The organism is Pseudomonas sp. W15Feb9B, from assembly GCF_000828175.1.
GTDB lineage: Bacteria > Pseudomonadota > Gammaproteobacteria > Pseudomonadales > Pseudomonadaceae > Aquipseudomonas > Aquipseudomonas parakoreensis.
The window spans coordinates 57,672-115,342 of sequence record NZ_JTKF01000012.1 but is presented as its reverse complement, the minus strand read 5'-3'; the positions used below and the strand labels follow the sequence as shown (position 1 = coordinate 115,342).

Here is a 57,671-nt window from a genome sequence, read left to right as displayed (position 1 = left end):
GCGCGGCGCTGGCCAAGGAATCCGAGGCGCTGAAAGAAACCCGCTCGATGCTGCAGACCGAGCAAACCCGCAACGCCGGACTCAATCAGGCACTGGCCGACTTCGAATTGCGCCTGCAGGACAAGGACGAGCAGATCCGCTCGCTGGAAGAAAAACATCTGCACGCCCGCGATGCTCTCGAACATTATCGCAATGCCACAAAAGAACAGCGCGAGCAGGAACAGGCACGTCACGAAGGCCAGCTTCAGCAATTGCAGATGGAGTTACGCCAGGCGCAACAAAGTGCGCTGGTGCGTCAGGACGAGATCACCCAGCTGCATCGCGACAACGAACGTCTGCTCACGGAAAACCGTGGTACCCAGCGCGAACTGAGCCTGATGCAGGACCAGCTCAAGCACAGCAACCAGCGTCAGGATCAGTTGCTGGAGCAAGCCACTCGCGTCGACAACGAACGCACCCTCCTCCAGGAACGCTTGCGCGTGGCCCTGCTGGAGAGTCAGACGCTGAAACAGGATGCCGACGAACAGCGGCAGCTCAATCAGTCACTGGAGAAGGAATTGACCAAGACTCAAGCGAGTCTGGAAGACAGCTTGCGTCTGGCGGCTACCGTTGCGGCAGCGCCAGACACAGCCAAGGCGAAAGACGCTTAAGCGCCGACCGGCGTACGCATAGTGACGAACTCTTCGGCGGCCGTCGGGTGCACCCCGATTGTGTCGTCGAAGTCACGCTTGGTCGCGCCAGCCTTCAGAGCAATCGCCAGACCTTGCACGATCTCACCCGCGTCCGGGCCGACCATGTGGCAGCCGAGTACTTTGTCGGTCTTGCCGTCGACCACCAGTTTCATCAGGGTTTTCTCCTGACATTCAGTCAGCGTCAGCTTCATCGGACGGAAGCGGCTCTCGTAAATCACCACCTCGTGGCCCGCTTCCCGCGCTTCCTCTTCGGTCAGGCCGACAGTGCCGATGTTCGGCAGACTGAACACCGCCGTCGGGATCATCTTGTAATCCACTGGACGATATTGCTCCGGCTTGAACAAGCGCCGCGCCACCGCCATGCCTTCGGCCAGTGCAACCGGCGTCAGTTGCACGCGACCGATGACATCACCCAACGCCAGAATCGATGGCTCACTGGTCTGATACTGCTCGTCGACCTTGATAAAACCCTTGTCGGTGAGCTGCACATCAGTGTTTTCCAGGCCCAGGTTGTCCAGCATCGGACGGCGGCCCGTGGCGTAGAACACGCAGTCGGCCTCCAGTACGCGGCCATCCTTGAGGGTCGCCTTGAGGCTGCCGTCAGGCTGTTTGTCGATGCGCGCGATGTCGGAATTGAATTGCAGATCCATACCGCGCTTGGTCAGCTCTTCCTGCAAATGCTTGCGCACCGAGCCATCGAAACCGCGCAGGAACAGATCGCCGCGATACACCAGCGTGGTGTTGGCGCCCAGGCCATGGAAAATCCCGGCAAACTCGACCGCGATGTAACCACCACCGACCACCAATACACGTTTCGGCAGTTCTTTGAGGAAGAACGCCTGATTGGAACTGATCGCGTGTTCGTGCCCCGGAATCTCCGGAATCTGCGGCCAGCCACCCGTAGCGATCAGGATGTTCTTCGCGGTAAAGCGCTCACCGTTGACCTCGACCTCATGCGGGCCGACGATCTTCGCGTGGGCTTCGTGCAGGGTGACGCCGCTGTTGACCAGCAAGTTGCGATAAATGCCGTTGAGGCGATTGATCTCGCGGTCTTTGTTGGCGATCAGGGTCGTCCAGTCGAAATTGGCTTCACCCAGGCTCCAGCCGAAACCGGACGACTGCTCGAAGTCTTCGGCGAAATGCGCGCCGTACACCAGCAGTTTCTTCGGCACGCAGCCGACGTTGACGCAGGTACCGCCCAGATAACGGCTCTCAGCCACCGCCACTTTCGCGCCGAAACCGGCCGCGAAGCGCGCCGCACGTACACCGCCGGAACCGGCACCAATCACATAAAGGTCAAAATCGTAGGCCATTGCTATCTCCTCGGCAGGCCAACAGCATACCCGCCGCCGTCCATTGGGCAAGCGCCGTGCGCAGCTTTTCGCCCGTCTCGGCGAAGTCGGGAAATATGTCCAAATAATAATATTTCTTGTTTGATACTAAATCGTCGGGCTGCACCTCGTCTTTGAACCAACGGATTTTTTCCCTCGAAGACAAGGAGTCGGCTGCGATGTTCGCGCCCATTACCCGTTCCATGACCCTGACTGTCGGCTTGTTCAGCATGGCGTTGAGTCCCGATCTGCTGGCTGAAACCGACCCTGAAACAGCGCCACAATCCGCCGCCCAGGCGCTGGAACTGGACGCCACCAGCGTCAGCGCTGAAGGCCTCGGCCTCAATACCGAAAACACCCATTCCTACACCACCGGCGCGATGAGCACCGCAACGCGGCTGAACCTGTCGATCAAAGAAACCCCGCAATCGGTGTCCGTGGTCACGCGCCAGCAGATGGATGATTTCAAGCTCGGTACATTGTCCGAAGCCATGCGTCAGACCACCGGTATCGTCGTGCAACACAACGACTCGGACCGAGTCAGCTATTCGGCGCGGGGTTACCCGATCAACAATTTCCAGATCGACGGAATGCTCAACACCTTCGGGCGCATGAAGTCGGATTCGGACACCATCATCTACGACCGCATCGAAGTGGTCCGCGGCGCGACCGGTCTCACCACCGGCGCCGGTGATCCCTCCGCCACCATCAACATGGTGCGCAAACGCCCGACTGCCCAGTGGCAGGCATTGGCCGGGGTCAGCGGTGGCAGCTATGACAACTATTACAGCTATGTCGATGTTGGTGGGCCGCTGGCTTTCGATGGCCGGCTGCGCGGGCGCACGGTGCTGGCTTATCGTGACAGCCAGTCGTTCCGTGACAAATACGCGCTGCAACGCGAAGTCGGCTACGGCATTCTCGAGGCTGATCTGACCGACTCCACGGTGCTTGCCGTCGGTTACGACTATCAGGACAAGCAGGTACAAGGCACCTCCTGGGGTACCGTGCCGTACTGGAACGCCGACGGCAGCAAGGCGGGTCTTGGCCGGTCGACCAACATGGCGACCTCCTGGAGTTCCTGGCCGCTGAAGGACAAGACCGCATTCGTCACCCTGGACCAGCAGTTGGGTGATGGCTGGAAGCTGAAGGCCGCCTACACCCACCGCGAAAGTGATACCGACGGCAAGGTCTATTACGGCGGCAGCGGATTCCCCGAGGCCGACCGCAGCGGCATGACGGCCTACATGGGGCACATGCTCGGCACGCAGAAAATGAGCGTGTACGACTTCAACCTGGCGGGGCCGTACCAGTTGTTCGGCCGCGAACACGAGATGATGTTCGGCTACGGCGAGGCGGAAAACCGCTCGACTTCGCCTTACGCCTTCAACAGCCCCCAAGCCGCCGACTACGGCAAGATCCGCGACTGGAAATACATGGGTGACATCGGCAAATTCGCCGACACCGTTACCGGCCTGCCGGGCGCGCGAGGCATCACTCGGCAAAAGGCCGGTTACCTCGCGACCCGCCTGAGCCTGACCGATGAGCTGCATGCCGTCATCGGCAGCCGCTATGGCAGCTGGGACGAATCCAGCACCGATTACTACTATGACGCGCAGCAAAAACTGAGCAGCACCGATGCCACCCATCAGCGTCAGAACGATATCTGGACGCCCTACGCCGGCCTGCTTTATGACCTGACGCCGGAGTACACGGCTTACGTGAGCTACACCGACATTTTCAAACCGCAGAGTAAACGCGACAGCAACCGCAATTACCTCGACCCCGTGGTTGGCAGCAACTACGAAGTCGGGCTCAAGGGCAGCCTGCTCGACGAACGCCTGAACCTGGCGACAGCAGTGTTCTGGAGCAAACAGGACAACGTCGCCGAGCGCGACAACTCGGTGCCACCAGACCCGGTGAGCGGCGAGGAGTTTTTCAAGTCCGGCGGCAAGGGCAACAAGGTCAATGGCTTCGAGGCCGAAGTGTCCGGCGAAATCCTCAATGGCTGGAACATGACCGCCGGGTACACCTACACCCATTCCGTCGACGGTGAAAAACAGCGCAGCAACACCGCTCAACCGCTGAACATGCTGCGGCTGTCCACGGCCTATCGCTTGCCGGGCAACTGGCACGCACTGACTGTCGGTGGCGCGGTGAACTGGCAGAGCGAGGTCTATGGCGCGGCCAACCGCCCGATCGGGCGCGGCGCCAACGGCCGAATCATCACCGAACCGGCGCGTATCACTCAACAGGCCTACAGCGTGGTCAAGCTGATGTCGCGTTATGAATTCGACAAGCACCTGTCGGCATCGCTGAACGTCGACAACCTGTTCGACAAGAAGTATTACGACAACGTCGGCTTCTACAACGGCGTGTACTGGGGCGACCCGCGCACGGTGACGCTGAGCCTGGACTGGAAGCTCTGACCCATCCAATCAAACCAAACCCTGTGGTGAGGGGATTCATCCCCGATGGGTCGCGAAGCGGCACCACGCTCGAGGTGACGCGCAATGCGTCACCCAATCCCCTCACCACCGCTGTTAACCCCGAGTTAATGCCGCGCCGGGACACTGTGCCCCGAGATCTGCTTCATGGACGAACGGCTCCCACGTTTTTCAGTAGGAGGCACCATGAAAACCACCACCGCCATTCTTGCCGGGCTACTCGCCCTCGGTTCCGCCAGCGCCTTTGCCGAGGGCGGCGCCGAACGCATGCGGCATTACTACGACAACTTCCCGGTCCACCACGCGCCAAGCGAACAGCCGACCGATAGCAAAGCAGCGGAACTGAAGGTTCCGAACGATCAGACCGCGCAAGTCACCGAGTCTTATCGCAACTGATTCACCGAGCAACCGATGGACCTCCGATGGCTCCGCTCTGGCCTCGGAGACGACAGTTGGGCGCCCTGTCCCGGGCGCCTTTTTTTATGCCTGCAGATCCTTGATCCAGAACAGCATGCGGCCATGTTCCGGGTCGAACATGCCGGGGGCGAAGCCGAACTTTTGATAGGCGTTCTGCGCCACCGCATTGCCTTCGAGCACTTCCAGGGTGATCTTGCAGCAGCCGCGCTGGCGGGAAATCTCCTCGACCTTGCGCAGCATTTTCTGGCTCAGCCCGAGGCCGCGAAATTTCGCCAGCACTGACACATCGTGAACATTGACCAGCGGTTTGCAGGCAAACGTCGAGAACCCTTCGAAGCAGTTCACCAGCCCTGCCGGCTCACCACCGACGAACGCCAGCACGCTGAACGCGTGGGGCCGGCGGGCCAGCTCTTCAGGTAGACGACGCAGCAGCTCGGGGGCAATCGGCTGACCGCCGCCCATCGGATCTTCTGCGTAGTGATTGAGCACAATGCCGATGGCTTCGGCGTGCAGTGGATTGGTGTAGCTGGCTTGCAGCACAAGTATTTCTGCGGAATCCATTTCCATCCCCGATCAAAGCCCCGGCGTGCAAGGTGCGCACCTGAAAGGCACCTCGACCTTAACGCGAGGCTGCCTGGGTCACAACCGGAGAAACGCTGATAGCAAACGCCTGCAGGAGCTGCCGCAGGCTGCGATCTTTTGATTTTCCAGCGTCAGCGCCCCCAGATCAGCTCCTCGGTCCAACCCAGTTCGGCAAAATCCTGAGCACGCAGGCCGCTCTCGCCAGCACAGAAAAACTCATCCAGCTGCGGCGGTTTCACCGTGGTCGCGCTGAGCATCGCGTGCACCTGCCCACGATGATGAATCTGGTGCTCGAACAGGTGCGACAGCATACGCAAGCGACTGTCATGCTGCGGCGTTTCCCGGGCGATGGTGACGATCCGCCCCAGATCGGCATCGCGCAGTTGCTCACAATAAGCGATCAACCGACGGTCCACGTGCGCCTGCTCTTCACGCAGCGCAGAGGCCTCGGTAAACGGCTCGTCACGGTTGAAAAACACATAGCAGTCGGGATGCGGCTCGTCACCGCGCAACTCGCGTTCCAGCGCGTCGAGGTAGAACCAGTCGCACGTCAGGATGTGATTGAGGGTGAGGCGGATACTCGGAAAGAAGCTCGTTCGCGGCGCCGCCAGCTCAGTGGCGTCGAGCTGATTACAGGCTTTGCCGAGGCGGTGATTGGCCCACGCGTTCTGGTAGGCCATGGTCAGTAAATGATGCGACAGCGGTTGGCTCATGTTCGCGCCCTCTTCGCTCAGGATTCGGCAAAACGCAGCAGCTGCATCTCCTGCAATCGGCTGAGGGTGCGCCGGAACGGGAATTCCAGATAACCCTCGGTGTACAGCGCCTCCATCGGCACCTGCGCCTCGATGTACAGCGGGACTTTACGGTCGTAACACTCGTCGACCAAGGCAATGAAGCGACGCACGCCGTCGTCGTGCACCGACAGTTGCGGCAACTCACGGTCACCGGCCACCACCTGCGCCGAGCCGTCCTCGGTGCCGCGAGCGATGCGCCCTTCGCGTTTCTGTGCGCTGAGGTTCGGCACGTCGCTCAACAGAATAGACCGATAGCGATCACACAGCGCGATGAAGTCCATCGCGGCGAACGGTTGCTCGCAGAGATCGGTATAGCGGCACCAGAGCACCGATTCGCTGGCCTGCACCACGTTCAACAGGCGATGGCCGACGGGCACCGGCTCGTTGCTGGCGGGCTGCCCGGCGTTAAGCGACTGGAAGACCTGCTGCAGCGCGCTGTCCTGCCCCGGGGCAACGACAAAATACCGCTGCAGACCTGCACCCGGATGCAGGCGATGATCCTCGGCACCGTTCACCGCCACCACTTGCATATGCGCCTTGATCGCGGCAATCGCCGGGACAAAACGATCACGGTTGAAGCCGTCGGCGTACAGCTCATCCGGCGGCAGGTTGGAGGTGCAGACCACCACCACGCCTTCGTCGAACATCACCTGAAACAGCCGCCCGAGAATGATCGCATCGCCGATGTCGTTGACGAACAGCTCATCGAAACACAGCACGCGCACTTGCGCCGCCAGCTCTTTTGCCAGCGCTCGCAGCGGATCGGCGATCCCGGTCAACTGGAACGAGCGCTGATGCACCCAGCCCATGAAATGATGAAAGTGCTGCCGTCGGGCCGGCACCCGCAGGCTCTGATAGAACTGATCCATCAACCAGGTCTTGCCGCGCCCGACCGGGCCCCACAAATACACGCCGGCGACCGAACGGGCACCGGCATGCAAGGCTTCATGGCATTTTTGCAGCGCCCAGACCGCATGCTCCTGGGCTTCATCCTGGATGAAACCCTTGTGCTCGATCGCGTGTTGCCAGGCGCTTAAAGGAGAGTCGAAAGTCATGCGCGGCAGTATATATCCCTGTAGGAGCTGTCGAGTGCAACGAGGCTGCGATCTTTTGATTTTGTTTTTCAAGATCAAGATCAAGATCAAGATCAAAAGATCGCAGCCTTCGGCAGCTCCTACAGGGAATTGTGTTTTTAAAGGTCGACTTTGTGTCGGGCGGCGTAGAGGCAGAGCATTTCCATGGCCAGGGTGGCCGCTGCCAGTGACGTCACGTCCGCATGATCATAGGCCGGTGCCACTTCCACCACGTCCATGCCCACCAGATTGATTCCGCGCAAACCACCGAGGATCTCCAGCGCCTGCAGCGTGCTCAACCCGCCACACACCGGAGTGCCGGTACCCGGGGCAAAGGCCGGATCGAGGCAGTCGATATCGAACGTCAGGTACACCGGGTGGTCGCCAACCCGTGCGCGAATTGCCTCGACAATCGCCTCGCAGCCCCGCCGATGCACCTGGCGGGCGTCGAGCACGGCAAAGCCCTGATGATCGTCATTGGTGGTGCGCAAACCGATCTGCACCGAGCGCGCCGGATCCACCAGCCCTTCCCTGGCCGCGTGCCAGAACATGGTGCCGTGATCGACACGTTTGCCGCCCTCGTCCGGCCAGGTGTCGCTGTGCGCATCGAAGTGGATCAGCGACAGCGCGCCGTGTTTGCGGGCATGGGCCTTGAGCAACGGATAGGTGATGAAATGGTCGCCGCCAAACGTCAGCATGGCGCTGCCCGCTTGAAGAACGCGTTCGGCGTGAGCCTCGATGCTTTCCGGAATGGTGTGCGGCGAGCCGTAATCGAAGTCGCAGTCGCCGTAGTCGATCACCGCCAGATGATCGAACGGATCGAACGCCCACGGCCAGTGGCGTTCCCAGGCGATCCCGGTGGAGGCGGCGCGAATCCCCCGAGGCCCGAAACGCGCGCCCGGGCGGTTGCTGGTGGCCGTGTCGAACGGAACCCCGCTGACGGCCACGTCGACGCCGCGCAAATTACGGCTGTAGCGGCGACGCATGAAACTGGTGATCCCGGCGTAAGTGCTTTCGGCGGCAGTCCCGTACAGGCTGTCACGGGTCATGGCTTGGTCGTTGAGCATCGGCACGTCCATCGGTGTGCTCCTTTGATTATTGATGGCTACGGAAAGTGGTCCACAGACGCGTGCGCTGACGCATGTCCTTGAGGCTCATGCTGCGGTCGGCGTACAAGCGCTCGCGCATTTCGGCGGGTGGATAGATGTCCGGATCATTGCGCACCGCCTCGTCCACCAGCGGCGTCGCGGCCTGGTTGGCGGTGGCGAAAAACAGCGTATTGGTCAGCTCGGCCACCGACTCGGGGCGCAGCATGAATTCGATGAACGCCCGCGCCGCTTGCGGGTTTGGCGCGTCCTTGGGAATGGCCAGATTGTCCTGCCAGATCAACGTGCCTTCGCGCGGAATCCGGTAGGCGACTTCGTAGGTTTTGTTGGCCTTGTGCGCCTGATCGGCGGCCATGCTCACGTCGCCGTTGTAGGTCAGCGCCAGACAGACACTGCCATTGGCCAGATCGTTGATCTGCCGGCCGGTGGCGACATACAGCACCGACGGCTGGAGCTTCTGCAACAAGGCTTCGGCGGCGGCCAGATCATTTTTGTCGGTGCTGTAGGGATCCTTCCCGAGGTAATGCAGCGCCAGACCAATGACCTCCTGCGGCGAATCGAGCACAGCAATTCCGCAGTCCTTGAGCTTGCTGGCGTACTCGGGTTTGAACAGCAGGTCGAGGCTGTTGAGTGGCACATCCGGCAAACGCTTTTTCACCGCCTCGACGTTCAGCCCCAACCCGAGCGTGCCCCAGGTATAAGGCACGGCGTAGCGATTACCGGGATCGACGGCGGCAAGTTTTTCCAGCAGATCGGGATCAAGGTTGGCGTAACCCTTGAGGCCCTCATGGGGAATTTCCTTTAACGCGCCCGCCGCCAATCCACGGGCCAGCACGCTGGACGACGGCACCACCACGTCATAACCGCTACCACCGGTGAGCAGTTTGGTTTCCAACACCTCGGACGTATCGAAGGTGTCGTAGCGCACATGAATGCCGGTCTCCTGCTCGAAACGCTGCAGCGTCTGCGCCGGCACGTAATCGGCCCAACTGTAGAGGTTGAGGGTCTTGTCCTCGGCCTGTGCCTGGATGACCAAGGACAACAACAGCGCGGGAAAACACAGCTTGAATACGGGAGCCATGACGAACACCTGACCGGAGGAAGTGGTGGCAGGATGCGCCGTCGGATACATTGCAGAAATAACAAGTTTGTTAACCTGACTTTATCCGGGAGTAATGTGATGCTCGGTCAGCTTCACGACGTCGACCTGCAGTTGCTGCGCCTGTTTGTGCGGGTCGTGGAATGTGGCGGCTTCAGCGCGGCGCAAGGTGAGCTGGGCCTGAGTCAGTCGAGCATCAGCCAGCAAATGGCCAAGCTGGAAACCCGCCTCGGTTATCGTCTGTGCAGCCGGGGCAAGGGTGGTTTCAGCGTGACGCCCAAGGGCGAGCAATTGCTGATCGCGATTCGCACGCTGTTTGCATCCATCGAGACCTTCCGCCATCAATCCAACGGCGTCGCTGGACGGTTGATCGGTGAGGTGCGGCTGGGCCTTTCCGAAGCCGTCGATCAGTCGGTACTGCTGCGGGTGGCGGATGCAATCCGGCGCTTTCGCGAACGCGACGAGTCGGTGCGCATCGAGTTGATCAGCGCGATGCCTGGGGAGATGGAGCGCCTGCTGCTGCAACAGCGGCTGGACCTGGCCATCGGTTATTTCTCACAGGTGCAGAGCGCTTTCGATTACCGCGAACTGTTCCAGGAAACCCAGCATTTGTATTGCGCGCAGGGGCATCCGCTGTTCCGCGTGGATGAGCCGGATGATGCAGCGTTGCAGGCCTGCGACCGGGTCGATCATCCGTATCGGTTCATGCGCCGTGGCGAGCCGTTTGCGGACCAGCGCTGTTCCGCGCGTTCGGAGCAGGTCGAAGGTACCCTCGCGTTCATTCTTTCCGGCAAGCACATCGATTATTTGCCCGATCACTATGCGCGGGTCTGGGAGGACAAGGGACTGCTGCGCGCGCTGCGGCCTGGGGAACTGAGTTTCGAAGTGGCGTTTCATCTGGCACGACACCGCGCACAGGTCCCGGGGGATGCGCAAAAGGCGTTTGAGGAGGATTTGCTCGCAGCCTTTGTTTAAAGATCAAAAGATCGCAGCCTGCGGCAGCTCCTACAGGAATGCAAAATGTAGGAGCTGCCGCAGGCTGCGATCTTTTGATTTAAGGGGAAATCCTTTTCAAACCCAATAAAACCTGACCTTTCAGGCAATTTTTGCTCGTTGCCCTCGCCGCCCTCTTCCGGCATCCTGCGCCTCCATTTTCTGACCCGGCCCCGCCTCACGGCGCGCAAAACACCATGACCGCCTCTGAAAAAGTCCCGCGCAACAACGATCTGATCTACGGCCTCAACGACCGACCGCACTTGACCGCCACGGTGTTCGCCGCACTGCAACACGTGCTCGCGAGCTTCGTCGGCATCATTACCCCGACCCTGATCATGGGCGGCGCCCTGGGCCTGCAAAGTGAAATTCCTTACCTGATCAGCATGGCGCTGTTCGTCTCGGGCCTCGGCACGTTCGTTCAAGCCAAGCGTTTCGGCCCAGTGGGTTCCGGTCTGCTGTGCCTGCAAGGCACCAGTTTTTCCTTTATCAGCGTGATTCTCAGCGCCGGTTTCATGGTCAAGGCACGTGGCGGGGGTACCGATGAAATTCTCTCGACCATTTTCGGTGTGTGCTTCTTCGCGGCATTCATCGAAGTGGTGCTCAGTCAGTTCATCGGCAAGCTCAGGATGCTGATCACTCCGGTGGTCACCGGCACCATCATCACGTTGATGGGCCTGTCGCTGATCAAAGTAGCGATGACCGACATCGCCGGCGGTTTCGGCGCGCCTGATCTGGGCGCAGCCAGCCATGTGTTCCTGGCCGCATTGGTGATCGGCACCATCGTTGTGCTGAACCGCGTCGACGTGCCGTTTCTGCGCCTGGGCGCGATCGTCATCGGCCTGACCCTCGGCTACGTGGTCGCATGGCTGATGGGCACCGTGGATTTCGCCTCGATGCCCGAAGTGCCGCTGGTCAGCGTGCCGGTGCCGTTCAAGTACGGCTTCAATTTCGACTGGGTGGCGTTCGTGCCGGTGGCGGTGATCTTCCTGGTTTCGCCACTGGAAGCCGCTGGCGACCTGACCGCCAACTCGATGATCTCGCGGCAACCGGTCAAGGGCCCGCTGTACATTCGCCGGATCAAGTCCGGTCTGCTCGCCGATGGCCTCAATTCGGCCATGGCCGCTGTGTTCAACAGCATGCCGATGGTGACCTTCGCGCAGAACAACGGCGTGATCCAGTTGACCGGCGTCGCCAGCCGCTACGTTGCATTCTTCATCGCCGGCCTGTTGGTGCTGCTGGGGTTGTTCCCGATGATCGGCGCGGTGCTGCAACTCATGCCCAAACCGGTGCTCGGCGGCGCCGAACTGGTGATGTTCGGCACCGTGGCCGTGGCCGGGATCAAGATCCTCGCCGAGGCCGGCCTGCATCGGCGCAACATGCTGATCGTGGCGATCTCCGTGGGCATGGGCCTGGGCATCGCCGCCGTGCCGGAAGTGCTGCGCGAGTTGCCGCAAGCGCTGCGTAACATCTTCGAATCGCCGATCACCGTCGGTGCGTTGTGCGCTATCGTGCTGAATATCTTCCTGCCGGAAGAATTCATTGAGCTGGAAGAAGACGATTTCGATCCGGAAGCGTCGATTCTGCAGGTCATGGAAAACCCCGATCTGTCGGCCAAAGCTGAACCTGCAAGCGCAGCGGCGGTCGCACAGTTGAACCGCTGACGCGACGCCATGAAAAAAGGGCTGAACCGGCAACGGTTCAGCCCTTTTCGTTGAGAGACTGTTTATGCACCGCGTCCACGCCGTCATCCTGTCCCTGCTGCTGTTGTCCCTGAGCGCCTGCGCGCTGTTTCCCAACCGCGATCCGGTAAACATCAACGTGGTCGGCCTCGAACCGTTGCCGAGCCAGGATCTGGAAGTGCGTTTCGCGATCAAGCTGCGGGTGCAGAACCCTAATGAAACGGCCATCGATTACAACGGTATCGCCCTGGATCTGGAGGTCAACGGCCGCCCCTTGGCCTCGGGCGTCAGTGATCAGACCGGCTCGATCCCGCGCTTCTCGGAAACCGTGGTCAGCGTGCCGGTCAGCGTTTCCGCGTTCTCGGTACTGCGCCAGACTCTGGGTTTGAGTCAGACACAAACCCTCGATAACCTGCCTTACGTCTTGCGCGGCAAACTCGCGGGCGGGGTGTTCGGCACCATGCGTTTTGTCGACAGCGGCAAGCTGAGTTTGCCAAAGGCCACTGCTGCGACGTGGTAAATACACAATTTTGCGACCGCTCATAAATACCTGTGGGAGCTGGCTTGCCAGCGATAGGGTCGCGTCAGCCAATATCGTCGTTGCTGACAGTCCGCCATCGCTGGCAAGCCAGCTCCCACAGTTTTTTCAATCAGCTCGACGTTATGCGGTGAACCGCACGCCGGGTTTGGCGCGTTCATCAACCGACAGCTCAAACACATCCGGCCGCGCATAGTGGCCAACCACGTCGTAGTCATAGCGCGCCCGAACCAGCTCATCAGTATCGATCTCAGCCGTGAGCAGCCCCGCCTCGCCACGTAACGGCCCGGCCAGCACATCGCCCATCGGCCCGACAATCACACTGCCGCCGGCAATCAACGGCCGATCCGCCGGCCAGTTGGCAATCTCCACGCCCAGCGCGTTCGGTGAAGCCTGCACCTGACAGGCACTGACCACAAAGCAACGGCCCTCATGGGCGATGTGGCGCATGCTGACCTGCCACATCTCGCGCTCGTCCACGGTCGGCGCGCACCAGACCTCAATGCCTTTGGCGTACATCGCCGTGCGCAGCAGCGGCATCATGTTTTCCCAGCACACTACCGCACCGAGTTTGCCGACCTGCGTGTCGAGTACCGGCAGCGTCGAGCCGTCGCCCTTGCCCCAGATCAGTCGCTCGGTGCCAGTCGGCATCAGTTTGCGATGCTTGGCCACCAGCCCTGCCTGCGGATCGAAATACAACGCCGTGCAATACAACGTGCTGCCGGCGCGCTCGATCACGCCGATCACCAGATTGGCCCCGGTGCGTGCCGACAAACCGGCCAGTGCTTCAGTTTCTGCCCCCGGCACGTCAATGGCGTTGGCGAAATAGCGTGCGAAGGCCTCGCGCCCCTCGGGCAGGCGATAGCCCAACTGAGTGCCAAAGCCCTCGCCTTTCGGATAGCCACCGAGCAACGCTTCCGGCATCACCACCAACGCCGCGCCGGACTCGCTGATCGCGTCTTCCCAACTGAGGATCTGTTCCAGGGTTTCACCCTTGCCACCGGGCAAGGCGCCAATCTGCAGGGCGGCGACGATTGATTTGGGCATTGCAGTCACTCCATCAGGTTCAAGTGTTGCCGATTCTGCGGCGGCGCGGGATCATGAATAAAGACCGATTCACTGCTGAATGATATGAGCCAAATGAATATCGCATCCGTCGACCTCAACCTGCTGAAAGTCTTCGAAGCCTTGCATGAGGAGTCCAGCGCCAGCCGTGCGGCGCTGCGTCTGGGCGTGACCCAATCGGCGGTCAGCGCGGCATTGCGCCGGTTGCGCGACGTGTATGGTGATCAATTGTTCGTGCGCACCGGACGCGGTCTGGCACCGACGCTCAAGGCCAATCAACTGAAGCCGGTGGTCAGCGAGGCGCTGAACAAATGCCGGCAAAGCCTGGCGATGGTCGACCCGGCGGCCCATCACTATGACGGCCGTTCGGTGACGGTAGGCCTGTCGGATGACTTCGAAATTGCCTATGGCCGGCGCCTGATCGAAGAAATCGCCCGCTGTGCACCCAAGCTGCGGCTGATCTTCCGCCAGACCCACAGCCAGATCGTCGCTCGCGCCCTGATGGAGCGCAGCATCGACCTGGCGATCACCGCCGGCGGGTTTGCCGAGCGCTTGCTCAGTCGTCTGGTATTGGGTGAAGGGGATTATGCCTGCCTGGTCGATCCGGACAGTCTGGCGCCCGGTCAACAGGGCATCGATTTGCCGGAGTTCGTCGCTCGCGAGCACATTCTGGTGTCCTCGGGCGGTTTTATCGGCATCACCGATGAGGGGCTGGCGGCGCTGGGGCTGAGCCGGCGGGTCTGCGCCTCGACCACCCACTTTGCCGCGCTGCCGCATCTGCTCAAGGGCAGCGACGCCGTGGCAACCATCCCGACCCATGCCGCCCAGGCCATTGCCGGGCTCAGCGGACTGATGCTGCTGCCCTGCCCGCTGGCGCTGCCGCGTTACCCGATCGAACTGGGCTGGCGCACCAGCACGCAGATCGACCCGGTGGTGATCAAGGTGCGTGAGGCGATTGTCGGGTGTTTCAACGCGGACTGAGGCGCATGTTACTTGTTGGCTGCCATCAGGCGATTGACTTCACTGCGCACCATGTTGGCGAATTCCGGCGGGGACATGCCATCCAGCTCGGCGCGCACCCACTCGGCCCATTTGCCCTTGCGCTTGGAGCGTTCGCCGAACAACCGCGCGGCTTCGCCTTTGGCTTTGCCCAGATTGTTCTGCCAGAGTTCGAACAGACGGGATTTCTCGTCTTCCAGCGCAGCGCGCTCGGCGAGGGATTTGTCGGCCAGATTGAAACTCATGGGGAAATACCTGCTGCGTAAAATGGCGACATCTTACACGCTCGGCGGAAATCTCCCGCGCAGGTTTTTCTTTCACACCTAAAATCAGTGCAACTTTTCCGTCAGCGCCACACTCCATTGATCACTGTTCATCCATCTGCAAGGAGTCACCCAATGGCCCGCAAATCCCGCGTGCAAGCCGTCGAAGACCAGATCAAGGATCAGGCGTTCAGCGAACTTCAGGCTTTGATCGAAGAGTCCGACAAACTGCTCAAGAGCAGCGCCTCACTCGTGGGCGAAGAAGCCGAGACCCTGCGCGGACAAATCGCCCTGAAACTGCAACAGGCGCTGGACTCGGTTTCCAGCGTGCGTGAGCGCACCAAACCGGCGGTCGAGGCCACCGAGAGCTACATTGGCGGCCATCCGTGGCAGACCGTGGCGATTTCCGCCGGTTTTGGCCTGGTGGTGGGCTTGTTGCTCGGTCGTCGTTAAGCGACGTTTGTCAGCGCGCATTGTTCAAGGCCTGACAATAAATCTGTGGCGAGGGAGCTTGCTCCCTCGCCACATCGGTTATCTGACCATTATTCCCCCGCCAGCGCTCGCAACTGCGCCAGCGTCTGCTCATCCAGAACGATGCCTTCGGCCATTGATCGCGCGCGCTGTAAATGCCGACGATCGCCCGGCAAACGTTTCAACCCCACGCCGTGCATCTGCCGCACCAGCTCTTCGCTGCGCTCGGCAAACGGTTGCCCGGCAGCTTTGCTTGGATCGATGACGATCAGCAACTGCCCGGTCCACGGTGTTTTGGCCCCGGGATGGTTCGACCAGTCGAATTCGAAAGAAAAGTTCCCGCCTGTCAACGCCGCGGCCAGCAGCTCGACCATCATCGACAGCGCCGAACCTTTGTGGCCGCCAAACGGCAACAGTGCGCCGCCCTCAAGAATGGCCTTCGGATCCTGCGTCGCCTGACCCAAACCGTCCACACCCATTCCGGCGGGCAGCCGTTCGCCCTTGCGTGCGGCAATCTGCACGTCGCCGTGAGCAATGGCGCTGGTCGCCAGATCAAACACGATCGGTGCTCCGCCGGCGCGGGGCGCGGCAAAGGCAATCGGGTTGGTGCCGAACAGCGGTCTGTCGGCGCCATGGGGCACCACGCAGGTCATGCTGTTGACCACGCTGAGCGCCACCAGGCCTTCCTCGGCGAACGGCTCGACGTCCGGCCAAAGCGCCGCAAAGTGATGGGAATTGCGAATCGCCAACACGGCAATCCCGGCGTTGCGCGCCTTTTCCACCAGCAGCGACCGGGCAGCGGCCAGCGCCGGCTGGGCAAAACCATTGCCGGCATCGACTCGCACAAAACCGGAGGCCACGTCCTCGACCACCGGCACCGCCTGACCATTGACCCAGCCAATGTTGAGGGTCGAGACATAACCGGGGATACGGAACACGCCATGACTGTGTGCCCCGTCACGCTCGGCACCGGCGCAGTTGGCAGCCAGGGTGCGGGCGACGGACGCCGACGTACCATGGCGCAGAAAAACCTTTTCAAGCAATTGCGTCAACGCTTCGAGCGAAAGTGTGGACGCAGCGAGGGAAGACAGGGGTTCGTGTGGCGCAGACATCTGAAGCTCCAGACTAATTATTGGAGGGAACAACAGCGTACGAATATCCAGCCCACCGATTAACCACGTCAGACACGGGTGCTGTCAACCGTTGCGGTGAAGGCGTGTCGCAGCAAGCACACGGCGCTGCCGCTTGTGCGGTAACTATGTACCACCCGCGTCATCTGGCCGGTCATTAGTCTCGAGTCTCAATTTACCGGTGCACCGGACGGTGCCCTGAACGAGACCCGATGATGCCTGCTCCCCTGCCTCCCCTGCTGTTCCTGTCCTTTCTCGATTCCCCCGGATTGTGGCGTGAACTCGGCAATGTCCATCACTTGTCCATCGCTGACTTCCAGTGGCTGAACCACGCACAACTGGCCACCCACGCACTGCGCAGTCAGCAAACCCCGCCCATGCTTGCCCATCGAATCCTGCTCAACACCGACGATACGCCTGCAATGCCTCTGGCCGGCAGCTTCATACTCAGTGCCACACCCGATGATCGCGGCGTCATGTTGTACACCCCCTTCGACGGGCTGAAAAAACATGCCAGCCTCGCCAGCCTGACCGCACACCTGGAAGAGCGCCTGAACCGTGTCACCGAAGATGACCGGCTGCTGGCGTTGCTCGCCCTGTCACAGCGCAAACGGCTGGTTGAGCGACGCGCTGTCAGCGTGTCCTACCAGCTTGTCGAGGGCGATATCTTCGAAGATCAACGCGCCGCCATCGAACACTGCTTGCGACTCAACGCTCAGGCAATGCTCGATGAATTGATGCAACTGCCCGAACTAGACAGCCTGCTCCAGAGCATACTGGACGTACTCCTGACGCCGACCATGCGTGGCGTCGACCAGACCCGCACACGCGCGAACCATTACACAGCCGCCGCAGCAAGCGGTCCGGCATCGGCCGACCGTCCTTCACGGAGTGGGTTTGAAGCGCTGTCACTTGGCGATGCGCTGCTGTTGCACTATCGCCACACCGGCTGGCCGATTGGCCAGACCCATGAGTTTTCGCACCCGGACCGGACAGTCCAGGCCAGTGATCAGCAACACTGGGAAACAGCCATCACCACGGCTTCGGGCAAACTGCTGGTATTGCTGTATCAGCAAATGGAGCGCTATTGGAATGCGCCCAGCGCTGGCGGGGGCCCGCGGCGCAGCGTATTTGCGCAAAGCATTCGACAGCAGGCGCTGGCTGACTTTTTGCTCAAACGCGAAGCTGGCATTATCGAGCAGCACACCTTCGACAGCCTGCTGACCTCGTTGGGTTTCAGCGACGGTCCGGCACGCCGCGCGACGCTGGAAACCGTGCGCTTGTGGGAGCATCAGGCAAACTTCGTGGAGCTGGCCGGCGCGCTGATGATCAGCCATTCCGACAGTTGCCTGTATACCCCGACCCACGGCTTGCAGGTGCTCAGGGATTACGAAGATCTCAAAGCCATGCTGCTCAGCAAATTTGCAAGCCCCGGGCACGAAGACGAACTCTACGGCCTGTTGAATCTCGATGAGCGGCAACGCTTCCTAGGTTTCGACAAGCCGCAGGTTTCCGGCCAATCGATTGCCGGAGATGTTTTCAGCGTGCTGCTTGAGTTGATCATCACCAAGCAGCGACAGAACATCAACTATGCCCTGCAGTGGTATCGGCACAGCGACGGCACCGTGGATATTCGCGCGCTGTTCGACAAGGCCCTGGACATCCGTTCGATGCTCCACGAGCGGCTTGAGACCCTGGATGCCCACGGGCGCTGGAGCACCCGGCCAATGCTCACCGGCAACCAATTACCTTCAAGGGTGCTGGCGGACACCGCCGCGGGCGAAGTGCGCAAGTTCGGCAGCATCATGCCCACCCTCGCCGCCGACTTCGCCGCCCAACCGCTGACCGTCACGGCGCTGCAGCGCACCTACCTGCAAGGAATCGCCGCGAAGCTGGCGCACGCCCTGTCTGTCGGCATCACAGGTGAAGCACGGTTGAGAGTCCTGAACGGGACGCTGAGTCGCCATGAGCAAGCGCTGGTCGACACCGTGTTCAATCCGGATCAACCGGATCGCAGCCGCCGCAGGGCACTCAACGGGTTTCAGCCGGATGCCTGGTCATTGACGTTGCAGGTCGCCGGGCAAAGCGAAATGCTGCCGCTGGCCAACTGCGTCCTGCTCACGGAACGCGGTGGCCGCGATACGCAGCACTCAGGACGCGCGATGGTGTGGACACCAGCCCTGGGCCTGGAAGTCTTCCGCTCGATCGAGCATGCCAGACAGGTTTTGGACCAGCGACTGGCGGATCCGCAAAAACGCCTGACGCTGTTGGAAAACCTTTCCCCCCGGCACCAAGGGTTCCATCAACGCTACACGCTGGGACAGTGGCAGCTGATCAGCCGCAGTGTCCTGCTGGATCGGACCGAGTCAGCGATCGAACATTTTCTCCAGCGCTGTGAACAGGTACGGAGCCGTCAATGGCCAAAGCCGCGGGAAACTCAAATCCTCAGGACGCTGAGTGAGCAAGTCGTAGAGACCAATCTGCAGCGCGCCACCGCTCTGGCGCGGGCGATCGGCAAACAGCATTCGTTGCCTGCCTGGCTGGGCATGGCCACACTTGAAGCGCAGCAGTTGCATCTGGAGCTGCTGGAACAGTGGCGCCACAGCGTCATTGACGATCAGGATTATCTCCACGCCCTGCCAACCGTGCGTGACTACATCAGGCAGACCCTTCAAACGCTGTTGAGAACCCGCTTGCAGAGGCAGGATCTCGACCCCGACCAGATCACCATCACCCCGGCACAGACGCTGATCGGGCCTGCGATGTGCCTGACCGATTTCGCCTTGAACCATGCACATCTCGCACAGAGCACGGCATTCACCCTCAGCTCGGGTACCGACCGGGCGCTGCCGACAGGGCTTGACCAGCAAGCCGTCAGGAGCCTGCTGCTGTCCCTGAACGTAGCAACGACGTTTGCCGATAAAATCATCTCGGCGTTGTCCGCCAGTGACGTCGCCGCGGCACAACGCAAACAGCGTTTCCTCCACCAGCTGCCGTGGCAGTTGCTGCAGCATGCCCATCAGTTACAACTGCAACAGCGCTTGTCGCCGAAGGCCTTCGGCTTGATTGCTCAGGTGTTCGACATGCCCGACGCCGTGGCCCGCGCGACCGTGCAAGGGGCCGATGCCATTGCCCGGCCGCTGGCGCTGATCAAGACCGCCGGGGCTGCAGCGGTCAAGGCGTTGGGCCTGTACTTGATCGGACCCGCAGGAAAACCCGGTCCCCAAGTGTTGTATGCGCCCTACCATGGTGAATACGCATTCAGTGAATTCGAGGATGAGGCGTCAGTCATCGCCGCGCTGAATACGCCGGGCTCACTGCAGGACTTGTTGCTGCGCCGCTTGCCGGAAACTCAACGTTCGATCTTCAGCGCGTTGTTCAACGCAAGCAGCGGCCAGGCGAGCGAGATGACCCTGGCCACCACCCCGGTCAAGGGTAACTGGTTGCTGCAGTTGTTCGACGACAACCTGGCCTTGTTGCCACGTTTGCTGAGCGGCCATTCAATGCCGTCGGCGCAAACGGACTGGGACGCCGCGAAGCACCTGTTCAGTTCAGGCATCCAGTTGGTCCGGGGCGTGCTGCCGGGCAAACTCGCCTGTGCGCAGTTTCTCTGGCAAAGCTACAAGGATTTCAAGGGCTCGGCCGAAGCGTTGCAGGATCACCACTGGAAACGTGCACTGGAAACCTTTACCGCCGGCGCAGCGGAAATGATCAGCCTCGGGCGGCTGGCTCTGGAGCCACGTCTGGAACCTCAAGAGGCGGTGCCGCCGCAGCCAACCGCGCCGAGCGCCCCTGTCCTTGCGCAGACCAAGCCGACCGATCCGCAGCGCACCGCGTTGCAGGCATTCGAAACCTCGAAGATCGCCCTCAAGGATCTGACCCATAATGCTGCCGAGGGCACGTATCAGGACCTGAAAACCAAAGCGACCTACGCCCCCATTGCCGGCAAAGTCTATCCCGTGGAGCGGCCGGGAGTCGTCTGGCAAATCAAGGGCGCCGGCCAGCCCGGTTCAGTGTTGCAGCACACCGCTACGCGGCAGCTGGTGCTGGATCCGGATCGCCATACCGTGCATTTCGGCAAGGCCTTGTCGAAGATGGTCAACCATTACACCACCCATCGCCAGGCCCGGTACATGCTGAATATCGAAGCGCAAGGCATGGAAGAAATCCGCGCCCGCCATCCGGAAAAAGCACTCATGTTGATCGAGGCAATTGATCTGGCCCGGCATTACGCGTTCAACAGCCTGCACAATCTTGTTCAGTTAAGAAACGATGTGCCGGGCACCCGCCTCGATACTTTTCTCAAGTCGTTTTTTGACGTGCAACGGATTGATGCCGACATGCTCCACAAGTTGAAGCTGTCCATCGTGCCGATCTGTAATGCATTGGTCGATCCAACAGAAGACCTGTTGAATACTCGTCGCTTTGTGGTCGGCTCGAACAGACAGCCCGACTCGGGTGTAATCGCCTTTGTACTGGATGGCGATTTACTCAAGAAAGTCCATTTCACCGAAAAATTCTTCAATCAAGAACTGGAGTGGTACAACACCGGGCTGACCGAGCCCTTCAATGTCGAAGGGCATGCACGGGCCGCGACGCTCATCCACGAGTTTTCCCATCAGTTCAGCAAGACCGTAGATATTGCCTCGCTGGAAGCGCGGCGCCCGTTTGCTGATCTGATTGCTACGGTGACCGGTTACGGAGCTTCCCGCAAACAGTTGCAGACACGTTTTCAACGCGAAGCTCTGTCACTGTCTACCCCCCGTGAAGAGCTGTTCTCGCGCTGGAGCCATGAACTTCAGGAGTGGCTGGATATCGACATGATTGAAGGCATGAATCATGTACGCAAGGAAATTCTCAAGACCACGCGTACCACGAATCTGGATGACGCGCGGACGGCTTTTCTCAACCCTTCCAACCCGACTCCACGCATCGACACGATATTGCGCAATGCCGATTCGATCGCCTTTCTGATCTGTGAAATGGGCCGCCAGCTGGATCCAGTAACCCAACCTCACGGAGGGCTCAACTGAGGTAAAAAAAATGCGCAGGCGGTTGGCCTGCGCATTGTTTATCGCGGGGTAAGGTCAGTCTTTCTGGTCGCGCAATACATTGCCCGAGGCACCATCGATACGGAATTCATACACCGAACCATCGGCCTTGCGTCCCTCACCTTTCCAGTAGCCGTCATTGTCGGCCTCGATTTCATAGACTTCGACGTAACCGGCCTTGGTTTTCACGATCTCGATAGCCTTTTCGATGGTGACCCAGCCCGCACCGGGACGGTCAGCCATGGCAGCACCGGCACTGAACAAGGCGGCGGTGGCGATTGCAGCGGCCAAGGTTTTTTTGATCATTTTTTCACTCCATTTGTGGATGATGTTCGTCTAACGTCCTGTTTTTGGGCGCCACACGGAAAAATAAGTTCCACTTTGATGGGCAATTGCCATGACGGATGTTCTCGGCACCCGACCCGCAAGGTTAGAATGCAGCAAATCAGGACGAGTCAATGACCCAAGAATCCCTCTCGGAAGCCGAATATGATGCAATCACCGATGCCGCCGCGCACTGGTGCATGCGTCTGCACGCCGCAGACTGCTCCACCGAGGAGCGTCTGGCTTTCGAGCAATGGCGCGATGCGCATCCGCTGCATGCGTTCGAATATGACGCCATGCTGGAAATCTGGGACGTTGCCGAGCACTTGCCCCGTCCGCAGGCGCTGCCGAATGTACCGCTGAATAAAGCGGTTCCCGCCTGGCGTCGCTATGCAATTGCGGCGAGCGTGTGCGCACTGGCCTTGCCACTGGCCGCGTACAGTGGCTGGAATCTGGGCTGGTTGCCCAACAGCTATCAGCACTTCGAAGCCACCGACAATGTCCGTCAAGTTACCTTGAACGATGGCAGTCAAGTCGAACTCAACCTCAACACCGAGCTGACTTTCAGCAATTACAAGGACGAACGCCGAGTCACCCTGAAAAAAGGCGAGGCGTTTTTCGAAGTCAGTCATGACTTCTCCCACCCGTTCGTGGTCAGGGCCGGCGAAGGCAAGATCCGCGTGACTGGCACCCGCTTCAATGTCTGGCTCTACGAAGATCAGGTGCGGGTCAATCTGATCGAAGGCTCGGTGCTAGTAACCAGCAACGCCGCACTGCCCGGCGACGGTCTGCGCCTTGGGCCCGCCATGCAGGCGCAGTACCGGCATGGCGATTACATGCCACAGATCAGTCAGACCTACGCCAACGACAACGCTCTGGCCTGGCGCAGTGGCAAACTGGTGCTCGACAACCTGGCACTGAATGAGGCCTTGCCGCTGATCAATCGCTATCTGAGCAAACCGTTGAAACTGGCTGACGCCAGTACCGGTGCCATCCGTGTCGGCGGTGTCTACAACGTCAAAGAACTCGGCGGCCTCGTCAACACCCTGCCCAAAGTGTTGCCGGTCTACCTGACCCGTAATACCGAGGGTGATCCGGTAATCAATTCGATGCCGCGGCAGCCGCCGAAGACCTGAAACCCGACACCACCTGCCAGGGTGAACCCAGCGCAATAAAAAGCCGCTGTACCCATTCAGGGGGCAGCGGCTTTTTCGTTCAGGCTGACTTACTGCGCAACCACCTCAGCGCTCTTGCCCGCGACTTCGCGAACAGTCTGCAGTTGATACTGCGGATCGGCAGCAATCTGCTGCTCAGTGAACGGCAACACGCTCCACTGCTTTTTCGAAAACGCCTGGGTCTGATCCCGGGAATATTTCGACTCGGGGTCGCTCGACAGCGAGAACGCCAGCAGCCCCTGAGCATGCGGACCGTTGTCGTCAAAGCTCACCACTTGCAGATAACTGGTACCGCTGATCACTTCGAGTTTGCCGTCTTCACGCGGCACGCTCTGGATCGCGTTGTAGATTCCCAGCGTCCCGGGCCCGCCGTGGATCGCAGTTTGTCGAGCGCCGCTGCTCACCACCTGAATATCGCCCCAACGGGTTTCAGGCTTGAGACCCATTTTCTGCGCAGTGGCAGCCGACGCCAGCAGCGCTTCACGCAGTTCCTTGCTCACGGCCGGTTGCTCGATCGCCAACCCGCGTGGCGTATGTTGCGGGTCTTTTGGATCGAACGGCACCCGCCAGACATCCGGCGACGCTTGCAACGCCTGCATGATGTTCTGGAAGTGCACCAGACCAATGCCCGAATCCAGATTCGCCCGGCCATCCCAGCCCTTGAGGCTGACGCAAACCGGCTTCAACGCGGCCGCGTCCGCCCCCAGATCCGCAGCGCAGAACTTCAACAGATCGGGCAGCACCTGGGTTGCCAGATAGACGTTGTCGTCCATCACCATCTGCTGCAGATCCTTGACCGCCAGCGGCCCCTTTTTGCCCAGCGCACTCAGACGCTCCAGCGCAAATCGTGATCGCAGCCCCAGTGGTTGGCCTTCCTGACTGATCAGTGGCGAGAACCCGGTCAGCGGTTGTGCCGGGTTGGCCAGCCACGCGGAATCGTTGGAGTGCTGAACGAAGTCCTTGCGCAACAGTTGCGGCAGCTGGTTGGCGGCATAGATGCCCTTCTGCGCCGCTTGCGGATCGGTATCCCAGGCGCAAGCGCTGTTGGAACCGTCGAGCACAATCATCTGCAAGCCGATGCGTGGGTCGCTGCACTTGGCCAGTTTGTCGGCGCTGACGTTCGGCACCACCGACAGGTTCATGTACAGCGTTTGCCCCTTGTCATCCACGGCCAGCGTGTTGACCCACGGGATGCCCTGGATCTTGTGCACCGAATCCTGCAGAGCCTTGAGGCTTGATGCCTGGTTCATCGCGTACCACTGCGTCAGCACGCGATCATTGTCCAGATTGGCGTCGCGCAGGCTGTAAGCGTACTGATGATCCCAGTCGAGTTTGCCCGGCCACTGTACGATCGGGCCGAACTGCGAGTTGTAGACATCGCGCGAAACCGGCACCACTTGGCCATCCGCCTGTTTGACCTGCACGGTAACGGTCTGCTTGTTCAGCGGCAACGATTTACCATCGAGCAGGTAGCGGGTCGGGTCTTTCGGGTCGAGTTGCAGGCGATACAAAGTGAAGTGTTTGGATGAATCGACCGTGTGGGTCCAGGCCAGATGCTGGTTGAAACCGATGTTGATCATCGGCAGCCCCGGCAAGGCGGCGCCCATGACGTCGAGTTTGCCGGGGATGGTCAGGTGCATCTGGTAAAAGCGCATGCCGCCGACCCACGGGAAATGTGGGTTGGCCAGCAACATGCCGCGTCCGTTGAATGAGCGTTCACTGCCAACCGCCACGGCGTTGCTGCCGCGATCCAGAGCGAAGCGCTGCAGGCGCGCGTCCGCCAACTGATAGGCCTGCGCCTTGCTGTCGAACTGCGCCGTGGCCTGCGGCGGGGTCGCGCCCGCCAGGGCTTCGGCGAACTGCCCGACACCGCCCTCGACCAACAAGCGCCGAGTGAGCTTCACCAGATCTTCGGCAGCGATATCGCGCACCCACTCGCCCTGGCACTGTTGCGGCAGACCTTGCTCGCGGCGTTCGGCCAAATAGCGGTTGTAGCCGGCGGCATAGCCTTCCACCAGATCGTGCACCTGCGCCGGTTGCGCGTCCCAGAAGGCTTTCACCGCTTCGGAGGTGTTGAGCCAAGTGAAGAACAGGTCGCTGACGCGATTCTCGCGTTGTTCGACAGTGAACTGCTCCGGCCCGAAATAGCGCGAGCGCTGACCGTTGACCGTGACAATCTCGTTGGCCAGCAAGCACAGGTTGTCCTGCGCGTAGGCGTAACCGATGCCGAAACCCAGCCCGCGCTCGTTCTCGGCACGGATGTGCGGTACGCCAAACGCGGTGCGGCGGATATCGGCACTGGCTGGCGTGGCGGGACTGAATGCATGGGCCGACAGACTGAGCCCGAGAAACGCGCTGGCGAGGGCCAGCCCGGTTAACTGCCTGGAAATAATCACACTCGCTCCTGATCGATAGGACACGGTTCGACGCGTGCTTTGCGCAAGGTCCGAACTCGGTCTGAAGTTGACGCCTGCGCCTGGGCGCAAGGTGGCTGTTCAGAAAACGAATGCAGCAAAAAAATATTTAGCCCGTTTGCCCAAGTGACAAACCGCCGATGACGGGAAAACAACGAATAACCGACAAAATTTCTACATATTTCCTTTCATGATTTGTCGTGCTGAAACGTCTTGTTTACTGAGAGCAGCCAAAACGTTTCCTGAACAGGCTCTGCAAAGGAGTAACCCATGTACAACTCGCAACTACCAACGGACGGTAGCCAGGCGTCACAAGGAGCTTCCATGAGTCCCCGCGCGAGCAGTTTCGCACCCAGCCCCAGCCCCGAGCGCCAGGGCAATGAGCGCATTCGCCTGCTGCTCAAAAGCTTCGGCCTGCGCACCAGCCTGATTCGCCTGAAGGTCATCGACGCGCTGTTGGTCGCCGCGCAAAACGATCGACGCCTGGGCGTACGCGGTGTGCACAGCCAATTGCTGGACCTGGATATTCCGTTGTCCTTTCTCAGCGTGCGCGAAGTGTTGAAGCGTCTGTGTGCCGAAGGTGTGGTCACCTTCAACCCGGACAAGAGTTACAGCCTGCATCCACAGGCTGCTGCCGTGCTCAATCACGATTGAAGCGTCCCGCGATCGCCGTCAGGGTTTGACCTTGCGGCGCATCACCCCGTTGATCACCACCACGACCACCGCCACACCGATGGCGATGTACTGGAACGTCTTCTCGCTGATCATCCCGGCATTTTGCAGCCACGACAGGCCGAGCATGATCGCCAGCACCGACAGCGCGATCAGTATCGAATATTTCAAACGTTGCTTCTGGGTCATTGCGGGTTCCTGAACCTTTCAAATGTATCCGGTTTGTATCCGGTTGCATGCCATGCACATACCGTGTTGCGGGGATGGGCTTTGATAAACGCGGTCTCATGTTACAGCCGATGAAGAGTTTTGGCTTCATGACGGCGTAACCATGAGGATTTTTGAAATGTTCCGTCGAATCACCTGGCTGATTCCCGTCCTTGCCGTACTGACCTTGAGCGGCTGCATCATTTTCCCCCACGGCGGCTGGCATGACGACCACCATCGGTACCAGGAAGGTCCCGGTTATTATCAACATCGATAGGCGATGACTCCCCGCATAAACGTTAAAAACTGTGTTCCCGGAACGACCGCGCCTGCTGAATAGCAGGCGCTTTCTGCCTTTAATGTGACCTGCGCGTGTAAGACGCTGAACAAGCTTTTGTAAGACTCTTCGAGCTGCAACGTTTTGCGCTTTTTTGATATTTCTGCTCATACCTTCCTGGTGTAAATCCCCCTCCCCACCACCCTACCCTCTGCGCTCCTGATGCCCAACCACGAGCACACCCGCGCATGCAACGAACACTTATCGATATCAGCCCCGGACAGGCCCTCGGCTTCTGTCTGGCCGTCTCCCTGTTTGAACTGCTGACCTACATGGCCAGCGACCTGATCATGCCGGCAATGCTGGCCGTTACCCTGGAATTCGAAGCAGACACGCAGCATGTTCCCTACGCATTCAATCTGTACCTGATCGGTGGTGTCTGCCTGCAATGGCTGATGGGGCCACTCTCCGACCGATTTGGCCGGCGGCGGCTGCTGTTGAGCGGGTGCCTGTTGTTCGGCGTGGCCTGTGCCGCGACCTTTGGCACCAGCAGCATTGAGGCGTTCAACCTGCTGCGGCTGATGCAGGGGATGGGCCTGGGCTTCGTCGTGGCCGTCAGTTATCCGGCCCTGCAGGAAGTTTTCCGTGAAGCGGATGCCGTGCGCCTGATGGCGTTGTTGGGCAATGTGGCATTGCTGTCGCCGCTGCTCGGGCCATTGCTTGGCAGCCTGCTGCTCGAATGGCTGAGCTGGCGGACGCTGTTTCTCGGCCTGGGCCTGGCGGCGGCTGTTGCCTGGCTGGGGCTGTATGTCTGCATGCCCGAGACCATCGGTGTCATGCGCAACGACGGCCAACAACAGGCACCCGTTGCGTTCAACGCACGGCAAATTGGGCAGCGCTATCTGACGTTGCTCGGCAACCGCCACTTCCTGTACGCCAGCCTCGCACTGGGCTTGATGAGCCTGCCCCTGATTGCCTGGATCGGGCTGTCGCCGCTGCTGCTGATGCAGTTGCTGGGCCTGTCCTCGCGCGAATACGGGCTGTGGCAAATCCCGATCTTCGGCGCCGTGATTGTCGGCAATCTGATCCTTGATCGTTTGCTCGCCAGCCACTCGTTGACCCGGGTCATTCGCATTGCGCTATGGCCACTGTGCCTGGGCCTGATCGCATTGATCGGCACCGCCCTGTCCAGCGCTGCGCTGCCGCTGTTGATTGCCAGCCTGTCGTTGTATGCCATTGGCTTGGGCATGAGCAATGCGGCGCTGTACCGGTTGGCACTTTTCGCCAGCGATGACAGCAAGGGCCTGGTTTCCGCGACGATCGGCATGCTCTCGATTGTCGTAATGGGCACGGGCGGTTCGCTGATCGCCGCTGTTGGCGGTGCCGACAGTCTCGAGGGTTTCGCCCTGTGCGCGGCACTCGCTGGTTTGCTGTGCCTGCCGCTGATCCAGCGTTTTGTGCACCTGTCGAAGCCACTCAACCTTGCACCGGCTACACCTGAGGAGGCCCGCTAATGCACCTTTTCCCTCACAGTGACGCACTCTGTGCATCCACGGCCGCCTACTGTGCGGACTTGTTGGCGCCCGGTCTGTTTGATCGGGCCATGCTCGAAATCACCCGTTTTCACATCGAACAGACCCCAGGTTATGAGCACTGGTTGAACGCCAATGGCATTGCAGCCAAAGACCTCGAGACCCTGGAGGACTGGTCGCACCTGCCACCGATTTTTGCCAATTTCTTCAAACAGCATTTGCTGCTCAGCCCCACTGGCGAGGACGCACTGGAACTGACGTCCTCCGGCACCAGCGGGCAGAAGAGCCGCATGCGTTATGACGCGCGCAGCCTGGGTGCGGCGCAGTACATGGTCGAGCGGATCTTTGCGCAGTACGGCTGGATTACACCGCATACGCCCTGCAATTACCTGTTGCTGAGCTACGAACCCCAGGCGCGAATCACCTTGGGCACATCGTTCACCGATCAGTTTCTGTGTGGCTTCGCCCCCGTCAATCGGGTGGTGTATGCGCTACGGGCCGACGGTGACGGTCATCGGTTCGATCTGTTCGGCGTGATTACGGCCTTGCAAGCGTTTGCTGAAGAAGGTTTGCCGGTGCGCATCTTCGGTTTCCCGGCTTTTCTGTGGGAAACCCTGCAACGCATGCGCGCCACCGGCGCGACGGATCTGCAACTGCCGGCCGGGTCGCTGGCGTTCTTTGGTGGAGGCTGGAAAACCCGTGCCGCCGAAGAGGTCCCCAAGCAACAGTTGTACGCACGGATCCAGCAGCAATTGGGCATGGATGCCAAAGACTGTCGCGATGGCTACGGCGCCGTCGAGCACGCGGTGCCTTACATCGAGTGTGCCCACCACCATTTTCATGTACCGGTCTATTCGAAAGTGTACGTACGCAGCCCCGTGGACTTTTCGGTCCTGCCCTATGGGCAGTGCGGTCTGCTCAGTCTGGTCTCGCCTTACATCTCGTCAAGTCCCGCCCACGCGGTGGTCATGAGCGACCTCGCCACGCTGTATCCCGCTGCAAGTTGCGGTTGTGGTCTGGCGAGCGACTGGTTCCAGTTGCATGGCCGCGCCGGCACGACGGCCGCGAGGAGCTGCGCCATGGCCGCTTCCGAATTCCTGGGGAAACACTGATATGTACTTGATCAACGGAAAACTGCGCTGCGACTGCGATCTCGACAGTGCGCTGCAACAACTTTACCCGCAACTGCCAAATCGGCTGCAGACACCCCTTGAGACCTCCACTTTACTGACCGCTGCGCGGGCGTTCGCCGAACGCCTGCAGCATCAACCTCTGGAGCTGTCACTCGACACCAGCCAACGCCAGGCCCTGATCGACTTCTGCCAGCCTGCGACGCTGCAGGCCAAGCTTGATCGTGAGCTGGGCCTGCAACCCGACTCCCTGCGCCGCATCGACTATCGGCAGTCGCGTTTCGAGCGCTGGAGCCCTCTGGGACTGGTGGTTCACATCACGCCGGCCAACGCGCCGTTGCTGGCGTTCTGCGCAATGCTGGAGGGTCTGTTGAGCGGCAACGTCAACTGGCTGCGGCCCAGCAGCAGCGACGGCGGACTCACTGCGCGCCTGCTCCAGAAGTTGCTGGAATGTGACCCGAGCGGGCAACTCGATGGATACGTCGCGGTGTTGCCGACAACGACCGGACAAATCGGTCAGCTGTGCAAACACGCCAACGGTGTCTCCGCCTGGGGCGGCGAAACCGCGCTGCAAGCCATCCGACTGCAGATCCCGCCAGGCTGTCGCTGGATCGACTGGGGTCACCGCATCAGCTTCGCCTACCTGACCCCGGATGCGGCATCACCCGCCGTCCTCGATGCCATTGCCGATGAAGTCTGCCGCCTCGATCAGCAAGCCTGCTCCAGCCCGCAATGGTTGCTGGTCGACAGCGACGATGCGAGCGTATTGAACGATATCGGGGCGCAACTGGCTGCCGCGTTCGAGCGTCGCACCGGGCACTGGCCGGCGCTCACCCCGACGCTCGAAGAAGCCTCACAAATCACCACCAGTGCGGCGATGGCGCGGCTGGCGCAGAGTTTTGCCGGGCAAAGCGGCCGGGTCTGGAATACGCCGCACTGGCGGGTGATCTGGAGCCATGACCGTCAGCTCGAACCTTCTGCGCTGTTTCGCAGCCTGCTGCTCAAACCCCTGCCCCGCGAACTGCTCGGCGCTACGTTGTTGCCGTGGCGCAACGTACTGCAGAGCTGTGCCTTGCTGTGTCCTGAGGTGCAAATCGCCGAACTGGCGCAGACGCTGATCGCCGCCGGTGTGACCCGCATCGCCCCGATTGAAGCCATCCACGACGGCTACGACGGCGAACCCCATGACGGTGTTTACGCCCTGCAGCGCCTGAGCCGTCGCGTGTCGGTCAGCCTGCCGCCGGACGCGCTGGCGGGTCGTGCCACGCTTGACCGCCAGCCTCCTGAGCCAGCGCTATCAGGGGTTTCGATCATGGACAAGGCGACATTTGCAAGTCAGCCACCGAATGCCAAGGCACAACTGTACTTTCGGTCCGGCGGCAGCAGCGGTACGCCCACACTTTCCGCTTTCAGTTACCACGATTTCCAGCTTCAGATGCGTGCCACCGCCGACGGTCTGCTCGCCGCCGGCCTCGATCCGGCGCAAGACAACGTCATGAACCTGTTCTTCAGCGGCGGGCTGTACGGTGGGTTTTCAAGTTTTGCCAAGGCGCTGGAACAACTGGAGGCCCGACACTGGCCGATGGGCGCTCCAGCGGATGACGATTACCGGGAGATCGCGCAACTGATCGTGCAACAACGGATCACCGTGCTGATCGGCATGCCCAGCACCGTGCACCGGTTGTTTCTCAACGAACAGCAGACACTGCAGCGCTACGGCGCCATCGACAAGGTTTTTCTCGGTGGCGAGCACGTGAGCGCGCCCACCCGCGAGTTGTTGCAAAGCTGCGGAGTCAGGCTGATCCGGTCGGCGATTTACGGCAGTGTCGATGCCGGTCCGCTCGGCCATGCCTGCCAGGCCACGGCAGACGGTGTGTTCCACCTGATGAGCGACATCCAGCACCTGGAAATCGTCCATTTCGATCAGGATGCGCCGGTCGATCACGGTGAGTCGGGGCGTCTGCTGGTTACCTCCCGGGCGCGTCAGGGCCAGTCCGTGCAGCGCTATGACATCGGTGACAGCGGACGCTGGCTATCCGGCCCATGTCCCTGCGGTCTGACCTCACCGCGCTTCGAGCTGCTGCAACGGCACGGCAAATTGCTGCGCATCGGCACTGACTTCATCTCGCTGACAACGCTGGAGCAGCACCTGCAAGCACCGTTTCAACTGATCCTCGACCACGGCCCTGACGGCCGGGAGCGCATGCGACTACGCAGTCCTCTGGAGCCGGCTCAGGCCCACCTTCAGCTGCAGAACTATCAAACGCTGAGCACGCTGGTGCAGACCGGACTGCTCACCGTGGACGTCGAGCAATGCGCCGTTGCGCAATTTGTCCGCAACAAACACAGCGGCAAAACACCGACAGTGATTGATTCACGCCGCTGAAGATGGGCGCCTGCTGGCGCCCCACCGCTCCTTTGCATATGAAACCACCATGAACACCATCAAAGATTTGAATGCCTTGCTCGATTTTGCCCGCCAACATTCGCCTTATTACCGTGAACACTTCAAGGACGTTGCAGGTCCCCTCAGCAGCTTGAACGAGTTGCCTCTGGTCGATCCCGGGCAGTACTGGCACGGCAGCCAGCCCCTGCAGCAGTGGTCGCCGTTGACCGGCCCGACCGCGGATGCGCTGGTCTTCCAGACCGGGGGGACCACCGGTTCAGGCAAACTGTCGCTGTTCACCCGCGGCGAATGGCAAACCCTGACGCGCGATTTCGGCAACCACCTCACAGCACAACTGAACCCCGGAGACCGAGTCGCCAATCTGTTCTTCGTCGGTGACCTGTATGCAAGCTTCATTTTCGTCCACGATGCCCTGACACATGTCGAGACGCCCGTCAGCGAGTTTCCGTTCGCCGGGGCCGTTGATAGCGCCGTACTGGCCAAATCGATCGTGGCGAACCGGATCAACGTGCTGGCTGGCGTGCCGGCGCAACTGTTGAAATTTGCCGCCTGGCTCGAGCGCCGGTCGCAGGTTCTGGAGGGCGTCGAAACCCTGCTCTACGGTGGCGAGAGCCTGTTCGGCGCACAGCTGCAAGTGCTGCGTCGGGTGCTTCCGAACGCGCGTATCGCCTCCATCGGTTACGCCAGCGTCGATGCCGGATTGATCGGCGTCAGCACTCGCGATTGCGCTCTGGGCGAACACCGAATGCTGGAGCACCACAGCATGCTGGAGATCATCGATGAGGTGAGCGGCGCAGTCATCGAAGAATGCAACCGTAACGGCAAACTGGTCATGACCAATCTGACCCGTCGCCTGATGCCCGTCATCCGCTATCCCGTCGGTGATCTGGCGTGCTGGCGTGAACCGCCCGGCACGCCCATGCGCAAATTCGCACTGATGGGACGCAGCATGAGCAGCCAGCGAGTGCGGGTGGGCGTTTTGAGTCTGGACATTCGTGACATTGGCGAACTGGTGCAAAGCCTCGGTACCAGCGCCGACTGGCAATTGGTCATCGAGCAGCAGGGAAAAAAAGACCTGCTGAGTCTCAGATGGGTACCCGACAGGCACATGACTGATATCGCCCAGGCCAGCGCAAACCTGCGCAGCACGCTGATCGAGCAATATCCGTTGATCGAGAAGCTGCACCGCGAGCAATTGCTCGATCTGCATGTGATCGCCTGCGCCAGCGATGAACTGACGTGTCACCCACGTTCCGGCAAGCATCAGCGGGTTGTGGACCGGCGCGACTATCAGACTCCGTGCGAGCAGCAAGCCTGATGGCCAAGACCCTCCTGCGGCGTTATCGCATCACCGACGCACCGGCAGTCAATGGCCTGTTCGAAGCCATTTACAGCACTCGTTATCCTCAACCGCATGTATATCTGCCGTGCATGATCAATCAGAACCACAGTGACGGGCGCTGGCACTCGCTGGTGGCGGAGGTGAACGGGCAGATTCGCGGGCATGCCACCCTGTTTCGCCGGTCTGGCAGATCCTCACTGGCAGAACTGGCACTGACGGTGGTACATCCGGATGCCCGCGGGCAGAACATCGCCACACGGTTGGGCCGGCAATTGCTGATTCATGCCCAGGCCCTGGATAGCCGGGGCGTCACCATCAAGCAGGTCACGCACCATCCGTACACTCAGCGTATGGCCGCCAGTCTCGGCTTTCACAGCTGCGGTCTGTTGCCGGATTACGCCGCTTCGCCCTTCGAAGGACAGGACCGAGAGACGATCGTTGTCGGCCACTACGACATCGAGGGTTTTCGACGCCCACTGCCCGCGCTGGTCTGGCCAGCGGATTGCGGCGAATTGATGTCGCATCTGGAGGGGGCGTTTGGTACCACCGACAAAGCCGCGCCCTGGAGAGGCCCGAAGGTCCGTGTCGAACATGCCTCGGGGCGCTATGACATCGTGCTCAAGGAGCTCGATGACAACCTGCTCAGGCAACTTGAGCGACTGCCGGTGCAATGGCTGGTTTCGCTCAGGCTCAGGCTCGCCCAGGGTTTTCCCGCCGCAATGGGCCAACTTGCCGATGTAGGTTTCGCTTTCACCGGGATCGTCCCCGATGAGCGTAGCGAAGGCTGGCTGGCGCTGTTTCATCGCGGCTACCAGCCGTCAACGCTGACATTGCACTGTCCGCACATGCAACGCTTGCAGGACCAGGCCCGCCGCGCCGGGGAAATGTACCGAGGCTAAAAAAACGGCCCGCCCACAAAAAAATGGGCGGGCCGTTCTCAAGATTCAGGCCTTGGCTTTGACGCCTTGATCCACCGGTTTCGGCGCGTTGCCTTCACCGTAGGTTTTCAGGTTCTGCAGCACATAGATCGCCTTTTTGAATTCGGGGATCAGGTTCTTGCCGTAAGCGTTGCCATTGAGGCCATTGCTCTGGATCGCGTCGAGCTGGGTCGCGAAATATTCCAGTGCGTTGAATTTGGCATCGACGTCTTTGGTCACGCCGAACCGGTCGAACTTGTCGCCAGCATTGAGCAAGGTGAACGAGGTGATCTCGGAGATCAGCCCGCGGCTGCGCAGGAAAACGCTCAGATTGCCCAGTTGTTTGACCGAAGTGTTCGACGGGTCGAAGCCCTTGATGTTCTTGCGCAGGCCCTGCTTGTCCATTTCCGCGGTATTCAGCGCGTTCGGATCGTTGCCGACCATGGTCAGCATCTGCTGCACCTTGACGCTCTGATTCACCTGCTTTTTCGCGCCCGTATTGCGAACCAGCACCCCTGCCTTGCTTTCCCAACCACCGACAATGCCGATCGTCATGAGAAGACTCCCTGTGAAATAACCATGAAATGTCCTTGGTGACACTTTGAATGACGCGAAGTATCTACCGGCCAACTAGTGGCACCAACCCTTTTAGTGCAGTCGCTTACAATTTCTGTACATTCTCGATACAAATCACCGCAAGCTCACTATCACTGGGCTTCATGGCAGTTTGACGATGGCTGGCGATGCTTTTTCCGTACCGATTAAACAGGTGGTCAAATCATTTGTATCAGGGTCGATACGCCCCTTCTGTCAGCCAGAAACTTTCTTGCACGAAAGTACCTAAAGCTTCCCCGTTCGCCGACGATACGCTGGTGTGACCCCGCCGTTTTTCCCTCGACCCCACAATAAGAATCGCAGCTCAAGGACCGGTCTCCATGCCCGCATTCCGCACCATTCAGGCTCGCTACACGTTATTTCTGGTTCTGTTCATCCTGCTGCTGTCGGTGCTGACCGTGGTCGGTATCAGCCAATTGGTTGCACCCAAACTGCGGCATACCGAAGAACAGGTGGTGCTCAACCGGATTGCCGAAGTCGCCGAGCAGATTCAGGGCGAACTCAATAAGGTTCAGTCGCAGCAGCGCAGCATCACCCAGACCATTCCGCTGCTCGACAGCGCGGCCATCGACACGGTGTTGCCGGGGCTGGTGGATCAGTACGGCGAACTGAAAGTGTTTGGTGGCGGGATCTGGCCGTTGCCGGGTCAGCGTGAAGCCGGACGTAACAAGTTCAGCACGTTCTGGCACCGCGATGCCTCGGGCAAACTGGCGGTGAACACTTTCTGGAACAGCGACGCGGCGCCGAACTACTACGATCAGAGCTGGTACAAGGGTGGCATGCAGACCCCGCGCGGCCAGTGCGCCTGGGCGGCCGCCTATAAAGACGACGCCAGCGCCGAACCGCGCACCAACTGCGCCATGGCGATCCAGAAAAACGGTGCAGCCTGGGGCGTGTCGACCATCGACGTGACGCTGGGCTTCTTCAACGATCTGGTGGCGCGCAAGGAAAAAGACCTCAACGCTGAAATGCTGATCGTCGAGGCCGACGGCAAGATCATCAGCAACAGCTCGCGCATCAGCGGCCCGATCGTGCTGAAGAACATCAGCGAGCTGGCCGCCGGTTCGACCTTCGCCAGTCAGGTCAAAGCGGGTCTGCAAAACCGTGATCAGGCGCAACGCGTCGAGTTCGACAACAATGGCGAGGCCAGCACGTTCTTCATGCGCCCGATCGAAGGCACGCCGTGGTTCCTCGCCACCGCCCTGCCAACGAAAATGCTCACCGCCCAGCGTGACGACGTGCTCAGCAGCCTGAGCCTGCTGCAGATTCCGCTGGTGATTCTGCTGGTGCTGTTGCAGGTGTATGCGATCCGCCAACTGGTGTCGCGAATGAAGGCGCTCAAGGCCAATATCGATTCGTTGTCCAGCGGCGATGCCGATCTGACCCGGCGCATCACCATCCGCGCCGAAGATGAACTGGGCGCCATCGGCCACTCGGTCAACACCTTTATTGCCTACTTGCAGAACATGATCGGTGAAGTGACGCAGGCCACCGGCGCGATGGCCTCAAGCCTCGACGATCTGCAACGCACGTCGGCCAACACCAGCCAGATTCTGCTGCGCCATGCATCGGAAACCGATCAGACCGTTACCGCCATCACCGAGATGAGCTCGACGGCCGAAAGCGTCGCGCAGAACGCCGCAGAAACCGCAGCGTTCACCCAACGCGCCAACGAAAACGCCGACCGTTCGCGGGTGGTCGTCGGTGAAGCCACCAACAGCGTGGTGGCCTTGATCGATGAAGTGGCCAGCGCCACCAAAAAAGTCGAGAACATGCAGCAGGACGCCCAGCGCATCACCGAGATCCTCGGGGTGATCGGCGCCATCGCCGGCCAGACCAACCTGCTGGCGCTCAACGCCGCCATCGAAGCCGCCCGGGCCGGTGAACAGGGTCGCGGCTTTGCCGTGGTGGCTGACGAAGTCCGCGCCCTCGCCGCCCGCACTCAGGCCAGCACCTCGGAGATCAACGAAATGCTGACTCGCCTGACCCAAGGCGTGAGCTCCTCGGTCAGCGCCATGGAAAACACTCAGGCCAGTTGCCAGTCCGCCGCCGACGCCACGGCGCGGGTCAACTCGGGTCTGGATGAAATGGCCGGTTCGGTCAGTCACATCAACAGCCTCAGCACGCAGATCGCCACCGCTGCCGAACAGCAGAGCGCAGTCACCGAAGAGATCAACCGCAGCATGGTGCAGATCCGGCACATGGTCGAAGAACTGGTGCACAGCGGCCAGGCCAGCGAACGCAACACCCACCAGCTGCTGGAGGCCAATAACCGGGTGAGCGCGATCATGGGGCGGTTCAAGGTTCGTTGAGCCTGACAGATTTGTAATCTCCCTCTCAGCAGGCTGTCAGGCTTGATCAATGATCATCCTGCCAGCCTGTCTTGTATCAACTTGAAACACTCCGTTGATGCCGGGCAGGATAATCCGGTCAAAATGCTTTCCTTTTTGATCGTCATCCGAGCCGAGAATCCATTATGCGAACCTCCCTGCGACTGACCGCCCTCAGCGCCCTGCTTCTCTCCTCCCTGGCCCAGGCGGCCGACCTGATTCCGATCGAAGTGCATCGCGATGCCAATTGCGGCTGCTGCAAAAAATGGATCAGCCACCTCGAAGCCAACGGCTTCAAAGTCGAAGACCACGTCGAAAGCGACATGAGCCGCTTCAAGCAGCAACACGGCGTACCACCGCGCCTGGGCTCGTGCCATACCACGCTGATCAACGGCAAGTTCGTCGAAGGCCACGTGCCGGCTGAACAAGTACTGGCCCTGAGCAAGCGTGACGATCTGTTGGGTATCGCCGCACCGGGCATGCCTATGGGTTCGCCGGGCATGGAAATGGACGGCATGAGCGATGCCTATCAAGTGATCGGCCTGAAAAACGACGGCACGGATGTGGTGGTGGCGGACTACCCGGCACATTGATGGCTGCCGGTTACCTCGGGCTGTTCGCGGCGGCGTTCGGCGCTGCGACGCTGCTGCCGCTGCAATCGGAAGCGTTGCTGGTCGGCCTGATCGCCAGCGATCGTTACTGGCTCTGGGGTCTGTTAGGCGCGGCGACGCTGGGCAATGTCCTCGGTTCGCTGGTCAACTGGTGGCTGGGGCGTGGCCTCGAACGGTTTCAGGATCGACGCTGGTTTCCGGTCAGCGCGAAACACATGGCCACCGCACGCAAACATTACGAGCGTTACGGTCACTGGTCACTGCTACTCAGTTGGCTGCCGGTGATCGGTGATCCGCTGACCCTGATCGCCGGCGTCATGCGCGAGCCACTCGGGCGCTTTCTATTGATCGTCACCCTGGCCAAGGGCGCGCGCTACGCGGTGGTGGCGATGCTGACCCTGGGCTGGCTCGGTTGAACATTCCGCTCGCGGCGTTGCCTGTCGTTAACGTCGCCCTAATCCGGGCGTTCCAGCATCGGCCGATTTTCATGGAGTTTGTCCCTATGTCCGTCACGCTCTCCCGCTGGCTGCCCGGCCTGTTCCTCAGCGCCGCGCTGCCGCTGTTTGCCCATGCCGCCGCAACTGAAGCAGCCCCCGCCGACGGCCCGACCTATGGTTCGGAGCTGCAGGGTTTTCAGTATCCCTACACACTCAAGCACTTTGCCTTTCAGTCCCAGGGGAAATCCCTGCAGATGGGTTACATGGACGTCGCCGCCCATGGCAAGGCCAACGGCCGCACCGTGGTGCTGATGCACGGCAAGAATTTCTGCGCCGCCACCTGGGACAGCTCGATCAAGGCCTTGAGCGAGGCCGGTTACCGCGTCGTCGCGCCGGATCAGATCGGCTTCTGCACCTCGAGCAAGCCCGACCACTATCAGTACAGCTTCCAGCAACTGGCGACCAACACCCAACAACTGCTCAAGGCCCTCGGCATCCAGAAAGCCACGCTGCTCGGCCACTCCACCGGCGGCATGCTCGCCACCCGCTACGCGCTATTGTTTCCGGAACAGGTCGAACAACTGGCGCTGGTCAACCCGATCGGTCTGGAGGACTGGAAAGCCCTCGGCGTGCCTTATCGCACCGTCGATCAGTGGTATCAGCGCGAACTCAAGGTCACCGCCCAAGGCATTCGTGACTACGAACGCAACACCTATTACGACGGCCGCTGGAAACCCGAATTCGACCGCTGGGTCGACATGCTCGCCGGCCTGAGCAATGGGCCAGGCAAGACCCAGGTGGCATGGAACTCGGCGCTGATCTACGACATGATCTTCACCCAGCCGGTGTACTACGAGTTCAAGGACCTGAAGATGCCGACCCTGTTGCTGATCGGCACGTCCGACACCACCGCCATCGGCAAGGATCTCGCCTCCCCCGAGGTCAAGGCGAAAATCGGCCACTATGAGGTGCTCGGCAAGCAGGTCGCCAAACTGATTCCACAGTCGACGCTGGTGGAGTTTCCCGGCATGGGCCACGCGCCGCAGATGGAAGAACCGACGAAATTTCACCAGGCCTTGCTCGGCTGGCTGAACAACCCCAATCCCGTTCGTTGATGAGGTAAGGCTGATGGCGGTGCAGATTGCAGTGATCGATGACTGGCAGGACGTGGCGCGGGACGTGGTCGACTGGTCGGTGCTCGACAGCATCGGCGAAGTGACGTTTGTGCACGACTACCCGGCGGACAACGCCACACTGGCCGAACGTCTTGGCCAGTACCAGGTGATCTGCGTAATGCGCGAGCGCACGCGTTTCGATCAGGACCTGCTGCAGCGCCTGCCCAACCTCAAGCTGCTGGTCACCGGCGGCATGCGCAACGCGGCGCTGGACATGCAGGCGGCTGCCAGGCTCGGGATCCAGGTCTGCGGCACCGACAGCTATAAGCACGCGGCGCCGGAACTGACCTGGGCACTGATCATGGCCGCCACGCGCAATCTGGTGAATGAAGCCAATGCCCTGCGCGCCGGCGGCTGGCAGCAAGGGCTGGGCGGTGATTTGCACGGCAAAACCCTGGGCATTCTTGGTCTGGGCAGCATCGGTCAAAAGGTCGCGCAATTCGGTCAGGTGTTTGGCATGCGCGTAATTGCCTGGAGTGAGAATCTCACCGCCGAACGCGCTGAAGCCGTCGGCGTGACCCGGGTCAGCAAACAGCAACTGTTCGAGCAGGCCGATGTGCTGTCGGTGCATCTGGTATTGAGCGAGCGCAGCCGTGGGCTGGTCGACGCACAGGCGCTGGACTGGATGAAACCCGGCGCGCTGCTGGTCAACACCGCCCGCGGGCCGATCGTCGATGAAGCGGCGCTGATCAAGGCATTGCAGAAACGCAAGATCGCCGCAGCGGCGCTGGATGTGTTCGATCAGGAACCATTGCCTGAACTGCATCCGTTTCGCACGCTGGACAATGTGCTGGCCACACCGCATGTGGGGTATGTCAGCCGGCAGAACTATGCGCAGTTCTTTGCACAGATGATCGAGGATATTCAGGGGTGGGCGGCCGGCAACCCAATCCGAATCCTCAACTGACCCCGTGCAGGAGCTGCCGAAGGCTGCGATCTTTTGATCTTGATCTAAAAAACAAGATCAAAAGATCGCAGCCTTCGGCAGCTCCTACAGGTGCATCCGTGTTCAGCAGATCAACAAACTGACCGCACCACAACAGTGCACCTTGCCTTTCCGCTAGCACAAAATCGTGACCGTCCAGTCACCGTTTTAGCCCTCCCCATCAAAAAAACCTGCCCTTCGTCGGTGCGTTCCGGCTTGAACACCACGGTTTTCGCTGCCTGCAAACCGATTGTCGAACAATTTACCCGTTTGCTCTCGCCCGCTCTAGGATCTGGCCTAGACTGATTTTCGCGGGTTAAAACCGGCCAGTCACAAAGCCGAAAAATTGTCGAAACTTTTGCCGATGGCGGCGGGTCATCTGAAAGGCAGGGTCAACGCGACTGGTGCAATCCTTGCAACGGCCCTTTCACCCATTCTGCTTGCGCGTGTTGGGTAGCGTTTGCTCACCGATGCGTGGCGCGTTTGCGCCCGGCCACAGGATTTGGCCACAGCTTGTTCGATACAAGAATCAGATCAACGACACGGGAGATTCATATGATCAGTGCGGCATTGGATATTCAGGGAGAGCGTGCTCAGCAGGCGGTTGGTGAATCGAGCACCATGAGTCTTCCCGGCAGCCGGTCGATCAGCGTCCCGGGCACCAAAACGCTGACGCCAGTCGCCAGCCAGAATCCGAACAAGAAGAAAGTGCTGTTCGTCACCTCGGAAATCGCCGACCTGGTGAAGACCGGCGGTCTGGGTGACGTCTCCGCCGCCCTGCCCCGCGCCATGGCGCACTTGCACGATGTGCGGGTGTTGATCCCCGGCTACCCGCAGGTGATGCACAGCGAGAACCCGATCCATATCATCGGCGAACTCGGCGGCCATGCCGCACTGCCCCCGTGCAAGATCGGGCGTATGGACATGCCGGACGGACTGGTGATCTACGTCCTGATCTGCCCTGAACTGTATGAACGTGAAGGCTCGCCCTACGGCGCCAACAATGGCCGCGACTGGCCCGACAACCATATCCGTTTCGCCCGCCTGGGTCTGGCCGCTGCCGACATCGCCGCCAACCTCGCACAAATTCACTGGTGCCCGGATCTGGTGCACGCCCACGACTGGCCGGCCGGTCTGGCTCCTGCCTATATGCACTGGCGCGGGCAGCGCACGCCGACCCTGTTCACCATTCACAACCTGGCCTATCAAGGCGTGACCAGCCTTGGCTCGTGCCCGGAACTCGGCATCCCGACCCATGCTCTGCAACAGGAAGGCATGGAGTTTTACGGCAAGATGTCGTTCCTCAAGGCTGGCATGGCCTATTCGAGCCACATCACCACGGTCAGCGCGACCTATGCGCAAGAGATCACCACCCCGGATTTTGGCTGCGGTCTCGACGGTTTTCTCGCCGCCAAGACCCAGCAAGGCTTGCTCAGCGGCATTCCCAACGGCATCGACGAAAGCTGGGACGCCGCGACGGATCCGCACCTGTTCGCGCCGTTCGCCATCGGCGACTGGGAAGGCAAAGCGATCAACGCCGCCCATGTGCGTGAACTGTTTGGCCTGAGCGACTCCAGCGGCCCGCTGTTTGCCGTGGTTTCGCGACTGGTCTATCAAAAAGGTCTGGACCTGACGCAAGCCGTCTCCGAATACATCGTGCAGAACGGCGGCCAGATCGCAATCATCGGCCGTGGCGAGCCGGAAGAAGAACAGGCCATGCGTGAGCTGGCGCTGCGCTTCCCCGGGCAGATCGGCGTGCGCATCGGCTTCAATGAAACCGACGCCCGCCGCATGTTCGCCGGCAGCGATTTCCTGCTGATGCCGTCGCGTTACGAGCCTTGCGGCCTCAGTCAGATGTACGCCCAGCGTTTCGGCTCGTTGCCGGTGGCGCGCAATACCGGCGGGCTGGCCGACACCATCGAGAATGGCGTCACCGGTTTCCTTTTCGACGAATCCACCGCCGACAGCTACCGCGAAGCCCTGAGCCGTGCGTTCAAGGTCTTCGCCTTCCCCGAATTGCTCAACGCGATGCGCTGCCGGGCCATGGCCGCGCCGTTCAACTGGTGCAAAGCGGTCGAACCCTACGCCGAACTCTACGAACGACTGGTCGCCAAGGCGCTGGGTAAAGCCGGCCACAAATAACTCAGGGAGCTTTTCACGATGCCGTTACGGACCCAAGAAAACTGGCCCCACGGCGCGATCATGCAGGACGCCGAACACACTCAGTTTGCGCTGTGGGCACCGGATGCGTTTTACGTCAGTGTCGAACTTGAAGACGGCCAGTCCCTGCCGATGTTGCCGCAGGGCGATGGCTGGTTCGTGATCAAGGCCCGGTGCCCGGCGGGCACCCGCTACCGCTTCAATATCGACGGTGAACTGGAGGTGCCCGACCCGGCCTCCCGCGCTCAGGACGGTGACCTTGACCGCCACAGCGTGGTGGTCGATCCGCTGGCCTATGACTGGCGGCACACCACCTGGCACGGCCGGCCGTGGAGCGAAGCGGTGATCTACGAGCTGCACGTCGGCGCACTCGGCGGTTTTGCGGAAGTCGAGCAGCATCTGGCGCGTCTGGTCGAGCTGGGGATTACCGCCATCGAACTGATGCCTGTCGCGCAATTTCCCGGTACCCGCAACTGGGGTTACGACGGCGTCCTGCCTTTCGCACCGCAAGCCTCCTATGGCACCCCGGAACAACTCAAACACCTGATCGACAGCGCCCACGGCCATGGTCTGGCGGTGATTCTCGACGTGGTCTACAACCACTTCGGCCCTGACGGCAATTACCTCGGGCGCTACGCCAAAGGTTTTTTCCGCGAAGACAAGCACACGCCCTGGGGGGCGGCGATCGACTTCCGCCGCCGTGAAGTGCGGGACTTCTTTATCGAAAACGCGCTGATGTGGGTGCTCGAATACCGTTTCGACGGTCTGCGCCTGGACGCAGTGCATGCGATCGAAAGCCCGGATTTCCTGCCCGAACTGGCTCAACGCATCCGTCAACAGATCGATCCGACGCGTCACGTCTGGCTGACCGTGGAAAACGAGCTCAACCAGTCGAGCCTGCTCGAAGAGGATTACGACGCCCAGTGGAACGACGACGGGCACAACGCTCTGCACGTGCTGCTGACCGGCGAAACCGATGCCTATTACGCTGACTATGCGCTGCAACCCACTGAGCAACTGGCCCGCTGCCTGAGCCAGGGATTCGTGTTTCAAGGCCACATCACCCGCCACGGCGAACCGCGCGGCGAGCCGAGTGAACACCTGCCCTCCACCGCTTTCATCCTGTTTCTGCAGAACCACGACCAGATCGGCAACCGGGCCTTCGGCGAACGCCTGCATCAATTAGCCGACCCACGCGCCGTGCAGGCCGCCACCGTACTGTTACTGCTGTCACCGATGATTCCGCTGATGTTCATGGGCGATGAGTTCGCCGCCGAGCAACCGTTCCTGTTCTTCACCAGCCACCACGGTGAACTGGCGGATCTGGTGCGCGAAGGTCGGCGCAATGAGTTCGCCGCGTTCAGCGCCTTCACCGATCCGCACCAGCGCGAAAAAATTCCCGATCCGAATGCTGAAAAGACCTTCCACGCCTCACAGCCACGCTTGATCGGCAGCGGCAGCGCAAAACAGCAGGAAACCCTCGCGCTGTACCGACGCCTGCTGCAATTGCGCCATCAATACATCATTCCCAACCTGTCCGGCACCCAGGCGCTCGGGGCGCACATGCTCGGTCGTGGCGCGGTTAGTGCGCGCTGGCGTCTGGGTGATGGCAGCGAGCTGCGAATTGACCTGAACCTCAGCGATACGCCAGTGGTCAACCCTGCACAGACCGACGCCGTGTGGCTGTTTCAGCAGCCGCCCGCCGTTGCCCTGTCGGAACCGGGCGTACTGCCCGCGTATTGCGCGCTTGTCAGCCTCACGGCCGCAACCCCCTTGCAACCTCTGGATGGAGAGCGCCTATGAGCGATGCGCAACTGGAAATACTCGCAAGCCGCGCCGGCCTCGCCGTCGACTGGATCGACGCCAATGGCCGCCCGCAGAAAGTAGCCCCGGCAGTACTGCGCAATGTCCTTACCGGGCTGGGTCATCCGGCCAACACCGCGCAGGAAATCGATGCCAGCCTGCTGCAACTGCAACAAGTACAGCAAGATCGCCACTTGCCGCCGCTGTTGACCGCCGATGTCGGGGTCGGCGTTGATCTGGCGCGCTATTTCGAGCCCGAGACACCTTGCGAAATCCACCTCGAAGACGGCTCCCGCCTTAACCTCAAACTCGACGCCGAAGCGAAACTGCCCGGCTTGATCCCGGTCGGTTATCAGCAGGTCCATATCGCCGATCAATATTTCACTCTGGCCGTGGCCCCCGAGCGCTGCTTCAGCGTGGGCGATGCGGTGGACAACCCTATCCCTCGCGTCTGGGGCCTGAGTGCGCAACTGTACAGTCTGCGTCGCCCCGGCGACTGCGGCTTCGGCGACACCCAGGCGCTGGAGGAACTGGCTCGTGTGGCCGGCGAACGCGGCGCCGATGCGCTGGCGATCAGTCCGTTGCACGCGATGTTCAGCGCCGACACCGGGCGCTACAGCCCTTACTCGCCCTCCAGCCGTCTGTTTCTCAACCCCCTGTATGCCGCGCCGGGCGCCATTCTTGGCGAACGGGCCTTGCGCGATGCGATCGACGCCAGTGGGCTGGCGGAACAATTTCGTCAACTGGAAGATTCGAAACTGATCGACTGGCCGACCGCCGCCAACGCCAAACAGGCATTGCTGCAAGCCTTGTACGATGGTTTTGTCACCGGCGAGCATCCGTTGCACCCGGACTTCGCCAGTTTCCGTCATGCCGGTGGCGAAGCGCTGGAAAATCACTGCCGCTTCGAAGCGATTCAAGAAATGCGCGCTGCCCGTGGCGAAAGCCTCGACTGGCGGGAATGGCCGGAACACTGGCACGACCCGCGCGGTGCCGCCCTTGAAGCCTTTGCCGAGGAATACGCCGAACGCATCGGTTACTTCGCCTTCTGCCAATGGCTGATCCACCGCTGCCTGGAGCGCGCGCAGACGGCTGCCCGTAGCGCCGGCATGGGCATCGGCCTGATCGCCGACCTCGCGGTCGGTGCCGACGGCGCCGGCAGTCAGGCCTGGAGCTTTCAGGACGAATTGCTCGCCTCGCTCACCGTGGGCGCGCCCCCGGACATTCTCAACCGCTCCGGTCAGGGCTGGGGGATTTCCGCGTTTTCCCCCGAGGGCCTGATACGCAACGGCTTTCGCGCGTTCATCGACATGCTCCGGGCCAACTTCGCCCATGCCGGCGGACTACGCATCGATCATGTGATGGGCCTGCAACGCCTGTGGGTGATCCCCAATGGCGCCGTTCCGGCTGATGGCGCTTATCTGTATTACCCGTTCGACGACCTGCTGCGCCTGCTGACCCTCGAATCCCATCGGCATCAGGCCATCGTCCTCGGCGAAGACTTGGGCACGGTGCCCGAGGGGCTGCGAGAAAAGCTCAGCGCACGTTCGATTCTCGGCATGCGCGTGCTGTTGTTTGAACAGGACAACACCCGTTTCAAGCCGATCCTCGACTGGCCGGACAACGCGCTGGCGACCACCAGCACCCACGATCTGCCGACGCTCAACGGCTGGTGGCATGGCCGTGACATCGACTGGAATGCGCGCCTGGGCTTTGTCGATGCCAACGGTGAAATCGACTGGCGCCGTCATCGCCAGCGCGAACGCGAAGGCCTGCGCGGGGCCCTGAGTCAGGACCCGCAGAACTTTCGCGAAGAGTCCCACGAAGCCGATCAGGTGGTGGACGCCAGCGTGCGTTTCCTCGGCCACACCCGCGCGCCGCTGGTGTTGCTGCCGCTGGAGGATGCGCTGGGCATCGACGAACAAGCCAACCTGCCGGGTACCATCGACAGCCACCCGAACTGGTCGCGGCGCCTGCCCGGCAACAGCGAAGCGTTGCTCGACGGCACCGATGCCGCGCGGCGTCTGGAACTGCTGGCCTGTGCCCGCCTGCAAGCTGCCGAGCGTGACCAATGAACCAGACGCTTATCCAGCCTCTACGCGCCACCCTGCGCCTGCAATTTCACAAGGGTTTCACGTTGGAACAAGCGGTGCCGCTGGTACCGTACTTTGCCCGCCTGGGCATCAGCCACCTCTACGCCTCACCGCTGCTCGCGGCCCGCGCCGGCTCCATGCACGGCTACGACGTGGTCGACCCGACCCAGGTCAATCCAGAACTCGGCGGCGAACCGGCACTGCGGCGTCTGGTCAGCACCCTGCGCGAACACAACATGGGGCTGATCCTCGACATCGTCTCCAACCACATGGCCGTCGGCGGCGGGGACAATCCGTGGTGGCTCGACCTGCTGGAATGGGGCCGCCTCAGCCCCTACGGCGAGTTCTTTGACATCCAGTGGCACTCACCGGACCCGTTGATGGAAGGCCAGTTGCTGCTGCCGTTTCTGGGCAGCGATTACGGTGTCGCGTTGCAGGAAGGCACACTGAAACTGCACTTCGACGCTCAGCAAGGGCGCTTCCACGTCGAGCATTACGAACACCACTTCCCGATCTGCCCGAATGACTACGGTGAACTGCTCAAACCCATTGAGACGCTGAAGTCACTGGCTGATCGTTTCAGTGCGTTGAGCTACCAGAACGACGCGCACGCGCTGGCGATGCCGCTCAAAGCTGAATTGAAGGAGCTGGCAAGCGATCCGCAGATCTTCGCCGCGATCGAGGAAAGTCTCGCGCATTACGATTCCACCACTGCCGAAGGTTTCGACAAGCTTCATCAATTGCTCGAACGCCAGAGCTACCGTCTGGCCAGTTGGCGCACCGCAGCGGATGACATCAACTGGCGGCGCTTTTTCGACATCAACGAACTCGGCGGCCTGCGTGTCGAACGCCCGGCGGTGTTCGAAGCGACTCACGGCAAGATTTTCCAGTTGATCGCCGAAGGACTGGTCGACGGTTTGCGCATCGACCACATCGACGGCCTCGCCGACCCGCGCGGTTATTGCCGCAAGTTGCGGCGGCGCCTCGACTTGCTCGCGCCGGGTCGGCACTTGCCGATCTACGTCGAGAAGATTCTCGGTGCCGGCGAAACCCTGCGCACCGACTGGGCAGTGGATGGCAGCACCGGTTACGAGTTCATGAATCAGCTCTCGTTGCTGCAACACGACCCCGATGGCGAATACGTCCTCGGCGATCTGTGGCAGCGGCGCACCGAACGTCCGGCGGCGTTCATCGAAGAAGCGCAACTGGCGCGCCAGCAGATTCTCAATGGCTCGCTGGCCAGCGACTTCGAAAGCGTCGCTCAGGCGCTGCTGCAGGTTGCCCGGGACGACCTGATGACCCGCGACCTGACCCTCGGCGCGATTCGCCGCGTGTTGCAAGCGCTGATCGTGCATTTTCCGGTGTATCGCACCTACATCAGCGCACTCGGTCGCTCGGCGCAGGATGAGCACTTCTTCCAGCAAGCCATGGACGGCGCCCGGCAGACCCTGAGCGAAGGCGACTGGCCGGTGCTCGACTGCGTGGCCGCATGGCTCGGTGGCACGCCGTGGCGGCACACACCGCGCGGACGCTCACGCAAGATTCTCAAGCACGCCTGCGTACGTTTCCAGCAACTGACCTCCCCTGCGGCGGCCAAAGCCGTGGAAGACACCGCGCTGTACCGCTCGGCGGTGCTGCTGTCGCGCAACGACGTCGGCTACAACACCGAACAGTTCAGCGCACCGCTGAGTGACTTCCACGCGATCAATCAACAGCGCATGGAGGCGTTTCCCGACAACTTGCTGGCCACCGCCACCCATGACCACAAACGCGGCGAGGACACCCGTGCGCGGCTGGCGGTGCTCAGCGAGCGCAGCCACTGGTACGCCGAACAGGTCGAGTTGTGGCGCGCCCTCGCCCGTCCGCTGCGTGACGATGATCAACAGCCCTCGTCCGCTGATGAACTGATCCTCTATCAAGCCCTGCTCGGCAGTTGGCCGCTGCACTTGCGCGATGATGATCAGGCCGGCTTGGCCGATTACGCCGAGCGGATCTGGCAATGGCAGCAGAAAGCCCTGCGCGAAGCCAAGCTGCAGAGCAGTTGGAGTGCACCGAATGAAGCCTATGAAAACGCTGCGCAGACGTTCACTCAACGCCTGCTCACCGGTGCAGAAGGCGAGCTGCTGCGCGCCGCGCTGAGCAAGACCGTGAACAGTATCGCTGCGGCCGGCGCCCTCAACAGTCTGGCGCAAACCTTGCTGCGCATGACGGTGCCGGGGGTGCCGGATCTGTATCAGGGCAACGAGTTCTGGGATTTCAGCCTGGTCGATCCGGACAACCGCCGGCCGGTGGACTACGCCGCTCGCGAGCAGGCCCTGCATCAACGCATTGAAGTCGAGACGCTGCTGGCGAACTGGCGTGACGGGCGTATCAAGCAAGCGTTGATCGCCGAGGTGCTGAACCTGCGCGTCGAACACGCCGAGCTGTTCCGGCGCGGCGCGTACCAAGCCTTGGAGGTACTGGGCAGCCAGGCGCACAACGTGCTCGCGTTTGCCCGTGAGCACGAGGGGATGTACGCCATCGTGATCGTCCCGGTGCGCTGCGCGACGCTGCTGGAAAACGGTGCCGTCCCTCAAGTTGATGCGCTGCGCTGGGGCGATACACGGGTGGTTTTACCGTTCGCCGCCTCTGACACAAACCTGAAGGGACTTTTTCACAGCAGCGCAGTCACAAAAAACAGGGAGCTGAACGTCAGCGCCGCGCTGGGGGATATCCCGGTCAATCTGTTTATCCAACTCTTTACGTAACGACGAGTTCAGTTCAGGAGCATTGCGATGAGTACCGACGATAAACGCATCCGCGAGTTCGCCTATCAGATCTGGGAATCAGAGGGCAAACCTGAAGGTCATGAAGCACGCCACTGGGAGATGGCGCGCAAACTGGCTGAAGCCGAAGCTTTGGCACCGAAGAAAGCGCCGAAAGCGGCGGGCAGCAAAACCGCCGGCAAAGGCACCGACAGCAAGGCTGCGGCGACCAAGCCCAAGGCGCCCGCGGCCGCCAAGGCCAAACCGGCAGGCGCCGCCAAAGTCGTCCCGCCGGGTGAAAAAGCCGCCGAGAAAAAGCCCCGCGCCCCACGCAAGCCCCCGGCCAACTGACACACCCGGATTATCGAACTGAATGACCGTGTGGCGGGTTCGCCCGTCACGCAGGGACAACTCGTCCTTAAAAAACCTGATAACCCTGTCAGGGAGAGATGTCTGTGGTGAGGGGATTTATCCCCGATTGGCTGCGAAGCAGTCGCAGGGCCGCTGCGCGACCCATCGGGGATAAATCCCCTCACCACAGATTCTTTTCCCACAGTTGATTATTCGAACCAACCCGTTTTGCAGGAGCAATCATGACCAGTCCAAAAAAAGCCGAGCCCGCAGCGCACGCTGAACCGTCGAGAATCCGTGAAGGCCTGCCCTTCCCGCTCGGTGCGACCTGGGATGGTCTGGGGGTCAACTTTGCGCTGTTTTCCGCCAATGCCACCAAGGTTGAGTTGTGCATATTCGACGACGCCGGAGAAGTTGAACTCGAACGTATCGAACTGCCGGAATACACCGACGAGATCTATCACGGTTATCTGCCCGACGCCCACCCGGGGCTGATCTACGGCTACCGCGTCTATGGCCCGTATGACCCGGCCAACGGCCACCGCTTCAACCACAACAAACTGCTGATCGACCCCTACGCCAAACAACTGGTTGGCGAGTTGAAATGGTCCGAGGCGCTGTTCGGCTACACCATCGGCCATCCCGACGCCGACCTCAGTTTCGATGAGCGCGACAGCGCTCCCTTCGTGCCCAAATGCAAAGTCATCGACCCGGCGCATACCTGGGGTAACGACCATCGCGTCAGCGTGCCGTGGGACAAAACCATCATTTATGAAACCCACGTGCGCGGCATCAGCATGCGTCATCCGTCGGTGCCGGAGAACGTGCGCGGCACCTTCGCCGGGTTGATGGTCGATGATGTACTCGAACACATCCGCAAACTCGGCGTGTCGTCGGTGGAACTGCTGCCGATCCACGCCTTCGTCAATGACCAGCACCTGCTGCACAAGGGCATGACCAACTACTGGGGTTACAACAGCATCGCCTTCTTCGCCCCCGATCCGCGTTACTTGGCCAGCGGCAAGATCGCCGAGTTCAAGGAGATGGTCGCGCACCTGCACGAGGCCAATCTGGAAGTGATCCTCGACGTGGTCTACAACCACACCGCCGAGGGCAACGAGCAAGGCCCGACCCTGTCGATGCGCGGCATCGACAACGCCTCGTATTACCGGTTGATGCCGGACGACAAGCGCTACTACATCAACGATTCCGGCACCGGTAACACCCTCGACCTGAGCCATCCGTGTGTGCTGCAGATGGTCACCGACTCGCTGCGTTACTGGGCCAGCGAAATGCATGTCGACGGTTTCCGCTTCGACCTGGCGACGATTCTCGGGCGTTATCACGACGGTTTCGACGAGCGTCACAGCTTCCTCGTCGCATGCCGTCAGGACCCGGTGCTGCGCCAGGTGAAAATGATCGCCGAGCCATGGGACTGCGGCCCCGGTGGCTATCAGGTCGGCAACTTCCCGCCGGGCTGGGTCGAGTGGAACGACAAATTCCGCGACACCGTGCGCGCCTTCTGGAAAGGCGACGACGGCCAGGTTGCCGACTTCGCCAGCCGCATGACCGCGTCCGGCGAAATGTTCAACCAGCGTGGGCGACGGCCGTATTCGTCGGTGAATTTCATCACCGCCCACGACGGCTTCACCCTCAACGATCTGGTGTCGTACAACGACAAGCACAACGAGGCCAACGACGAGAACAATCAGGACGGCAGCAACAACAACCTGTCGTGGAACCACGGCGTCGAAGGCCCGACCGACGATCCCGAGATCAACGCGCTGCGCCACCGGCAGATGCGTAATTTCTTCGCCACGCTGCTGCTGTCACAAGGCACGCCGATGATCGTCGCCGGCGACGAATTCGCCCGCACGCAGGACGGCAACAACAACGCCTATTGCCAGGACAGCGAGATCGGCTGGGTCAACTGGGACCTCAGCGAAGACGGCAAGGCGCTGCTCAAGTTCGTCAAACGCCTGATCAAGTTGCGCATGGCTTATCCGATTCTGCGCCGTGGGCGTTTCCTGGTCGGCGAGTACAACGAGGATATTGGCGTCAAAGACGTCACCTGGCTGGCGCCGGATGGCACCGAGATGACCACCGAACACTGGCATGACGCGCATAACCGTTGCCTGGGCATGCTGCTCGATGGCCGTGCGCAGGAGACCGGGATCCGCCGCAAGGGTGCCGACGCGACGCTGCTGCTAGTGGTCAACGCCCATCACGACATCGTCAATTTCAGCCTGCCGGAAGTGCCGGAAGGCAGTTTCTGGACCTGCATGATCGATACCAACCAACCGGCCATTCGCGGTCAGGAGCGCTTCGAGTTCGGCCATGAATACTCGGTCACCGGCCGTTCGCTGCTGCTGTTCGAACTGCAACGCGAAGAAGAAGACTGATATGGACCTGCAGCACTATCTGGCGCGCCGCCCGCCGGACTACGCCGACACCGCCGCCCTCGGCCACTGCCTGCGAGCGTTGGTCGAAGCCGGGCTCGATCAACTGCCGTTACCGGGCAGTGGCCTTACGCTGGAGCGTTTTCAGCGTCTGGCCGAAGTCGGCGGACACGACTTGGGCTTGTGCAAACTCTATGAAGGCCACACCGACGCATTGGCGATCATCGAACAACTGGGGGGGACGCCCACGCCGGGCAGCACTTGGGGCATGTGGGCGGCGGAACCGCCGCAGGCGCGGGTGCAAGTGCGCCCGGCCGGGCACATGGTGCGCCTTGACGGGCGCAAGGCCTGGTGTTCCGGTGCGGCGGTGCTCAGCCACGCACTGCTCACGGCGTGGGACGCCGAAGATCGCCAGCAACTGGTGGCGGTGGGGCTCGATCAACCGGGCGTGACCATCACCGATCAGGGCTGGCAGGCAGTTGGCATGGGGGCCACCGGCAGCGTCGAAGTGCTGTTCGACGGCGTCGAAGCCCAGGCTATCGGCAACCCTGGCGATTACCTGCAGCGCCCCGGTTTCTGGCAAGGCGGGATTGGCATTGCCGCATGCTGGTACGGCGCGGCACGGCAGATTGCCGAGGCACTGCGGCAACACTGCGCGCAACGCCAGGAGCCACACGCCCTCGCGCACCTCGGTGCGGTCGATGCGGCGTTGTACGCAGCGGCGAATGTGCTGCGTTTCAGTGCTCTGCACATTGATGCGCACCCCGAAGCCGATGCCCGACTGTTGGCCCAGCGCGCCCGCGCTGTGGTCGAACAATCGGCTGAGCAAGTGATGCGCGATGTCGGCCGGGCGCTGGGCGCCGGGCCGTTCTGCAAGGATCGACACTTCGCCCGGTTGAACGCCGATCTGCCGGTGTTCTTGCGCCAGAGCCATGCCGAGCGTGATCTGGCGGCCCTTGGCCAAACGCTGGCTGAACACCCCGAGGAGGCCTGGACGCTATGAATGCCGTGAACAAACCCGATCCGATCATCGGCCACCAAGGGACTTCCCTGTTGCAATGGCAGCATTCCCGGCACCTGGCGGCGCTGGACAGCGTCGATGTCCTCAGTCTGGTGCCGCCGGGCGCGCGGGCGGTGATTGTCGCCCCGCACCCGGACGATGAAGTGCTTGGCTGCGGCGGGATGTTGCAGTTACTGGCCGCCGCCGGGCGTCAGTTGCAACTGATCTCGGTCACCGATGGCAGCGCCAGTCATCCCGGCTCCGAGCGCTGGCCGGTCGAACGCCTGAGCGTGGTGCGCCCGCAGGAATCGGCGGAAGCCCTGCGTCGCCTCGGCGTGCCACTGCACCGGATGAAATGGCTGCGCGGCGGTTTCAGCGACAGCCAGGTTGCCGCGGATGAGCCGTCTCTGGTCGCGTTCATCGAACGCCACTTGCGCCCCGGCGATGTGGTGTTCAGCACCTGGTGCGAGGATGGCCATTGCGATCACGAAGCCGCCGGTCGCGCCAGCATCGAAGCCGCACGCCGGGTCGGCGCCACCTGCCACGAACTGCCGGTATGGACCTGGCACTGGGCCTCCCCCGAAGACGCCGCAGTGCCGTGGCAGCGCGCGCGCAAGATTCTGTTGTCACCCGAGCAAGTGGCGCGCAAACGCCACGCGGTGCATGCCTTTGCCAGCCAACTGGAAGGCGACCCGCAAGCCGGGCTGCAACCGGTGCTGGCGCCGTACGTGCTGGATCGTCTGCTGCAACCCTTCGAAGTGGTGTTCCTGTGAGTGTCGATGATCGCTACTTCGAAGGCCTGTTCCGCGCCAGCGATGACCCTTGGGCGTTTCGCGAGCGCTGGTACGAACAACGCAAACGCGCGATCACCCTCGCCGCCCTGCCCCGCGCGCATTATCGGGCGATCTTCGAACCCGGTTGCGCCAATGGCGAACTCAGCGCCGAACTGGCTGGCCGCTGTGACCGTCTGCTGTGTTGCGACACCGCCAGCGCGGCGGTGAACCTGGCGCGCAACCGATTGAGCCTGTTTGACCACGCCGAAGTCCGCCAGAGTCGCCTGCCCGGCGACTGGCCGGAGGAAAAATTCGACCTGATTGTATTGAGCGAAATCGGCTACTACCTCGATGCCCAGGATCTGACAGACATGATCCGGCGCATCAGCGATTCCCTGACCGCAGACGGGCAATTGCTCGCGTGCCACTGGCGCCCGTCCATCGAAGGCTGCCCGCTCAATGCCCGCCAGGTGCATGACTTGATTCACGAACAATTGCCGCTGCCGCGTCTGGCGCTGCATCAGGAAGCCGACTTCATCCTTGAGGTCTGGAGCCGCGAGCCGCGCTCGGTGGCCGCACTGGAGGGCCTGCGATGATCGGCATTCTGATTCCCGCGCACAACGAAGAAGACTTGCTCGAGCAGTGCCTGACAGCCGCTCTGCGTGCCAGCAAACATGGACTGCTGGCCGGTGAACCGGTGGAGGTGCTGGTGGTGCTCGACAGTTGTACCGACCGGTCGGCACAGATTGTCAGCGGCTTTCCGGTGCTGAGCCTGCACATCGACGCTCGCAACGTCGGCCAGGCCCGTGCCGCCGGCGCGCAGGTTTTACTGGAGCGTGGTGCACGCTGGATCTCCTGCTCCGACGCCGACAGCCGCGTGGCCGACGACTGGCTGGTGGCGCAGTTGGGCCTGGGCGCCGACGCGGTATGCGGCACGGTAACCGTCGAGCACTGGGATCAATCGTTCGACGAAGCCGCGCAAATCCGCTATCACAGCCACTATCAGGCGCGTGACGGGCATCGGCACATTCACGGTGCCAACCTCGGAATCAGCGCAGACGCCTATCGTTGGGCCGGGGGGTTCAAACCTTTGGCCTGCGATGAAGATGTCCAACTGGTGCGGCAACTGGAGCTGTCCGGCGCCGACATCGCCTGGAGCCATCGCCCGCAAGTGCACACCAGCGCCCGTCTGGACAGCCGAGCCCGGGGCGGATTCGGTGATTACTTGCGAAAAATGGTACAGATAGACATAAAAAAAGCGGATCAGATTGATCTGTGACGCGACGAACCGGTTTTCATGAGCAATACTCTGCTGCGCGGCAATCCAGGGTTCGGAGCGTCTCACAGCAATCCATCCGCCTTCACAGGTCGCGCGCGCCTGATTTTCCACGGTGCAGACACGACTGAGGGCCAGACACAACAAGGACGTCATACCCATGAAACCGTTATTCCTCAGCGAACACTCGCTGCCGGCGCAGATATGGAACAGCGCTGCGCAGCTGGACAACATTCCCGTCATCAACACCCACAGCCTCGTTCCCCCCGGTGCCCGCGCCGTCGTGGTCGCCCCGCATCCGGGTGATGAAGTGGTGACCTGTGGCGGTCTCCTGCAACTGCTTTCCAGCCTCGGTCATCCGCTGCAACTGCTGTCGATCACCGACGGCAGCGCCAGCCACCCGGGTTCACGACAATGGTCGGAAAAACGCCTCAGCGTATTCCGTCCCCAGGAAAGCGTCGAAGCCCTTCGCCGGCTCGGCCTGCCGATGCACAGCCTGAAATGGGTACGCGGCGGGTTTACCGACAATGCGCTGCTCGACTGCGAGGCTGACATCACCCACTTCATCGCGCGCTACCTGCGCCCCGGCGACGTGGTGTTCAGCACCTGGCGCAACGACAGCAACGACGACCATGAAGCGGTCGGCCGTGCCAGTGCCCAAGCGGCTGCGCAAGTCGGCGCGACCTTCCATGACGTGCCGGTCTGGGCCTGGCACTGGCCGGAGCGCGAGCAGAACCTGATTCCCTGGGAACGTGCGCGCAAACTGCGCCTCGACACCTGGACCGTGGCGCGCAAAAGCCACGCCACCCATGCCTATGCCAGCCAGCTCAAGGGCGAACCGGCGATCGGCATCGCGCCGATGCTGCCGCGGGTGATCCTCGAGCGCATGCGCTTGCCGTACGAAATCGTCCTCATCTGAAACACTTTTCCCCTGTGGGAGCGGGCTCGCTCGCGAATAGGCAGTGTCAGGCGCTTAAATTGCTGACTGATACACCGCATTCGCGAGCAAGCCCGCTGCCACAAGGGATTTTCGTCAGGGCAGATCCAGTTTAAAAAAAAGTCTCTTGCTAAAACGCCCTGTGACACGAGGTGAGATCGACACCCCAGTATCATTGGCCGAGAATCATCCCCGTCGAAACATCTACCACTCATCGAAAACCCCTCCCGACCTGTCAGATCTGACAGTAGGCAGCTCCACTCCGTCAGGCTTTAAATCACTTAGTCCCCCAGCCCTCGACCGGAGTACCTCCCATGGCCTCATCCCCTTCCCCCGACGAGCACACCAACCTCTTGCGCGAGCTGGGCATTCCCGGGCGCACCAAGGAGCCGATCTCCACCAGTCCTGATGTGTGGGGCCTGAACATCGCGGCGGTGCTGGACAATTTCCCGCGCCACGGTCTGCAGTGCACGGCCGGCCCCTGGGGAACCATGGGGCAAGGCGACAGCCTGGTTATTTTCTGGGGGCCCGACAATCGGGTACTGCAAAAGACCGTGGAGAAAAATGAGGTCGGCACCCAACTGCAGTTGTTCGTGGAGCCGCGGCACATCCTGGCCGGCAACTTCGATGTCTCCTACAGCGTGACCCGCCTGGGCCAGACGGCCGAGCCCTCAGAAGTGACGAAGGTGTTCGTCAAGCTCACCCGCCCCGGTGGCCATGATGACAACGAAGAACCGGGCCATTCCAAGCTGATCATGCACATTCCCCGCGAGATTCTCGAAGGTGGCATCGATAAGGACAACGTCGCCGCGGGCGTCGACATCAGGATTGAACCTTACCCGAACATTTTCTCCGGTGACGTGATCCGCCTGAGCTGGGGCGGGGTCTACGTGCTAAGCCCGCCATTGACCCAGGACCAGGTCGAAGGCAAAACCCCCATCGTCATCCATGTCGACGAAGCCACGATCCGTGACGCGGGGGACTCTGACAGCACCGGGCTGGCGGTGGCGTTCGAACTCTACGACAAGGTCGACAACCGTTCCGAGGACTGGAGTGTCGCCCAGCGAGTGGTGGTCAGTATCGACACGGCGCGCCCACTGGCGCCCCTGCTCAAGGAAACGCTGAACAACGTGCTGGATCTCGATAAGCTGGGCGATGCCAAGGGCACCGGGCAGGTCGTTGCCATGGACGGCAAGTGGTTCGCGAAGGGCGACACCGTGTTCCTCCAACTCAAAGGCACGCCGGTAGAAGGGACACCGATCGACCACGAACTGCCGGGCGTGATCGTGGAGAGCGTACCGAGCATCCTTGAGATACCGATCGACAATGCCCTGCTGCGCCGTTTTGCCAAGGTCCAGATGGTGCTGCTGTACCGTATCCAGAAAGCCGATGGCTCGGCCGATATTTTGTCCAAAGGGCAGTTCATCAGCGTCATCGGTCAACTCCAGCGTCTGAAGGCGCCAATCGCCGAAGACGCCGAGCAAGGGGCACTCGATCCGGACCTGCCGCGTACCCGCATTGAAATCCCTTGGGATGACTCGTTCGAGTCCGGTCAGGCAATCAAACTGTTCTGGCTCGGCACCCTGCCGGATTTCACCCCGTACCTGCCCGATCTGCCATTGCGACCGATCACCCATGGCGACGTCAACGATAAAGTGTCTTTGTACATCACTGTCGACAGTGCCCATATCAAGGTTGTGGAAGGTGGCACGCTGGAGCTCTATTACCAATTGCTGAGCGACGACGGCGTACTGGCGAAGCTGGATCGCTACAGCGCGATCAGTGCGATCCGCGAGTCCGAACACGCGCCGCTGCTCGCGGTCGGCGAGCCACGTCTGGAATTGCCGATGCCGAAGGTAGAGGGCGTGGTCGACAACGTCCTCGACCCGGATCGCAAAGGCACCACGCTAAGCGT

The 57,671-nt window shown here is 61.2% G+C and carries 47 protein-coding genes and 2 pseudogenes (2 of these 49 cut by a window edge); 35 read left to right on the top strand and 14 right to left on the bottom strand.

Features of this window, described 5'->3' with window-relative positions:
* Positions 1-650 carry the 3' portion of a DNA-binding protein gene (locus OC71_RS08525; RefSeq protein WP_041067144.1) on the top strand. 367 nt of this gene lie to the left of the window's left edge, so 650 of the gene's 1,017 nt are visible here — the last part of the coding sequence; its start codon lies off the left edge, out of view; it ends in the stop codon at positions 648-650.
* Here the strand turns inward: OC71_RS08525 and gorA are convergent.
* Together gorA and OC71_RS08515 are read right to left on the bottom strand one after the other, a co-directional pair.
* Positions 647-2,005 carry a glutathione-disulfide reductase gene (gene gorA / locus OC71_RS08520; RefSeq protein WP_041067141.1) on the bottom strand — a complete coding sequence of 453 codons (1,359 nt, stop codon included), beginning with the start codon at positions 2,003-2,005 and terminating at the stop codon, positions 647-649. The two genes, OC71_RS08525 and gorA, sit on opposite strands and share 4 nt — an antisense overlap.
* The gene (locus tag OC71_RS08515; RefSeq protein WP_041067138.1) at positions 1,989-2,216 is read right to left on the bottom strand and encodes a hypothetical protein; all 228 of its coding nucleotides are present in this window, start codon (positions 2,214-2,216) and stop codon (positions 1,989-1,991) included. Before OC71_RS08515 ends, gorA begins: the two co-directional genes overlap by 17 nt.
* Here OC71_RS08515 and OC71_RS08510 point away from each other — a divergent pair.
* Positions 2,203-4,449, top strand: coding sequence for a TonB-dependent siderophore receptor (locus tag OC71_RS08510; protein WP_041067135.1), 2,247 nt, complete (start codon positions 2,203-2,205; stop codon positions 4,447-4,449). The two genes, OC71_RS08515 and OC71_RS08510, sit on opposite strands and share 14 nt — an antisense overlap.
* A gap of 204 nt (positions 4,450-4,653) precedes the next feature.
* Positions 4,654-4,863 (top strand): hypothetical protein, encoded by a 210-nt coding sequence (locus tag OC71_RS08505; protein WP_041067133.1) that lies wholly within the window; start codon positions 4,654-4,656, stop codon positions 4,861-4,863.
* 84 nt (positions 4,864-4,947) lie between these two features.
* Here OC71_RS08505 and OC71_RS08500 read toward each other — a convergent pair whose 3' ends face one another.
* The 5 genes from OC71_RS08500 to OC71_RS08480 form a co-directional block, all read right to left on the bottom strand.
* Positions 4,948-5,445, bottom strand: a complete 498-nt coding sequence (locus OC71_RS08500; protein ID WP_041067176.1) for a GNAT family N-acetyltransferase — start codon at positions 5,443-5,445, stop codon at positions 4,948-4,950.
* A gap of 152 nt (positions 5,446-5,597) precedes the next feature.
* Entirely contained in the window at positions 5,598-6,179 is a 582-nt protein-coding gene (locus OC71_RS08495) for a DinB family protein (protein WP_041067130.1), read from the bottom strand.
* Between the two features lie 17 nt (positions 6,180-6,196).
* Positions 6,197-7,315 (bottom strand): cell division protein ZapE, encoded by a 1,119-nt coding sequence (gene zapE, locus OC71_RS08490; protein ID WP_041067128.1) that lies wholly within the window; start codon positions 7,313-7,315, stop codon positions 6,197-6,199.
* Positions 7,316-7,452: 137 nt separating this feature from the next.
* Complete coding sequence (gene speB / locus OC71_RS08485) at positions 7,453-8,412, bottom strand: agmatinase (protein WP_041067125.1); 960 nt, start codon at positions 8,410-8,412, stop codon at positions 7,453-7,455.
* Between the two features lie 16 nt (positions 8,413-8,428).
* Positions 8,429-9,520 carry a polyamine ABC transporter substrate-binding protein gene (locus OC71_RS08480; protein WP_041067173.1) on the bottom strand — a complete coding sequence of 364 codons (1,092 nt, stop codon included), beginning with the start codon at positions 9,518-9,520 and terminating at the stop codon, positions 8,429-8,431.
* Between the two features lie 99 nt (positions 9,521-9,619).
* On the opposite strand from OC71_RS08480, the gene OC71_RS08475 reads away from it, so the two are divergent.
* The 3 genes from OC71_RS08475 (at position 9,620) to OC71_RS08465 (ending at position 12,733) form a co-directional block, all read left to right on the top strand.
* The gene (locus OC71_RS08475; protein ID WP_041067122.1) at positions 9,620-10,513 is read left to right on the top strand and encodes a LysR family transcriptional regulator; all 894 of its coding nucleotides are present in this window, start codon (positions 9,620-9,622) and stop codon (positions 10,511-10,513) included.
* Between the two features lie 215 nt (positions 10,514-10,728).
* Positions 10,729-12,195, top strand: coding sequence for a nucleobase:cation symporter-2 family protein (locus OC71_RS08470; protein ID WP_041067119.1), 1,467 nt, complete (start codon positions 10,729-10,731; stop codon positions 12,193-12,195).
* A 64-nt stretch (positions 12,196-12,259) separates the two neighbouring features.
* The gene (locus tag OC71_RS08465) at positions 12,260-12,733 is read left to right on the top strand and encodes an LEA type 2 family protein (protein ID WP_041067116.1); all 474 of its coding nucleotides are present in this window, start codon (positions 12,260-12,262) and stop codon (positions 12,731-12,733) included.
* A 141-nt stretch (positions 12,734-12,874) separates the two neighbouring features.
* Here OC71_RS08465 and OC71_RS08460 read toward each other — a convergent pair whose 3' ends face one another.
* Positions 12,875-13,798: a carbon-nitrogen hydrolase family protein gene (locus OC71_RS08460; protein WP_041067114.1), complete on the bottom strand. Its 924-nt coding sequence runs from the start codon at positions 13,796-13,798 to the stop codon at positions 12,875-12,877.
* Positions 13,799-13,882: 84 nt separating this feature from the next.
* Here OC71_RS08460 and OC71_RS08455 point away from each other — a divergent pair, with 84 nt between their 5' ends.
* Positions 13,883-14,797 (top strand): LysR family transcriptional regulator, encoded by a 915-nt coding sequence (locus tag OC71_RS08455; RefSeq protein WP_041067112.1) that lies wholly within the window; start codon positions 13,883-13,885, stop codon positions 14,795-14,797.
* 8 nt (positions 14,798-14,805) lie between these two features.
* Here OC71_RS08455 and OC71_RS08450 read toward each other — a convergent pair whose 3' ends face one another.
* On the bottom strand, positions 14,806-15,060 hold the full coding sequence (locus OC71_RS08450; protein WP_003224595.1) for a hypothetical protein: 255 nt from the start codon (positions 15,058-15,060) through the stop codon (positions 14,806-14,808).
* A gap of 153 nt (positions 15,061-15,213) precedes the next feature.
* Here OC71_RS08450 and OC71_RS08445 point away from each other — a divergent pair, with 153 nt between their 5' ends.
* A complete protein-coding gene (locus OC71_RS08445) occupies positions 15,214-15,531 on the top strand; it encodes a YqjD family protein (RefSeq protein WP_007961870.1) in 318 nt (105 codons plus the stop codon).
* Between the two features lie 89 nt (positions 15,532-15,620).
* Here OC71_RS08445 and OC71_RS08440 read toward each other — a convergent pair whose 3' ends face one another.
* On the bottom strand, positions 15,621-16,661 hold the full coding sequence (locus OC71_RS08440; protein ID WP_041067110.1) for an Ldh family oxidoreductase: 1,041 nt from the start codon (positions 16,659-16,661) through the stop codon (positions 15,621-15,623).
* Between the two features lie 233 nt (positions 16,662-16,894).
* On the opposite strand from OC71_RS08440, the gene OC71_RS08435 reads away from it, so the two are divergent.
* The gene (locus OC71_RS08435; RefSeq protein WP_041067170.1) at positions 16,895-21,712 is read left to right on the top strand and encodes a DUF6543 domain-containing protein; all 4,818 of its coding nucleotides are present in this window, start codon (positions 16,895-16,897) and stop codon (positions 21,710-21,712) included.
* Between the two features lie 54 nt (positions 21,713-21,766).
* Here OC71_RS08435 and OC71_RS08430 read toward each other — a convergent pair whose 3' ends face one another.
* Positions 21,767-22,036 (bottom strand): PepSY domain-containing protein, encoded by a 270-nt coding sequence (locus tag OC71_RS08430; RefSeq protein WP_007961867.1) that lies wholly within the window; start codon positions 22,034-22,036, stop codon positions 21,767-21,769.
* Positions 22,037-22,188: 152 nt separating this feature from the next.
* On the opposite strand from OC71_RS08430, the gene OC71_RS08425 reads away from it, so the two are divergent.
* Positions 22,189-23,190: a FecR family protein gene (locus OC71_RS08425; protein ID WP_041067107.1), complete on the top strand. Its 1,002-nt coding sequence runs from the start codon at positions 22,189-22,191 to the stop codon at positions 23,188-23,190.
* Between the two features lie 89 nt (positions 23,191-23,279).
* On the opposite strand, the gene OC71_RS08420 is transcribed toward OC71_RS08425, so the two are convergent.
* Complete coding sequence (locus tag OC71_RS08420) at positions 23,280-25,625, bottom strand: acylase (protein WP_041067105.1); 2,346 nt, start codon at positions 25,623-25,625, stop codon at positions 23,280-23,282.
* Positions 25,626-25,913: 288 nt separating this feature from the next.
* Between OC71_RS08420 and OC71_RS08415 the strand changes: the two genes are divergently transcribed.
* Positions 25,914-26,297 carry a fe2+ zn2+ uptake regulation protein gene (locus OC71_RS08415; RefSeq protein WP_041067102.1) on the top strand — a complete coding sequence of 128 codons (384 nt, stop codon included), beginning with the start codon at positions 25,914-25,916 and terminating at the stop codon, positions 26,295-26,297.
* Positions 26,298-26,315: 18 nt separating this feature from the next.
* Here the strand turns inward: OC71_RS08415 and OC71_RS08410 are convergent, their stop codons facing one another.
* Complete coding sequence (locus OC71_RS08410) at positions 26,316-26,504, bottom strand: hypothetical protein (protein ID WP_041067099.1); 189 nt, start codon at positions 26,502-26,504, stop codon at positions 26,316-26,318.
* Positions 26,505-26,661: 157 nt separating this feature from the next.
* Here OC71_RS08410 and OC71_RS28350 point away from each other — a divergent pair, with 157 nt between their 5' ends.
* The 6 genes from OC71_RS28350 (at position 26,662) to OC71_RS08385 (ending at position 34,109) form a co-directional block, all read left to right on the top strand.
* Entirely contained in the window at positions 26,662-26,799 is a 138-nt protein-coding gene (locus OC71_RS28350; RefSeq protein ID WP_177327908.1) for a hypothetical protein, read from the top strand.
* A gap of 248 nt (positions 26,800-27,047) precedes the next feature.
* Complete coding sequence (locus OC71_RS08405) at positions 27,048-28,313, top strand: MdfA family multidrug efflux MFS transporter (protein ID WP_041067096.1); 1,266 nt, start codon at positions 27,048-27,050, stop codon at positions 28,311-28,313.
* Positions 28,313-29,443: an acyl-protein synthase gene (locus OC71_RS08400; RefSeq protein WP_041067092.1), complete on the top strand. Its 1,131-nt coding sequence runs from the start codon at positions 28,313-28,315 to the stop codon at positions 29,441-29,443. The genes OC71_RS08405 and OC71_RS08400 overlap by 1 nt, the downstream gene beginning before the upstream one ends.
* A gap of 1 nt (position 29,444) precedes the next feature.
* A complete protein-coding gene (locus OC71_RS08395; RefSeq protein ID WP_041067088.1) occupies positions 29,445-31,847 on the top strand; it encodes an acyl-CoA reductase in 2,403 nt (800 codons plus the stop codon).
* A gap of 49 nt (positions 31,848-31,896) precedes the next feature.
* A complete protein-coding gene (locus OC71_RS08390) occupies positions 31,897-33,186 on the top strand; it encodes a phenylacetate--CoA ligase family protein (protein WP_041067085.1) in 1,290 nt (429 codons plus the stop codon).
* Positions 33,186-34,109, top strand: coding sequence for a GNAT family N-acetyltransferase (locus OC71_RS08385; RefSeq protein WP_041067082.1), 924 nt, complete (start codon positions 33,186-33,188; stop codon positions 34,107-34,109). The genes OC71_RS08390 and OC71_RS08385 overlap by 1 nt, the downstream gene beginning before the upstream one ends.
* Before the next feature lie 45 nt (positions 34,110-34,154).
* Here OC71_RS08385 and OC71_RS08380 read toward each other — a convergent pair whose 3' ends face one another.
* Positions 34,155-34,682 (bottom strand): hypothetical protein, encoded by a 528-nt coding sequence (locus tag OC71_RS08380; RefSeq protein ID WP_041067079.1) that lies wholly within the window; start codon positions 34,680-34,682, stop codon positions 34,155-34,157.
* Positions 34,683-35,062: 380 nt separating this feature from the next.
* On the opposite strand from OC71_RS08380, the pseudogene OC71_RS28710 reads away from it, so the two are divergent.
* The 18 genes and pseudogenes from OC71_RS28710 to OC71_RS26790 form a co-directional block, all read left to right on the top strand.
* Positions 35,063-36,193 (top strand): annotated as a pseudogene (locus tag OC71_RS28710) (cache and HAMP domain-containing protein); the annotation flags it as partial.
* A gap of 333 nt (positions 36,194-36,526) precedes the next feature.
* Positions 36,527-37,054: pseudogene (locus tag OC71_RS28705) on the top strand (methyl-accepting chemotaxis protein); the annotation flags it as partial.
* A gap of 164 nt (positions 37,055-37,218) precedes the next feature.
* Positions 37,219-37,665 carry a DUF411 domain-containing protein gene (locus tag OC71_RS08370; protein ID WP_041067070.1) on the top strand — a complete coding sequence of 149 codons (447 nt, stop codon included), beginning with the start codon at positions 37,219-37,221 and terminating at the stop codon, positions 37,663-37,665.
* Positions 37,665-38,099 (top strand): YqaA family protein, encoded by a 435-nt coding sequence (locus OC71_RS08365; protein ID WP_041067067.1) that lies wholly within the window; start codon positions 37,665-37,667, stop codon positions 38,097-38,099. The genes OC71_RS08370 and OC71_RS08365 overlap by 1 nt, the downstream gene beginning before the upstream one ends.
* Positions 38,100-38,185: 86 nt before the next feature.
* Complete coding sequence (locus OC71_RS08360; protein WP_041067065.1) at positions 38,186-39,235, top strand: alpha/beta fold hydrolase; 1,050 nt, start codon at positions 38,186-38,188, stop codon at positions 39,233-39,235.
* A gap of 13 nt (positions 39,236-39,248) precedes the next feature.
* Positions 39,249-40,202 carry a D-2-hydroxyacid dehydrogenase family protein gene (locus OC71_RS08355; RefSeq protein ID WP_041067062.1) on the top strand — a complete coding sequence of 318 codons (954 nt, stop codon included), beginning with the start codon at positions 39,249-39,251 and terminating at the stop codon, positions 40,200-40,202.
* A 573-nt stretch (positions 40,203-40,775) separates the two neighbouring features.
* A complete protein-coding gene (gene glgA, locus OC71_RS08350; RefSeq protein ID WP_041067060.1) occupies positions 40,776-42,362 on the top strand; it encodes a glycogen synthase GlgA in 1,587 nt (528 codons plus the stop codon).
* An 18-nt stretch (positions 42,363-42,380) separates the two neighbouring features.
* A complete protein-coding gene (gene treZ / locus OC71_RS08345) occupies positions 42,381-44,183 on the top strand; it encodes a malto-oligosyltrehalose trehalohydrolase (protein WP_041067058.1) in 1,803 nt (600 codons plus the stop codon).
* Entirely contained in the window at positions 44,180-46,258 is a 2,079-nt protein-coding gene (gene malQ, locus OC71_RS08340) for a 4-alpha-glucanotransferase (protein ID WP_041067055.1), read from the top strand. Before treZ ends, malQ begins: the two co-directional genes overlap by 4 nt.
* Complete coding sequence (locus tag OC71_RS08335) at positions 46,255-49,023, top strand: malto-oligosyltrehalose synthase (RefSeq protein WP_041067052.1); 2,769 nt, start codon at positions 46,255-46,257, stop codon at positions 49,021-49,023. The genes malQ and OC71_RS08335 overlap by 4 nt, the downstream gene beginning before the upstream one ends.
* A gap of 27 nt (positions 49,024-49,050) precedes the next feature.
* A complete protein-coding gene (locus tag OC71_RS08330; RefSeq protein ID WP_041067049.1) occupies positions 49,051-49,371 on the top strand; it encodes a DUF2934 domain-containing protein in 321 nt (106 codons plus the stop codon).
* Positions 49,372-49,613: 242 nt separating this feature from the next.
* Entirely contained in the window at positions 49,614-51,773 is a 2,160-nt protein-coding gene (gene glgX / locus OC71_RS08325; RefSeq protein ID WP_041067046.1) for a glycogen debranching protein GlgX, read from the top strand.
* 1 nt (position 51,774) lies between these two features.
* Entirely contained in the window at positions 51,775-52,773 is a 999-nt protein-coding gene (locus OC71_RS08320; RefSeq protein WP_041067042.1) for an acyl-CoA dehydrogenase family protein, read from the top strand.
* Positions 52,770-53,543: a PIG-L deacetylase family protein gene (locus tag OC71_RS08315; protein WP_007966271.1), complete on the top strand. Its 774-nt coding sequence runs from the start codon at positions 52,770-52,772 to the stop codon at positions 53,541-53,543. The genes OC71_RS08320 and OC71_RS08315 overlap by 4 nt, the downstream gene beginning before the upstream one ends.
* Entirely contained in the window at positions 53,540-54,139 is a 600-nt protein-coding gene (locus OC71_RS08310; RefSeq protein ID WP_041067037.1) for an SAM-dependent methyltransferase, read from the top strand. Before OC71_RS08315 ends, OC71_RS08310 begins: the two co-directional genes overlap by 4 nt.
* Positions 54,136-54,822 (top strand): glycosyltransferase family 2 protein, encoded by a 687-nt coding sequence (locus tag OC71_RS08305; RefSeq protein ID WP_041067035.1) that lies wholly within the window; start codon positions 54,136-54,138, stop codon positions 54,820-54,822. Before OC71_RS08310 ends, OC71_RS08305 begins: the two co-directional genes overlap by 4 nt.
* Before the next feature lie 157 nt (positions 54,823-54,979).
* The gene (locus tag OC71_RS08300) at positions 54,980-55,738 is read left to right on the top strand and encodes a PIG-L deacetylase family protein (RefSeq protein WP_041067032.1); all 759 of its coding nucleotides are present in this window, start codon (positions 54,980-54,982) and stop codon (positions 55,736-55,738) included.
* Positions 55,739-56,070: 332 nt separating this feature from the next.
* Positions 56,071-57,671: the 5' portion of an Ig-like domain-containing protein gene (locus OC71_RS26790; RefSeq protein WP_052510586.1), read on the top strand. It continues 1,162 nt past the right edge of the window; 1,601 of the gene's 2,763 nt are visible here — the first part of the coding sequence; it begins with the start codon at positions 56,071-56,073; the stop codon falls past the right edge of the window.

Excerpts from the sequence above, each read along its gene's own strand:
- OC71_RS08510 (WP_041067135.1), top strand. The coding sequence starts at position 2,203 with ATGTTCGCGCCCATTACCCGTTCCATGACCCTGACTGTCGGCTTGTTC.
- OC71_RS08515 (WP_041067138.1), bottom strand. The coding sequence starts at position 2,216 with ATGGGCGCGAACATCGCAGCCGACTCCTTGTCTTCGAGGGAAAAAATC.
- OC71_RS08300 (WP_041067032.1), top strand. The coding sequence starts at position 54,980 with ATGAAACCGTTATTCCTCAGCGAACACTCGCTGCCGGCGCAGATATGG.
- OC71_RS08440 (WP_041067110.1), bottom strand. The coding sequence starts at position 16,661 with ATGTCTGCGCCACACGAACCCCTGTCTTCCCTCGCTGCGTCCACACTT.
- zapE (WP_041067128.1), bottom strand. The coding sequence starts at position 7,315 with ATGACTTTCGACTCTCCTTTAAGCGCCTGGCAACACGCGATCGAGCAC.
- OC71_RS08470 (WP_041067119.1), top strand. The coding sequence starts at position 10,729 with ATGACCGCCTCTGAAAAAGTCCCGCGCAACAACGATCTGATCTACGGC.
- OC71_RS08445 (WP_007961870.1), top strand. The coding sequence starts at position 15,214 with ATGGCCCGCAAATCCCGCGTGCAAGCCGTCGAAGACCAGATCAAGGAT.
- OC71_RS08415 (WP_041067102.1), top strand. The coding sequence starts at position 25,914 with ATGTACAACTCGCAACTACCAACGGACGGTAGCCAGGCGTCACAAGGA.
- OC71_RS08330 (WP_041067049.1), top strand. The coding sequence starts at position 49,051 with ATGAGTACCGACGATAAACGCATCCGCGAGTTCGCCTATCAGATCTGG.
- glgA (WP_041067060.1), top strand. The coding sequence starts at position 40,776 with ATGATCAGTGCGGCATTGGATATTCAGGGAGAGCGTGCTCAGCAGGCG.
- OC71_RS08360 (WP_041067065.1), top strand. The coding sequence starts at position 38,186 with ATGTCCGTCACGCTCTCCCGCTGGCTGCCCGGCCTGTTCCTCAGCGCC.
- OC71_RS08390 (WP_041067085.1), top strand. The coding sequence starts at position 31,897 with ATGAACACCATCAAAGATTTGAATGCCTTGCTCGATTTTGCCCGCCAA.
- OC71_RS08365 (WP_041067067.1), top strand. The coding sequence starts at position 37,665 with ATGGCTGCCGGTTACCTCGGGCTGTTCGCGGCGGCGTTCGGCGCTGCG.
- OC71_RS08495 (WP_041067130.1), bottom strand. The coding sequence starts at position 6,179 with ATGAGCCAACCGCTGTCGCATCATTTACTGACCATGGCCTACCAGAAC.
- OC71_RS08500 (WP_041067176.1), bottom strand. The coding sequence starts at position 5,445 with ATGGATTCCGCAGAAATACTTGTGCTGCAAGCCAGCTACACCAATCCA.
- malQ (WP_041067055.1), top strand. The coding sequence starts at position 44,180 with ATGAGCGATGCGCAACTGGAAATACTCGCAAGCCGCGCCGGCCTCGCC.
- treZ (WP_041067058.1), top strand. The coding sequence starts at position 42,381 with ATGCCGTTACGGACCCAAGAAAACTGGCCCCACGGCGCGATCATGCAG.
- OC71_RS08405 (WP_041067096.1), top strand. The coding sequence starts at position 27,048 with ATGCAACGAACACTTATCGATATCAGCCCCGGACAGGCCCTCGGCTTC.
- OC71_RS08385 (WP_041067082.1), top strand. The coding sequence starts at position 33,186 with ATGGCCAAGACCCTCCTGCGGCGTTATCGCATCACCGACGCACCGGCA.
- OC71_RS08370 (WP_041067070.1), top strand. The coding sequence starts at position 37,219 with ATGCGAACCTCCCTGCGACTGACCGCCCTCAGCGCCCTGCTTCTCTCC.
- OC71_RS08430 (WP_007961867.1), bottom strand. The coding sequence starts at position 22,036 with ATGATCAAAAAAACCTTGGCCGCTGCAATCGCCACCGCCGCCTTGTTC.
- OC71_RS08475 (WP_041067122.1), top strand. The coding sequence starts at position 9,620 with ATGCTCGGTCAGCTTCACGACGTCGACCTGCAGTTGCTGCGCCTGTTT.
- OC71_RS08315 (WP_007966271.1), top strand. The coding sequence starts at position 52,770 with ATGAATGCCGTGAACAAACCCGATCCGATCATCGGCCACCAAGGGACT.
- OC71_RS08450 (WP_003224595.1), bottom strand. The coding sequence starts at position 15,060 with ATGAGTTTCAATCTGGCCGACAAATCCCTCGCCGAGCGCGCTGCGCTG.
- glgX (WP_041067046.1), top strand. The coding sequence starts at position 49,614 with ATGACCAGTCCAAAAAAAGCCGAGCCCGCAGCGCACGCTGAACCGTCG.
- OC71_RS08335 (WP_041067052.1), top strand. The coding sequence starts at position 46,255 with ATGAACCAGACGCTTATCCAGCCTCTACGCGCCACCCTGCGCCTGCAA.
- OC71_RS08465 (WP_041067116.1), top strand. The coding sequence starts at position 12,260 with ATGCACCGCGTCCACGCCGTCATCCTGTCCCTGCTGCTGTTGTCCCTG.
- OC71_RS08505 (WP_041067133.1), top strand. The coding sequence starts at position 4,654 with ATGAAAACCACCACCGCCATTCTTGCCGGGCTACTCGCCCTCGGTTCC.
- OC71_RS08425 (WP_041067107.1), top strand. The coding sequence starts at position 22,189 with ATGACCCAAGAATCCCTCTCGGAAGCCGAATATGATGCAATCACCGAT.
- speB (WP_041067125.1), bottom strand. The coding sequence starts at position 8,412 with ATGGACGTGCCGATGCTCAACGACCAAGCCATGACCCGTGACAGCCTG.
- OC71_RS08460 (WP_041067114.1), bottom strand. The coding sequence starts at position 13,798 with ATGCCCAAATCAATCGTCGCCGCCCTGCAGATTGGCGCCTTGCCCGGT.
- OC71_RS08455 (WP_041067112.1), top strand. The coding sequence starts at position 13,883 with ATGAGCCAAATGAATATCGCATCCGTCGACCTCAACCTGCTGAAAGTC.
- OC71_RS08410 (WP_041067099.1), bottom strand. The coding sequence starts at position 26,504 with ATGACCCAGAAGCAACGTTTGAAATATTCGATACTGATCGCGCTGTCG.
- OC71_RS08435 (WP_041067170.1), top strand. The coding sequence starts at position 16,895 with ATGCCTGCTCCCCTGCCTCCCCTGCTGTTCCTGTCCTTTCTCGATTCC.
- OC71_RS08320 (WP_041067042.1), top strand. The coding sequence starts at position 51,775 with ATGGACCTGCAGCACTATCTGGCGCGCCGCCCGCCGGACTACGCCGAC.
- OC71_RS08400 (WP_041067092.1), top strand. The coding sequence starts at position 28,313 with ATGCACCTTTTCCCTCACAGTGACGCACTCTGTGCATCCACGGCCGCC.
- OC71_RS08480 (WP_041067173.1), bottom strand. The coding sequence starts at position 9,520 with ATGGCTCCCGTATTCAAGCTGTGTTTTCCCGCGCTGTTGTTGTCCTTG.
- gorA (WP_041067141.1), bottom strand. The coding sequence starts at position 2,005 with ATGGCCTACGATTTTGACCTTTATGTGATTGGTGCCGGTTCCGGCGGT.
- OC71_RS08380 (WP_041067079.1), bottom strand. The coding sequence starts at position 34,682 with ATGACGATCGGCATTGTCGGTGGTTGGGAAAGCAAGGCAGGGGTGCTG.
- OC71_RS08305 (WP_041067035.1), top strand. The coding sequence starts at position 54,136 with ATGATCGGCATTCTGATTCCCGCGCACAACGAAGAAGACTTGCTCGAG.
- OC71_RS28350 (WP_177327908.1), top strand. The coding sequence starts at position 26,662 with ATGTTCCGTCGAATCACCTGGCTGATTCCCGTCCTTGCCGTACTGACC.
- OC71_RS08355 (WP_041067062.1), top strand. The coding sequence starts at position 39,249 with ATGGCGGTGCAGATTGCAGTGATCGATGACTGGCAGGACGTGGCGCGG.
- OC71_RS08395 (WP_041067088.1), top strand. The coding sequence starts at position 29,445 with ATGTACTTGATCAACGGAAAACTGCGCTGCGACTGCGATCTCGACAGT.